At 35.0% G+C, this 57,671-nt stretch carries 49 protein-coding genes, 1 pseudogene and 1 riboswitch (1 of these 51 running past the window's edge); of the genes and pseudogenes, 26 read left to right on the top strand and 24 right to left on the bottom strand.

What is annotated here, in order from left to right; translation table 11 throughout:
* The 6 genes from BT156_RS17915 to BT156_RS17890 form a co-directional block, all read left to right on the top strand.
* Positions 1-94: the 3' end of a beta strand repeat-containing protein gene (locus BT156_RS17915; protein ID WP_139255513.1), read on the top strand. Its footprint begins 1,415 nt before the window's first position; only the last 94 of its 1,509 coding nucleotides appear in the window; the start codon falls outside the window, past its left edge; it ends in the stop codon at positions 92-94.
* A gap of 48 nt (positions 95-142) precedes the next feature.
* Positions 143-2,737 carry a T9SS type A sorting domain-containing protein gene (locus tag BT156_RS17910; RefSeq protein ID WP_083582393.1) on the top strand — a complete coding sequence of 865 codons (2,595 nt, stop codon included), beginning with the start codon at positions 143-145 and terminating at the stop codon, positions 2,735-2,737.
* A gap of 161 nt (positions 2,738-2,898) precedes the next feature.
* Entirely contained in the window at positions 2,899-5,532 is a 2,634-nt protein-coding gene (locus BT156_RS17905; protein WP_083582392.1) for a T9SS type A sorting domain-containing protein, read from the top strand.
* A gap of 464 nt (positions 5,533-5,996) precedes the next feature.
* On the top strand, positions 5,997-9,818 hold the full coding sequence (rpoB, locus tag BT156_RS17900) for a DNA-directed RNA polymerase subunit beta (RefSeq protein ID WP_072412193.1): 3,822 nt from the start codon (positions 5,997-5,999) through the stop codon (positions 9,816-9,818).
* An 82-nt stretch (positions 9,819-9,900) separates the two neighbouring features.
* The gene (rpoC, locus tag BT156_RS17895) at positions 9,901-14,166 is read left to right on the top strand and encodes a DNA-directed RNA polymerase subunit beta' (protein WP_072412192.1); all 4,266 of its coding nucleotides are present in this window, start codon (positions 9,901-9,903) and stop codon (positions 14,164-14,166) included.
* 86 nt (positions 14,167-14,252) lie between these two features.
* Positions 14,253-14,561, top strand: coding sequence for a DUF3467 domain-containing protein (locus tag BT156_RS17890; RefSeq protein ID WP_054511586.1), 309 nt, complete (start codon positions 14,253-14,255; stop codon positions 14,559-14,561).
* 252 nt (positions 14,562-14,813) lie between these two features.
* Here BT156_RS17890 and BT156_RS22505 read toward each other — a convergent pair whose 3' ends face one another.
* Positions 14,814-14,945: a hypothetical protein gene (locus BT156_RS22505; RefSeq protein WP_262484313.1), complete on the bottom strand. Its 132-nt coding sequence runs from the start codon at positions 14,943-14,945 to the stop codon at positions 14,814-14,816.
* A gap of 282 nt (positions 14,946-15,227) precedes the next feature.
* On the opposite strand from BT156_RS22505, the gene BT156_RS17885 reads away from it, so the two are divergent.
* The 12 genes from BT156_RS17885 (at position 15,228) to BT156_RS17830 (ending at position 27,688) form a co-directional block, all read left to right on the top strand.
* Positions 15,228-18,077 carry a T9SS type A sorting domain-containing protein gene (locus tag BT156_RS17885; protein ID WP_170857340.1) on the top strand — a complete coding sequence of 950 codons (2,850 nt, stop codon included), beginning with the start codon at positions 15,228-15,230 and terminating at the stop codon, positions 18,075-18,077.
* Positions 18,078-18,079: 2 nt separating this feature from the next.
* Complete coding sequence (locus BT156_RS17880; protein ID WP_072412191.1) at positions 18,080-18,559, top strand: hypothetical protein; 480 nt, start codon at positions 18,080-18,082, stop codon at positions 18,557-18,559.
* An 8-nt stretch (positions 18,560-18,567) separates the two neighbouring features.
* Positions 18,568-19,128 carry a hypothetical protein gene (locus BT156_RS17875; RefSeq protein WP_139255512.1) on the top strand — a complete coding sequence of 187 codons (561 nt, stop codon included), beginning with the start codon at positions 18,568-18,570 and terminating at the stop codon, positions 19,126-19,128.
* 37 nt (positions 19,129-19,165) lie between these two features.
* Positions 19,166-21,316 (top strand): TonB-dependent receptor, encoded by a 2,151-nt coding sequence (locus tag BT156_RS17870; RefSeq protein ID WP_072412189.1) that lies wholly within the window; start codon positions 19,166-19,168, stop codon positions 21,314-21,316.
* A 179-nt stretch (positions 21,317-21,495) separates the two neighbouring features.
* The gene (locus BT156_RS17865) at positions 21,496-22,146 is read left to right on the top strand and encodes a Crp/Fnr family transcriptional regulator (protein ID WP_072412188.1); all 651 of its coding nucleotides are present in this window, start codon (positions 21,496-21,498) and stop codon (positions 22,144-22,146) included.
* Positions 22,147-22,267: 121 nt separating this feature from the next.
* The gene (locus BT156_RS17860; protein WP_072412186.1) at positions 22,268-23,110 is read left to right on the top strand and encodes a DUF5777 family beta-barrel protein; all 843 of its coding nucleotides are present in this window, start codon (positions 22,268-22,270) and stop codon (positions 23,108-23,110) included.
* Between the two features lies 1 nt (position 23,111).
* On the top strand, positions 23,112-23,462 hold the full coding sequence (locus BT156_RS17855) for a hypothetical protein (protein WP_072412185.1): 351 nt from the start codon (positions 23,112-23,114) through the stop codon (positions 23,460-23,462).
* Between the two features lie 15 nt (positions 23,463-23,477).
* Positions 23,478-24,023 carry a YceI family protein gene (locus BT156_RS17850; protein ID WP_072412184.1) on the top strand — a complete coding sequence of 182 codons (546 nt, stop codon included), beginning with the start codon at positions 23,478-23,480 and terminating at the stop codon, positions 24,021-24,023.
* On the top strand, positions 24,020-24,547 hold the full coding sequence (locus BT156_RS17845) for an ankyrin repeat domain-containing protein (protein WP_072412183.1): 528 nt from the start codon (positions 24,020-24,022) through the stop codon (positions 24,545-24,547). The genes BT156_RS17850 and BT156_RS17845 overlap by 4 nt, the downstream gene beginning before the upstream one ends.
* A 3-nt stretch (positions 24,548-24,550) precedes the next feature.
* The gene (locus tag BT156_RS17840) at positions 24,551-25,309 is read left to right on the top strand and encodes a T9SS type A sorting domain-containing protein (protein ID WP_072412182.1); all 759 of its coding nucleotides are present in this window, start codon (positions 24,551-24,553) and stop codon (positions 25,307-25,309) included.
* 125 nt (positions 25,310-25,434) lie between these two features.
* Positions 25,435-26,292 carry a GNAT family N-acetyltransferase gene (locus BT156_RS17835; protein WP_072412181.1) on the top strand — a complete coding sequence of 286 codons (858 nt, stop codon included), beginning with the start codon at positions 25,435-25,437 and terminating at the stop codon, positions 26,290-26,292.
* 112 nt (positions 26,293-26,404) lie between these two features.
* Positions 26,405-27,688 (top strand): alkaline phosphatase family protein, encoded by a 1,284-nt coding sequence (locus tag BT156_RS17830; protein WP_072412180.1) that lies wholly within the window; start codon positions 26,405-26,407, stop codon positions 27,686-27,688.
* 104 nt (positions 27,689-27,792) lie between these two features.
* On the opposite strand, the gene BT156_RS17825 is transcribed toward BT156_RS17830, so the two are convergent.
* Positions 27,793-28,677, bottom strand: coding sequence for an NAD(P)H-binding protein (locus BT156_RS17825; protein WP_072412179.1), 885 nt, complete (start codon positions 28,675-28,677; stop codon positions 27,793-27,795).
* 80 nt (positions 28,678-28,757) lie between these two features.
* Between BT156_RS17825 and BT156_RS17820 the strand changes: the two genes are divergently transcribed.
* Positions 28,758-29,126, top strand: coding sequence for a winged helix-turn-helix transcriptional regulator (locus BT156_RS17820; RefSeq protein WP_072412178.1), 369 nt, complete (start codon positions 28,758-28,760; stop codon positions 29,124-29,126).
* A gap of 200 nt (positions 29,127-29,326) precedes the next feature.
* Here BT156_RS17820 and BT156_RS17815 read toward each other — a convergent pair whose 3' ends face one another.
* On the bottom strand, positions 29,327-30,379 hold the full coding sequence (locus BT156_RS17815; protein ID WP_072412177.1) for an NAD(P)-dependent alcohol dehydrogenase: 1,053 nt from the start codon (positions 30,377-30,379) through the stop codon (positions 29,327-29,329).
* Positions 30,380-30,547: 168 nt separating this feature from the next.
* Between BT156_RS17815 and BT156_RS17810 the strand changes: the two genes are divergently transcribed.
* Both BT156_RS17810 and BT156_RS17805 read left to right on the top strand, forming a co-directional pair.
* Entirely contained in the window at positions 30,548-31,450 is a 903-nt protein-coding gene (locus BT156_RS17810) for a helix-turn-helix domain-containing protein (RefSeq protein ID WP_072412242.1), read from the top strand.
* Positions 31,451-31,795: 345 nt separating this feature from the next.
* Positions 31,796-33,136 (top strand): carboxylesterase family protein, encoded by a 1,341-nt coding sequence (locus tag BT156_RS17805; RefSeq protein ID WP_072412176.1) that lies wholly within the window; start codon positions 31,796-31,798, stop codon positions 33,134-33,136.
* A gap of 142 nt (positions 33,137-33,278) precedes the next feature.
* Here BT156_RS17805 and BT156_RS17800 read toward each other — a convergent pair whose 3' ends face one another.
* The 6 genes from BT156_RS17800 to lpxK all read right to left on the bottom strand — a co-directional run bounded on the left by BT156_RS17800 (position 33,279) and on the right by lpxK (position 38,840).
* Complete coding sequence (locus tag BT156_RS17800) at positions 33,279-34,751, bottom strand: alpha-amylase (protein WP_072412174.1); 1,473 nt, start codon at positions 34,749-34,751, stop codon at positions 33,279-33,281.
* Positions 34,752-34,793: 42 nt separating this feature from the next.
* The gene (gene dinB / locus BT156_RS17795) at positions 34,794-35,891 is read right to left on the bottom strand and encodes a DNA polymerase IV (protein ID WP_072412172.1); all 1,098 of its coding nucleotides are present in this window, start codon (positions 35,889-35,891) and stop codon (positions 34,794-34,796) included.
* A gap of 42 nt (positions 35,892-35,933) precedes the next feature.
* Positions 35,934-36,392: a GNAT family N-acetyltransferase gene (locus tag BT156_RS17790; protein WP_072412170.1), complete on the bottom strand. Its 459-nt coding sequence runs from the start codon at positions 36,390-36,392 to the stop codon at positions 35,934-35,936.
* Entirely contained in the window at positions 36,393-36,911 is a 519-nt protein-coding gene (locus BT156_RS17785; protein WP_072412168.1) for a TlpA family protein disulfide reductase, read from the bottom strand.
* Between the two features lie 104 nt (positions 36,912-37,015).
* Positions 37,016-37,831, bottom strand: a complete 816-nt coding sequence (locus BT156_RS17780) for a purine-nucleoside phosphorylase (protein ID WP_072412166.1) — start codon at positions 37,829-37,831, stop codon at positions 37,016-37,018.
* A complete protein-coding gene (gene lpxK / locus BT156_RS17775) occupies positions 37,818-38,840 on the bottom strand; it encodes a tetraacyldisaccharide 4'-kinase (protein ID WP_072412164.1) in 1,023 nt (340 codons plus the stop codon). The genes BT156_RS17780 and lpxK overlap by 14 nt, the downstream gene beginning before the upstream one ends.
* Positions 38,841-38,970: 130 nt before the next feature.
* Between lpxK and truA the strand changes: the two genes are divergently transcribed.
* The 3 genes from truA to BT156_RS17760 all read left to right on the top strand — a co-directional run bounded on the left by truA (position 38,971) and on the right by BT156_RS17760 (position 42,392).
* Positions 38,971-39,705 carry a tRNA pseudouridine(38-40) synthase TruA gene (gene truA / locus BT156_RS17770; RefSeq protein ID WP_072412162.1) on the top strand — a complete coding sequence of 245 codons (735 nt, stop codon included), beginning with the start codon at positions 38,971-38,973 and terminating at the stop codon, positions 39,703-39,705.
* Positions 39,706-39,730: 25 nt separating this feature from the next.
* The gene (locus BT156_RS17765) at positions 39,731-40,072 is read left to right on the top strand and encodes a hypothetical protein (RefSeq protein ID WP_072412239.1); all 342 of its coding nucleotides are present in this window, start codon (positions 39,731-39,733) and stop codon (positions 40,070-40,072) included.
* 559 nt (positions 40,073-40,631) lie between these two features.
* A complete protein-coding gene (locus BT156_RS17760) occupies positions 40,632-42,392 on the top strand; it encodes an ABC transporter ATP-binding protein (RefSeq protein WP_072412159.1) in 1,761 nt (586 codons plus the stop codon).
* An 88-nt stretch (positions 42,393-42,480) separates the two neighbouring features.
* On the opposite strand, the gene BT156_RS17755 is transcribed toward BT156_RS17760, so the two are convergent.
* On the bottom strand, positions 42,481-42,819 hold the full coding sequence (locus BT156_RS17755; RefSeq protein WP_072412157.1) for an FEKKY domain-containing protein: 339 nt from the start codon (positions 42,817-42,819) through the stop codon (positions 42,481-42,483).
* A gap of 69 nt (positions 42,820-42,888) precedes the next feature.
* Positions 42,889-45,270, bottom strand: a complete 2,382-nt coding sequence (locus tag BT156_RS17750) for a patatin-like phospholipase family protein (RefSeq protein WP_228430183.1) — start codon at positions 45,268-45,270, stop codon at positions 42,889-42,891.
* A 524-nt stretch (positions 45,271-45,794) separates the two neighbouring features.
* On the opposite strand from BT156_RS17750, the gene BT156_RS17745 reads away from it, so the two are divergent.
* Positions 45,795-46,007 (top strand): hypothetical protein, encoded by a 213-nt coding sequence (locus tag BT156_RS17745; RefSeq protein WP_066755020.1) that lies wholly within the window; start codon positions 45,795-45,797, stop codon positions 46,005-46,007.
* A gap of 61 nt (positions 46,008-46,068) precedes the next feature.
* On the opposite strand, the gene BT156_RS17740 is transcribed toward BT156_RS17745, so the two are convergent.
* From BT156_RS17740 to BT156_RS17680, 13 genes are all read right to left on the bottom strand, one after another.
* Positions 46,069-47,367 carry an MFS transporter gene (locus BT156_RS17740; RefSeq protein WP_072412155.1) on the bottom strand — a complete coding sequence of 433 codons (1,299 nt, stop codon included), beginning with the start codon at positions 47,365-47,367 and terminating at the stop codon, positions 46,069-46,071.
* Positions 47,368-47,388: 21 nt separating this feature from the next.
* A complete protein-coding gene (locus tag BT156_RS17735; protein ID WP_083582390.1) occupies positions 47,389-48,804 on the bottom strand; it encodes a hypothetical protein in 1,416 nt (471 codons plus the stop codon).
* Between the two features lie 102 nt (positions 48,805-48,906).
* Complete coding sequence (locus BT156_RS17730; RefSeq protein ID WP_072412153.1) at positions 48,907-50,175, bottom strand: sensor histidine kinase; 1,269 nt, start codon at positions 50,173-50,175, stop codon at positions 48,907-48,909.
* Between the two features lie 121 nt (positions 50,176-50,296).
* Positions 50,297-50,974 carry a response regulator transcription factor gene (locus tag BT156_RS17725; protein WP_072412151.1) on the bottom strand — a complete coding sequence of 226 codons (678 nt, stop codon included), beginning with the start codon at positions 50,972-50,974 and terminating at the stop codon, positions 50,297-50,299.
* 327 nt (positions 50,975-51,301) lie between these two features.
* A complete protein-coding gene (locus BT156_RS17720) occupies positions 51,302-52,054 on the bottom strand; it encodes a DUF3575 domain-containing protein (protein ID WP_072412149.1) in 753 nt (250 codons plus the stop codon).
* 244 nt (positions 52,055-52,298) lie between these two features.
* Positions 52,299-53,297, bottom strand: a complete 999-nt coding sequence (locus BT156_RS17715; protein WP_072412147.1) for a T9SS type A sorting domain-containing protein — start codon at positions 53,295-53,297, stop codon at positions 52,299-52,301.
* 145 nt (positions 53,298-53,442) lie between these two features.
* Positions 53,443-54,093 carry a 3,4-dihydroxy-2-butanone-4-phosphate synthase gene (gene ribB / locus BT156_RS17710; protein WP_072412145.1) on the bottom strand — a complete coding sequence of 217 codons (651 nt, stop codon included), beginning with the start codon at positions 54,091-54,093 and terminating at the stop codon, positions 53,443-53,445.
* A 90-nt stretch (positions 54,094-54,183) separates the two neighbouring features.
* A riboswitch (FMN riboswitch) is annotated at positions 54,184-54,309 on the bottom strand.
* 128 nt (positions 54,310-54,437) lie between these two features.
* Positions 54,438-54,878: a DUF1801 domain-containing protein gene (locus tag BT156_RS17705; protein ID WP_072412143.1), complete on the bottom strand. Its 441-nt coding sequence runs from the start codon at positions 54,876-54,878 to the stop codon at positions 54,438-54,440.
* Between the two features lie 59 nt (positions 54,879-54,937).
* Positions 54,938-55,222 carry a hypothetical protein gene (locus tag BT156_RS17700; protein ID WP_072412141.1) on the bottom strand — a complete coding sequence of 95 codons (285 nt, stop codon included), beginning with the start codon at positions 55,220-55,222 and terminating at the stop codon, positions 54,938-54,940.
* A gap of 70 nt (positions 55,223-55,292) precedes the next feature.
* Complete coding sequence (locus BT156_RS22390; RefSeq protein WP_072412139.1) at positions 55,293-55,850, bottom strand: SHOCT domain-containing protein; 558 nt, start codon at positions 55,848-55,850, stop codon at positions 55,293-55,295.
* 127 nt (positions 55,851-55,977) lie between these two features.
* On the bottom strand, positions 55,978-56,505 hold the full coding sequence (locus BT156_RS17690) for a GNAT family N-acetyltransferase (protein WP_072412137.1): 528 nt from the start codon (positions 56,503-56,505) through the stop codon (positions 55,978-55,980).
* A gap of 35 nt (positions 56,506-56,540) precedes the next feature.
* Positions 56,541-56,945 carry an NAD(+)--rifampin ADP-ribosyltransferase gene (gene arr, locus BT156_RS17685; RefSeq protein WP_072412135.1) on the bottom strand — a complete coding sequence of 135 codons (405 nt, stop codon included), beginning with the start codon at positions 56,943-56,945 and terminating at the stop codon, positions 56,541-56,543.
* A gap of 2 nt (positions 56,946-56,947) precedes the next feature.
* Entirely contained in the window at positions 56,948-57,424 is a 477-nt protein-coding gene (locus tag BT156_RS17680) for a hypothetical protein (RefSeq protein ID WP_072412133.1), read from the bottom strand.
* Between the two features lie 22 nt (positions 57,425-57,446).
* Here BT156_RS17680 and BT156_RS22650 point away from each other — a divergent pair.
* Positions 57,447-57,671: pseudogene (locus BT156_RS22650) on the top strand (IS982 family transposase); the annotation flags it as partial.

Below are 57,671 nucleotides of genomic sequence, written 5' to 3'. Positions count from 1 at the left end.
ATGCACATCAGCAGATGAAGGAGCCATTAGATATAATTCTACAACACATGCTCACGAAGGTTGTAATGGGAGCAACTGGAAAGCTTTATACTAAGAAAATACAGACATCAATAAAAAAACAACAAAAACAAACAAGAAAAAAATGACAAAAAAATTATTCGGGAGAATTACGGCGTTTTTAATGACGCTTGTAGTATCTGTAATGGCTTTTGGTCAGGGTTACACACCTATACGAGGTATGGGGGTAGAAGCAAAACCTGTGAACGGAAGCGGAATTTGTTTAGCATGCTACAATGGAAGCATGAATCCTGTTATCGATTCTAATCTTGATAACAGTGTAAGCATGGGTAGCTTTGCTACTTTGGTAAGTGGAAACGGTATTTCGGTAAAAAACACAAACACAACATATCCGGCGGGTTATATTACGGGTTTTAATGTAGATTTAGGAACGAGCGTTATTACCGCAAGTTTTCTAAGCGGAATTAGAATCAGTACATACAAAGCTGGAGTTCTTCAGGAAGCTTCAACGAGTACAACGTTGCTTTCTGTTCCTGCATTTGGAGGGACTAAAACAAGAATTTTCTTACACTTTAAAACTTCAAAAGCGTTTGACGAAGTAAGATTATATCAAGTAAATGTACTTTCTGTATTCAGCGCATTGAATGTGTACTATGCTTTTGCTTTTGATCCTGCCAAAGTTCCGACTGATAATAATGGTATTTGTGATGATATCATTGCAGGAAGCGGTGTAGACGGAAATGTATCTGGAAGCAGCAGTTTCTTAGCTCCGCTTTCTTATGTGAACAACAGAGAGAAAATTGGTGACGGAGACAAAAATTCTTACGGGTCAATTGTTTTGCCTGCAGGATTGTTAGGATCTTATTCTGTTGGAGTTTTAGATAAAAATCAGGTATATCCGGCTGGTAACAAAGCAGGATTCGTAATTGAGCCTGATGATCAGGGAAAATTGTTAAGCGCAGAATTCTTAAAAAACATAACTGTTGAAACTTATTTATTCGGGCAACTGCAAGATTCTAAAAACCTTAGTGATGGAGGAGGACTTATTAACATTAAAGTATTGAGATTTGGTTCCAATAAGCAAAAAATCTCTCTTACTGCTACAAAACCTTTTAATGAGGTTAGACTTAAAATTACACAGACGGTTGGAGTGAACTTCGGTGCTTTAAAAGTGTATTACGCTTTTGAAGAGCCTCAGGGATGCGACTGTAACGAAAATATTCAGACTTCCGGAACGTCAAGATTAGGAGATATTGTTCCCGGCGCTTCTTGGACGGGCACTTCCGGAACTCTTTTCGGATTAACAAATATTACAAACACAGGAAATGTTGTAGATACAAATACTTCAAATTTTGCGACTGTAAATTTCTCACCAATCAATCTTTTGATCCCAACGGTAAGACTTACTGTAAAAAGCAACACTGGAGATTATCCTGCAGGGACTTTTGGTGGGTTTACGTTGACGAAAAGTGCTAATTTATTTACAATTAATGCTTTAGATTATATTACAATTACTTTCTATAAAGGAACAACTGTTACCGAATCCAGAACTTCTGGCGGATTGTTCAGCGGACAGTTTTTTACTTCTGCAACCAATCAGTTTTATGTAGGGTTTACAGCTACAAAGGCGTTTGACAGAATGAAAATCGAGATTAATCCCGGAATCGGAATTACTTTAGCTCAACAGTATTACATTTATAATGCATTTGTTCAGTTGGATGATGATCAGGACGGAGTTCCAAACTGTAACGACAAATGTCCGAATGGTGACGACAGTATTGATAATAATGGAAACGGTATTCCTGACTGTGCTGAAGGATGTACTGTATTAAATGACAAATCTCCGGTTCTGGATTCAGATGGCGACGGTATTCCTGATGCTTGTGATGGTGATGCGGATAACGACGGTATTCCTGATGCTTGGGAAGATCTTAACCACAACGGAAAATTTGAAGATGATGATGTGGATGGAGATCAGTTGGTGATTGCGAATTTAGGTGACGGAATTTCAAGTTATTTAGACCTTGATTCTGATAATGACGGAATTTTAGATCTTTTTGAATCTGGTATTCCAACTTCTGTAATCAATCAAATCGATGCAGATCATAATGGAGTTATTGATGCTGGTGTTGCAGCGGGAAGTAACGGTATTGCAGATCTTTTAGAAACTTCACCGGATTCAGGCGTTATGAAATATCCATTAATGAACACAGATGGAGATGACAAACCTGATTTTGTTGATTTAAAATCAAACAATGCAGAGTACGACCTTTATGTTATCGGAAAAGATAATCTGGATGATCTTGGTGCCGGATTTATTTCTAAAATCAGCGATGCGGATGTAGATGGTATTCAGGCGGTTGTGGATAATGATTTAATTAAAAAAGGTTCTCCAAATTCTCCACTTTCTCCTTATGCATCTTTTGCAAAAACCGGAGCTAAAATGTCTGCAAAAGCTACAACAGATATTTCTGCTGTCGTGAATGATATTAAAGTATATCCAAACCCTGTAAGATCTGGTGAAAATGTTTACATCAAATCTTCAGGTACTAAAGAAGAGGGAACGTACACAATGTTCTCGGCTCAAGGGCAATTAATCAAATCGGGCAAATTCTCCGGAGATGCCGAAATCAATACATCTTCACTGCCTACGGGTATGTATATCATTAAAGTAGAGACTAAATCAGTTGTGAAATCTTATAAGGTTATTGTGAAATAATTTTTAAATAGTTTCTACAGAAAGGCCACCCGAAAGGGTGGTTTTTTCAAATAACACCTCTTAGCTATAAATTAAAACATAAATAGATATTATTCAAAATAATTATTTTAGATCTCTATGTAATAACGATTAGTATAAAATTTAACACAAAAAACTAAAAAATGAAGAAAATTATTTCACTTATGGCAATGTTGCTATTTGTATGCAATGCATTTGCCCAGAACTACAAACCTATCCGGGGAATGGGGATCAGAGCCTATCTTGCGCAAAACGGGCAGTGTGTCGCAGCATCTAATCCAACCAATATTTATTCTGTAATAGACGCAGATACGGATAATGGTACAAGTTTAGGTACTTTATTAAATAATACATCGAGTAATGGTATTTCCATTATTAATAACAATATTACGTATCCGGCAGGATCGGTTACGGGTTTTAATGTAGATATGGCAAATAGTGCCATTACTTCTACAGTATTAAATGCTCTTAGCATTGCAACTTATAAAAATGGTGTTCTTCAGGAAACATCTGCAGCAGGTTCTCTGTTGTCAGTTCCTGCGTATGGCGGAAGAAAAGTCAGATCATTCTTACATTTTAAAACAACTAAAGCTTTTAATGAAGTAAGATTATTAAGATCGGGAAGCAGTACTTCTTGCAGCGCATTGAATGTATATTACGCATTTACATGTGATTCAAATAATATCAAACTGGAAAATAATGGTGTTTGTGATGATATTATTGGAGGCGGATCTTTTGTAGATTCTGATACCAATATCTCATGCAGCAGCAATCTTACGTCTCCTTTGTCTGTTGTAACTGATAGAGACAAGATCAGCGACGGAAGTAAAAGTTCTTTCGGAACAATTACTTTGCCTTCTGGTTTTATGGGGAATTTCAGTATTGGAGTTTTTGATAAAAGTCAATATTATCCTGCTGGAAATAAAGCTGGTTTTGTTATTGCTCCGGCAAACTCAAATTCTGTTTTGACGGAAAGAATGCTTGATAATCTTGTGATAGAAACTTATATGTTTGGTCAGTTACAGGATTCTCAATCTTACAATGACGGTGTTGGTGGAATGACGGTTTCTTCATTAAGCCTTAGTGGAAATAAACAAAAGCTTTCAATCACTACAACAAAGCCTTTTAATGAAGTAAGATTAAAGATTTCTCAAAATTCAGGTTGTTCTTCTATGGGAGCTTTAAAAGTGTATTATGCTTTCGAAGAGCCTCAGAGTTGTGACTGTACTCAATATCTTCAGTGTAACAGAACGGCTCCGTACAAAGGAGTTTTGCTTTGTGGAAACCTTCCGAATGGTGGATTATATTGTGGAAAACGTGAGCCTTGGACAGGAACTTGGAGTACTTCAACTTCTTATTTAGGAGTTTATAATCCTGAAAATATAGTAGATTCTAATGCTTCAAATTATGCTACTTTCTCAGTTCCTTCCAATAAAAATAATATCACAGGAAATTTTGCAGTAGAATCTGTTGGTACCACTTATCCGGCAGGAACATTTGCTGGATTTACGATCGCTAAAAATATTTCTACGGATTGGAGTTCTCTTGGAGTGATTTCTGTTCAGTTGTACAACGGAAATACTTTGGTTGAACAAAAAAGTACAGTTAATAATGATTTAAAATTAATTACTGTTTCAGGAGGAAAAACAATTGTAGGATTTAAATCTACAAAACCATTCAACAGAATCAGACTTTCAATTAAACATACGGCAATGATTTGTCAGTGTATTAATTACTACGTATACAATGTTTTTGTTGAATTGGATTCTGACGGAGACGGTGTTCCTGATTGTAGAGATGTCTGCCCGGGTGGTGATGATAATATTGATACGGATGGAGACGGTATTCCTGATGCTTGTGATACAAAAAGCTGTGTTGCAGACAATGATAAAAGTGCTACAATAGATACAGACGGCGACGGTATTCAGGATGCTTGTGACGGAGATTCTGATAACGACGGTATTCCTGATGCTTTGGAAGATCTTAATGCTAACGGAAGATTTGAAGATGATGATGTAGACGGAGATGTTATCGTAATTCCTGTACTGGGAGACGGTATTTCAAGTTATCTGGATCTTGATTCTGATAATGACGGAATTTTAGATTTATTCGAATCAGGTGTTCCGACTTCTGTAATTAATCAGATTGATGTTGATCATAATGGAGTAATTGATGCAGGTGTTGCGGTTGGAACTAATGGTATTGCTGATATTTTAGAAACTTCACCGGATTCAGGAGTGATGAAATATCCTCTAATGAATACGGACGGAGACGATAAACCGGATTTTGTTGATTTAAAATCTAACGGAATTGAATATGACCTTTACGCCATCAGCAAAAGTGTTTTTGATGACCTTGGAGCAGGATTTATTTCAAAAATCAGCGATGCTGATACAGATGGTATTCAGGCAGTTGTAGATACAGATCTTGTAACAAGAGGTGCGCCGAATTCTCCACTTTCACCTTACGCTGTATTGGCTAAGACTGCAAAAATGGGTATGGAAGCGAAAAAAGCTGCGGTTGTGACTAATGAAGTTGCTGCGGCTGCAAATGACATCAAAATATATCCTAATCCTGTAAAAGCAGGTGAGAATCTTAACGTAAAATCTTCTGAAGAAGGAGTTTTCACCATATTCTCAGCTCAGGGACAATTGGTAAGAACCGGTACTTTCAAAGGAAATGCAGAGATTTCTACCTCTTCATTGCCTTCCGGAATGTACATGATCAAAATAGAGACTAAATCTACAGTAAAATCTTATAAAGTTATTGTAAAATAATTTCTTGAGATAGTTTTAGTAGTAAGGTAAGGTCGTCCGTTTGGGCGGCCTTTTTTATTGGGATGAATTTTTTAACTGCTTTAAAATGAAAGAGTTTTATTTGTGATTATAAATAAGTTTTTGTATCTTTGCCAACTCTTTTGGCGCTAATAATTGTTTGTAAATCTATAATATATTAAATATCAACTCTTTCGTAATTATGAAAGGGATTTTAATTTTGTAGATATTGCGGTAATTTCTGCCTCAAAAAGTAAAATTTAAAAATATTTTGCATTACGCTGTGAAAAGATATACCAGCGTTGCAGTTAGAATTAGAATATAAGAATAAAGAATTAAGATCAAAGACCACTTCTGATAGCGCCAAACATCAAATGTCTTTTGTCTTGCCTCTTTTATCCGACAGTCTTTTTCTGATATTTTTTGTATAAATCAAAATATTTTTTAACCCTTTCTTTAAAAGTTTTATGAGTAAAACAACATCAACAACTAGGGGGAATCAGAGAATTAATTTCTCTTCAGCGAAAGGAAAAATTATTACTCCAGACTTCTTGGATATCCAATTAGAGTCGTTTAAGGAGTTTTTCCAGCTTGATACGCTTCCTGAAGACAGAAAAAAAGAAGGTCTGCACAAGACTTTCCAAGAAAATTTCCCGATTACCGATTCTAGAAACCAATTCGTTTTGGAATTTTTAGATTATTTGGTAGATTCTCCACGTTATTCTATCAATGAGTGTGTAGAAAGAGGATTGACGTATTCAGTCCCTCTTAAAGCAAGACTTAAATTGTATTGTACAGACCCTGAGCACGAAGATTTCCAAACTGTGGTTCAGGATGTATATTTAGGCCCGGTTCCTTACATGACGGATAGTGGTTCTTTCATCATCAATGGTGCTGAGAGGGTTATTGTTACGCAGCTTCACCGTTCACCTGGTGTATTCTTCGGACAGACTTATCACGCTAACGGAACGAAGCTTTACTATTCAAGAATTATCCCTTTCAAAGGATCTTGGATGGAATTTACTACGGATATCAACAGCGTAATGTATGCGTATATTGACCGTAAGAAAAAATTACCATTAACTACTTTATTAAGAGCTATCGGATTCGAATCTGATAAAGACATTCTTCAGATCTTCGACCTTGCGGAAGAAGTGAAGGTTTCTAAAGCTGCCCTTAAAAAAGTTGAAGGAAGAACATTGGCTGCGAGAGTATTGAACACTTGGTTCGAAGATTTCGTAGACGAAGATACAGGAGAAGTTGTTTCTATCGAAAGAAACGAAATTATCCTAGACAGAGAAACTATTCTTGAAAAAGAACATTTAGATCTTATTCTTGATGCAGGTGTGAAATCTATCTTGATTCACAAAGAAAATGCAAATGAATTCTCTATCATCCAGAATACATTACAAAAAGACCCTACGAACTCTGAAAAAGAAGCAGTAGAGTATATTTACCGTCAGTTAAGAAATGCAGATCCACCCGATGAGGAAACTGCAAGAGGAATTATTGAAAAATTATTCTTCTCTGAGCAAAGATACTCACTTGGTGAAGTAGGACGTTACAGACTAAACAAAAAGTTAGGTCTTAATATCCCGACTACAACTGAGGTTCTTACAAAAGAAGATATCATTGCGATTGTAAGACACTTGATCGAATTGGTAAACTCTAAAGCTGAGGTTGATGATATTGACCACCTTTCTAACAGAAGAATTAAAACTGTTGGAGAGCAATTAGCAGGACAGTTTGGTGTAGGTCTTTCAAGAATTGCTAGAACGATTAAGGAAAGAATGAACGTTAGAGATAACGAGATATTTACTCCGCTAGATCTAGTAAATGCTAAAACATTAACATCAGTTATTAACTCATTCTTTGGTACCAACCAGCTTTCTCAGTTCATGGACCAAACCAACCCACTTTCAGAAATCACGCACAAGCGTAGACTTTCTGCACTAGGGCCTGGTGGTTTATCAAGAGAAAGAGCAGGTTTCGAGGTGCGTGACGTTCACCATACTCACTACGGAAGAATTTGTCCTATTGAAACTCCGGAAGGACCAAACATTGGTTTGATCTCTTCTTTGGGTATCTATGCGAAAATTAATAACTTAGGTTTCATCGAAACTCCATATAGAAAAGTAGAAAACAGTACAGTAGATCTTAATGCTGATCCTATTTATCTAAATGCAGAAGACGAAGAAGATAAAGTAATTGCTCAGGCAAACGTTGAGTTGAATGATCAGGGAGAATTCCAAACTGATAGAATTATTGCAAGACTAGATGGAGATTATCCTGTAGTTGAGCCTTCTCAGGTTAACCTTATCGACGTTGCACCAAACCAGATTTCTGGTATTTCAGCTTCATTGATTCCTTTCTTGGAACATGATGATGCGAACCGTGCGTTGATGGGATCAAACATGATGCGTCAGGCAGTTCCATTATTGAAGCCACAGGCACCGATTGTAGGTACTGGTCTTGAGCAGCAAGTTGCTAAAGATTCAAGAATCTTGATCAATGCTGAAGGTAACGGTACTGTTGAATATGTAGATGCAGACAAGATTACTATTAAATATGAAAGAAGCGATGACGAAGATCTAGTATCATTCGAATCTGCTACGAAAACATATAACTTGACTAAGTTTAGAAAAACTAACCAGAGTACAACAATTACACTAAGACCAAACGTAAGAATTGGTGAAACAGTGCAAAAAGGACAGGTACTTTGCGACGGTTATGCTACTGAAAAAGGAGAATTAGCTCTTGGTAGAAACTTAGTGGTTGCGTTCATGCCTTGGAAGGGTTACAACTTTGAGGATGCGATCGTAATCAACGAAAAAGTTGTACGTGAAGACTGGTTTACTTCAATCCACGTGGATGAGTATTCTCTGGAAGTTCGTGATACTAAATTAGGTATGGAAGAATTGACAGCAGATATTCCTAACGTTTCTGAAGAAGCTACAAAAGATCTTGACGAGAACGGTATGATCAGAATTGGAGCTGAGGTGAAGCCTGGTGACATTATGATCGGTAAGATTACTCCAAAAGGAGAATCAGACCCGACTCCTGAAGAGAAACTTCTTAGAGCAATCTTTGGTGACAAAGCTGGTGATGTTAAGGATGCTTCATTGAAAGCTGACTCTTCATTAAGAGGTGTTGTTATCAACAAAAAATTGTTCTCTAGAAATATTAAAGACAAAAAGAAAAGAACTGAAGAAAAACTTAAACTTGAAGAGATTGAAAACACTTACAAGGCTAAGTTTGATGAGTTAAGAAATACTTTAATTGAAAAATTAAATACACTTGTAAGCGGGAAAACTTCTCAAGGGGTTCAAAATGACCTTGATGAAGAGATCATCGGTAAAGGTGTGAAATTTACTCACAGATTATTAACTTCAGTTGAAGATTACGTAAACGTAAGTGGTGCAGATTGGACGGTAGATAACGATAAGAATGAATTGATCAAACAATTAATTCACAATTATAAAATCAAGTTCAACGATATCCAAGGGGTTAAAAACCGTGAGAAATTCGCAATTTCTATCGGAGATGAGCTTCCTGCAGGTATCATGAAGTTAGCTAAAGTGTATATCGCTAAGAAGCGTAAGTTGAATGTAGGGGATAAAATGGCAGGACGTCACGGTAACAAAGGTATCGTTTCAAGAATCGTTCGTGAAGAAGATATGCCATTCCTAGAAGACGGAACACCGGTAGATATCGTATTGAATCCACTAGGAGTACCTTCTCGTATGAACATCGGACAGATCTATGAAACAGTTCTTGGATGGGCTGGTCAGAAATTAGGAATGACGTTCGCTACACCAATCTTTGATGGAGCTACATTAGATCAAATTACTGAGTACACAGAAAAAGCAGGTCTTCCTAAATTTGGTAACACTCACCTTTATGATGGTGGTACCGGAGAAAGATTTACACAGCCGGCTACAGTAGGTATTATTTACATGCTGAAACTGGGTCACATGGTAGATGATAAAATGCACGCACGTTCTATCGGACCATACTCATTGATTACTCAACAGCCGTTAGGAGGTAAAGCTCAGTTCGGAGGTCAGAGATTCGGAGAGATGGAGGTTTGGGCTCTTGAAGCATTTGGAGCATCAAACATCTTGAGAGAAATCCTGACTGTGAAGTCGGATGACGTGATTGGTAGAGCAAAAACTTATGAAGCTATCGCGAAAGGGGAAGCAATGCCTGAACCAGGTATTCCGGAATCTTTCAACGTATTACTTCACGAGTTACAAGGACTTGGACTTGATGTAAGACTTGAGGAATAATTTTAAATTTTGATAAATGAATTTTGAATCAGTTCAGAATTTATAACCCAAAATTTATAATCCAAAATCTAAAATCTAAAAAATGTCAAATAAAAATAAATCAAGTAGATTTAATAAAATAACCATCGGTTTAGCTTCTCCGGAATCCATTTTACAGGATTCTAGAGGAGAGGTTCTAAAACCGGAAACTATTAACTACAGAACGCATAAACCTGAAAGAGACGGTTTGTTCTGTGAAAAAATCTTCGGCCCTGTAAAGGATTACGAATGTGCTTGTGGTAAATACAAGAGAATTCGTTACAAAGGGATCGTTTGTGACCGTTGTGGAGTAGAAGTTACGGAGAAGAAAGTAAGAAGAGAGAGAATCGGACACATCAACTTGGTGGTTCCTATCGCTCACATCTGGTATTTCCGTTCTTTACCGAACAAAATCGGTTACCTTTTAGGGATACCTTCTAAGAAATTAGATATGATCATCTATTACGAGAGATATGTTGTTATTCAGCAAGGTATCGCTAAGAAATTAGATGGTTCTGATTTTGACGATAAAGAATTCCTTACAGAAGAAGAATACCTTGATATCATGGAAACTCTTCCTGTAGAAAATCAATATCTTGATGATTCTGATCCGAACAAATTCATCGCCAAAATGGGTGCTGAAGCGGTTGAGGAATTATTAAAAAGAATCGATCTTGATGCATTGTCTTTCGACTTGAGACACAAAGCTCACAACGAAGGTTCTAAGCAAAGAAGAACTGAAGCTCTGAAAAGATTGAACGTTGTAGAAGCATTGAGAGGTGCTAACACTAGAATGATCAACAGACCAGAGTGGATGATCATGCGTGTACTTCCTGTTATTCCACCAGAATTAAGACCATTAGTTCCATTGGATGGAGGACGTTTCGCTACTTCTGACTTAAATGACCTTTATAGAAGAGTAATTATCAGAAATAACCGTTTGAAGAGATTATTGGAGATCAAAGCTCCGGAAGTAATCTTGAGAAACGAGAAGCGTATGCTTCAGGAATCAGTAGATTCATTATTCGATAATACAAGAAAATCTTCTGCAGTAAAATCTGAATCAAACAGACCATTGAAATCACTTTCAGATTCATTGAAAGGTAAGCAAGGTCGTTTCCGTCAGAACTTACTTGGGAAAAGGGTAGATTACTCTGCGCGTTCGGTAATTGTTGTAGGTCCAAACTTACAGCTTCACGAATGTGGTATTCCTAAAGATATGGCTGCTGAATTGTACAAACCATTTATCATTAGAAAACTAATTGAAAGAGGGATTGTAAAAACAGTAAAATCTGCAAAGAGAATTATTGACAGAAAAGAACCAGTAGTATATGATATCTTAGAAGGTGTAATGAAAGGTCACCCTGTTTTACTAAACAGAGCGCCTACTTTGCACAGACTAGGTATCCAGGCTTTCCAACCTAAGATGATCGAAGGTAAGGCAATCCAGCTACACCCGTTAGTAACAACGGCCTTCAATGCCGATTTCGATGGTGACCAGATGGCGGTACATTTACCGTTAGGCCCTGAAGCAATTCTTGAAGCTCAGTTATTAATGTTAGGTTCTCAAAATATTTTGAACCCTGCAAACGGTTCTCCAATTACGGTACCTTCTCAGGACATGGTTCTTGGTCTATATTTCATGACTAAAGAATTGAGCTCTACAGAAGATATGAAAGTAAAAGGTGAAGGTCTTGCATTCTATTCTCCTGAAGAAGCGGAAATCGCTTACGCAGAAGGAAAAGTTTCTCTAAACGCTAAGGTTAGATGTAGACTGCCTGTTAAAGAAAACGGTGAGATTTCAACTAAATTAATTGAAACTTCTGTTGGTAGAATTTTATTCAACCAAATCGTTCCAAAACAGTCAGGATATATTAATGAACTTCTTACAAAGAAATCATTAAGAAACGTTATCGGTAGAGTCCTTGATGATACAGATTTCCCTACAACTGTGAAGTTCTTGGATGCAATGAAAGACTTAGGGTATTCAAATGCATTTAAAGGAGGTCTTTCATTCTCATTAGGTGACATCGTAGTTCCTGTTGAGAAGAAAGCAATGGTTGCTACAGCAATTTCTACTGTAGATGAGATTAGAGCCAACTATAACATGGGTCTAATTACAGATACAGAACGTTATAACCAGGTAATTGACGTTTGGACAAATACCAACGCCGGATTAACTGAAATGATCATGAGCAGAATGAAAACCGACCAAGGTGGATTCAACTCTGTATATATGATGCTTGATTCTGGGGCGAGGGGTTCTAAGGAACAGATCCGTCAGTTATCAGGGATGAGAGGTTTGATGGCAAAACCGCAGAAAGCCGGTTCTACTGGTGCGGAGATCATTGAAAACCCGATCCTTGCAAACTTTAAGGAAGGTCTTTCGATCCTAGAATACTTTATCTCTACTCACGGTGCTCGTAAGGGTCTTGCGGATACCGCACTTAAGACTGCCGATGCGGGTTACTTAACGAGAAGATTGGTAGACGTTGCTCAGGATGTTATCATTACTGAAACAGACTGTGGTACTTTAAGAGGTACTGAAGTTACTGCTTTGAAGAAAAATGATGAGATCGTTGAAAGAATTTCTGAAAGAATCTTAGGTAGAGTTTCTCTACATAATATCTATGACCCTGAAAGCGATGAGCTTATTGCTGAAGCAGATCAGGTGATCAATGAGCCATTAGCTAAGAGAATTGAAGAAGCAGGATTAGAAGCTGTTGAAGTTCGTTCACCATTAACTTGTGAAACTAAGAAAGGTATCTGTGCAAAATGTTACGGAAGAAACTTAGCAACAGGTAAAGTAATCCATATGGGTGAAGCAGTAGGTGTAATTGGTGCACAATCTATTGGGGAACCGGGTACTCAGTTAACATTGAGAACCTTCCACCAAGGGGGTACTGCAGGTAACGTATCAGAAAACCCATCAATCGTAGCTAGAAGAGACGGTATCGTTGAAATGGATGATGTAAGAACAATTACATCTGAAGACGAAAGCGGTAATACTGCTGAGGTAGTAGTTTCTCGTTCTACGGAATTCAGATTGGTTGCTGATAACGAAACCAGAACTCCATTGATGATCGCTAACGTACCTTATGGATCTATATTAGCTGTGAAGCCAGGTGATAAAGTGAAAAAAGGTGATACTATCTGTAGATGGGATCCGTATAACGCGGTAATTATTGCAGAAACTGCCGGTAAGGTAGAGTATGAAGATATTATCCAGGGTATTTCATTCCAATTGGAAATTGACGAACAGACAGGATTTGAAGAGAAAGTAATCTCTGAATCTAGAAATAAGAAAGCCGTACCTACTCTGAAGGTGGTAGATTCTAAAGGTGTTGAGCAGAAAGCATACAACTTACCGGTAGGAGCCCACTTAATGGTAAACGATGGTGAAAAAATTAAGGCTGGTAAAGTCTTAATCAAGATCCCAAGAAAATCTGCAAAAGCAGGGGATATCACCGGAGGTCTTCCGAGAGTTACCGAATTATTCGAAGCAAGAAACCCTTCAAACCCGGCGGTTGTTACTGAAATCGATGGGGTAGTTTCTTACGGAAAAATCAAAAGAGGTAACCGTGAATTGATCGTTGAAGCAAAAACTGGTGAAAGAAAAATTTATTTAGTTAAATTATCTAACCAGATCTTGGTTCAGGAGAATGACTTCGTAAGAGCTGGTTCGCCACTTTCTGACGGATCAATTACGCCGGACGATATCTTAAGAATTAAAGGTCCAACTGCGGTTCAGGAATATTTAGTAAATGAAATTCAGGAAGTTTACCGTCTACAAGGGGTAAAAATTGATGATAAGCACTTCGAAATTATCGTAAGACAGATGATGACGAAAGTATCTATCGTTGATGGAGGTGATACTCAATTCCTTGAAGGAGCTCTTGAGCACAAATTTGATTTCTTGGAAGAAAACAACAGAGTATTCGGTCTTAAGGTAGTAACTGAAGCTGGTGATTCTAAAGAATTCAAACCAGGTCAGATGATTACTGCAAGAGAATTAAGAGACGAAAACTCTAAATTGAAGCGTGAAGATCAGGCTTTAGTTGAAGTAAGAGAAGCTTTACCAGCTACAGCAACGCCTGTACTGCAAGGTATTACAAGAGCGGCTCTTCAGACTAAATCATTCATGTCTGCAGCATCATTCCAGGAAACAACTAAGGTTCTTAACGAAGCAGCAGTTGCCGGTAAGGTAGATTACCTAACAGGTCTTAAAGAAAACGTAATTGTAGGACACAGAATTCCTGCAGGTACGGGTCTTAAAGAGTATCAGAATGTTATCGTAGGTTCTAAAAAAGAATTCGAAGATATTAACTAAAAAGTAAAGAAAAGTTTCAGGATTCGAGTTTAAATTTTAAATTAGAGGCCTGAAACTTTTTAAACAAAAAAATATTTAAAGAAAACATGGACAATCAAAATCAAAATCAAGATCCAAACAACATCAACATCCAACTTAACGAAATGGTAGCTTCAGGGGTATATTGTAACCTTGCTCTAGTAAACCATTCTCCATCTGAGTTTGTTGTAGATTTTATCCAATTAATGCCGGGTGTACAACAAGCTAACGTGCGTTCAAGAGTTATTCTTGCTCCACTTCACGCTAAGAGAGTATTAGCTGCTCTTCAACAGAACATCACAAACTACGAGCAACAATTCGGAGAGATCAAAGAAGTTGAGCCTTTCGTATTAGGTGGAAACAACGTACAAGCGTAAGATTTTCTCTTAGCATATAAATAATCCCGTTTCGTTCTATTACGAGACGGGATTTATTTTTTATAGATTTTTGAACCAGATATAAAGATCTGTGTCTGAAGAAATGTTAAGTTTTTTTCGTATTCCATTTTTTCCGGTTTTGGACCGTTTTTGGTGATGTGAAAGTATATTCTGCAATATCTTTGGTAGAAAAATTAAGAAATAATAAAGCGCAGAATCTTAGTTCACTGCTTACCAAGTTCGGATTAATTTTCAGGATTGCAGAACAAACTTTTGGATCACCTCCTGAAATCTTATGAAAAACTCCGGGCTGTTATCTTTGGCAAGCTGTACAACCTCTTCAAAAGATTCATTTATTTTAAGCTTTAATTCTTTGGCTTCCATTTCTTTCTGCTGAATGATGTCTCTTTCTTTTTTGAGTCTTAATTAGTTACTTATTTGCAGTCGTTTTAGCTACGAGCAGCAGTCCGGAGAGATCAAAGAAGTTGAACCTTTAATTAGGTGAAAACAGCATACAAGCGTAAGATTTTCTTAATATACATAAGAATGCCTCAAATTTTATTGGGGCATTTTTTATTGTAAATTCTGACTGAAATTAATTTTTATAATTTCATTATCCAAATATAAAATTTTCAGGAATGTTTATTATATTTACAAAAAAACAAAATGAAATCAAAATTATTTTCTGTTACAGTAATTTTAGTTTTAGGAACTCCTTTTATTTCTGCTCAAAATAAAACTAAAGTTGATGTAAAGCAGTTACAGCAATTATATGCCAAATATGAAAAAGGTCTAAAAAAACAGCATAAACTTGATAAAAATGCTGGAATCCCGCCTAATTTATATAATGAAGAAGATTACAAGAGAACGATGGATCCTGTTACAGGACAAACGAATTTTGAAGGACTTGTAAAAGTAAATAAAGACATCAAGGAAGGAAAGTATGCCCCTACCAAGCAGATGTCTTTTATTTCTAGCAATACTTCTTCTACAGCAAAAATAGTTAATGAGCCTTGGATAGAAAGAGGTCCGTACAGTGTAGGAGGAAGAACAAGAGCAATTATGTTTGACCCGAACGATCCTGCCGGCAAAAGAGTTTTTGCAGGAGGAGTTTCTGGAGGACTTTGGGTAAACCAGGATCCTTCAATTAGTACTAATGAGTGGACACCGCTAAGTACTTTTTGGGCAAATACTTCAGTTGTATGCATTACTTATGATCCGAATAATCCCCAAGTTATATATGTAGGTACAGGAGAATCTGCGACTGCTGATGCAGTAGGTTCAGGAATATGGAAGTCTGCAGACGGAGGTACTACATGGACACAGATTTTTACAATCCCGGTAACATATTCTTCCAGCGGAATTAGAAACGGTAACTTTTATATCAATGATATTAAGGTAAGAAATAATGGCGGTACTTCTGAGGTTTATGCAGGTGTGAGCGGGTCTTATGTAGGAATCTCATTCAATGATGGATGGCAGGGATTAAGTCAGGCAGGATTATATAAATCAACAGACGGAGGAGCTACATTTACAAAGAATACCAATTTATTAGCATTAAATACCACAACAGGACTTACGAGTACAACAGGATATGCTATTCAGCAGATAGAGATCGGAGCAGATAATGCTGTTTGGGTTTCTACTAAAAGTTCAAGATTTTCAAACATAGATGCAGGAGGCAGAATTTTCAAGTCTACAGACGGCAATACTTTTAATGTGGTCTATAACGTCGGAAATGCCGGATCAAGAGTAAACTTTACTCTTTCTAAAACAGATGCGAATAAAGTGTATGCTTTCATGCAGGGGGCAAATAGCACTTCAGAACCAATACGTATTGCAAGGTCCACAGACGGAGGAACTACATGGCAGTCAACCAATGATGCTTCACCAGTGGTAACATTACCTACCGCCACAGATACAAGTATTCCTGCAAATGATTTTACAAGAGGGCAATCTTTTTATGATCTTGTAATTGCAGCAGATCCTCAAAATGACAATATACTATATATTGGAGGAATTGATTTGTATAAATCAACCAATGGCGGAGCAAGCTGGACACAGATTTCAAAATGGTCAAACAACAATAATATGGCCGCCTTGCAGGTTTCAACTGTACATGCAGATCAGCACGCAATAGTTTTTAATCCTTTTAATAACTATGCTACAAATCAAATGATGTTTGGAAATGACGGAGGAGTTTTTTTTGTAGCAAATAAAAATAATATTGCTACAACTACCGGTTTTTCAGCGAGAAATACGAGATATAATGTAACACAATTTTACAGCGCAATGCTTAATCCTACAAAAACCCCCGCTAATGAAGAATTATTAGCAGGTGCGCAGGATAATGGTTCATGGTGGCTGTATGGTGCCCCATTGGCAAACAACTTCCTTACCAGCCAAGCTGCTACAGGAGGAGACGGAATGTATACGGAATATGATGACCAGGATAATTATGAAATTGCAAGTTATGTTTATAACAATCATTATTTACTGACAAACAATAGTTATTATCTACTATCAACTGCTAATAGAAATGCTTATGGACATTTTGTAAATGAAATTGCATTAGATAGAATAAATAATGTATTCTATTCTTACCGTTCAGGATTGACGCTTTTCAGAACAGGTGGTCTTTCTGCAACTTCTACAACATTTACAAATGATATCGTTACTGCAGGAACAGCACAAAGTGGCGAACAGATTTCTTGGATGAAAGTTTCTCCTTATACAACTGCATCTACTAAGTTATTTGTAGGGACTAATTTGGGTAGAATTTTTAAGATAACAAATGCCAACACAACATCTTATGCTTCTACAGCCATAACAACTCCGGCAGCAGGAACAATTTCTGACATAGAATTTGGAGCGAATGAGAACGAAATTATTGTGACATTATCTAATTATAATCTTACAAGTATATTCTATTCTACCGATGGGGGAACTACATGGCAAAACAAAGAGGGCAATCTTCCTGATATGCCTGTAAGAACAGTATTAAGAAATCCTGATGATGCAAACGAAGTGATTATAGGAACAGAAATGGGAGTTTGGGGAACAACAAATTTTCTTTCGGCCTCACCAAGCTGGGCTTCAATTTCAGGAAATATTGGGAATATAAGAATTACAAATTTAGATTACCGACCTTCTACCAGAACTGTAATGGTTTCTACTTATGGAAGAGGAGCATGGACAACGCAGAATACTGTAGTTAATTTAGCAACAGGAGAAGTAAAATCTAAAAAAGATGTTACCAGAATATATCCAAACCCCTCAAAAGGTATTTCACATTTGAGATTTGATAGTTCTAAATACGATGCGGTAGATATAACCATATTTGACGGATCGGGAAGATTGGTATATAACAGGAAAAATGTGAAGTCTGATGAAGAATTTGGTCAAAGATTAACCCCTGGAAATTACGTTCTGAAAGCTGAAGCCAAAGGAGAAATAGTATACAGCGGAAACTTCCTGGTAATTGGAAAAATAAATAATGATGGTGACGATGATTAAAGATGAATAATCAATTATTTACAATGATATTCTGGATATTGGCGCTTTCTTGTAAAGCGCCGATTTCCTCATTATATCAAGGTAAAGTATCCTTAATTTCGGCAGAAAAAACAGAATGGTTTGGTGGAAGAGACAGAGTGAAAGGAACGATGTATACCCTAAAATTAAAGATTAAAAATAATAAAGACATTATTACCGTAAAATCTTTAAAAGCTGAAGGAAATACCATCAATTTTACTCAGAGTAATTCTGGAAATATGATTATCGTAAACGGTAATTTTCAGAGTACTGATCAGACAGATAATTTTGAAAACATGCCTTCAGGATCATCTGTTGAAAGTAGAGAGCGTTCTCAAAAACTTAATCTAAAAGAAAATTGGATGGAATATACAGTAAAAGATTCCAAAAAGCTTTACAAAATAAATATTCCGAAATTTATTTCAGTTGAACCAACAGGGGATCTAATTCCCCAAAGACAATAATATTTTCTTTGCATAAAAAATTATTCTTTATACTTTTATGTCTTCCTTTAGTCGTATTATTTATTAATGTGATTCATCCTGTTATTTCCTATATTAAAAGTGAAGTATACGAAAAAACTCAATACGATATTTCAAAAAACAAATTTGATAACTCAGAAACAGTATGCTTCACTGAAAAAGACTTAGCGAAAGCAGAATGGAAAGAAGAGAAAGAATTTGTACTGAATGGTTTTTCTTATGATGTTATTAAGATCACTGTTATAAAAGGGGTGAAGTATTTTTATTGTTATACAGATAAAAAAGATATTGTAATTAATTCATTAGTAAAACTTTCAAAGTTTTTTATAACCCCCAAAAAGTCTATACAAAAGCAGATTGACCTACTGCAACCCCATAAAAATATTTTAAAGACATTCAATTCCCTGGCAATTTTCGACCAGAAAGAATTTATTTTTTTAAAACCCTTCTATTCAATTATAAGAATAAACCAGTTTAAACGATTAGAAAATACATTTTATTTGTCAATAACAATTCCGCCTCCGGAAACCAGAAGTAAGCTTCAGACTTGAAATGCATAAAAAGGGTAATGACAATAAATTTTAATCGATGAAAAAATATATAGGTGTTGCAGCTGTATTATGCTGTACAATTGCGAATGCTCAACAATCACAGGAGAGCTCAATAACGGAAGTAATTATACTGGGAAGAAAGAAATTAAAGCAGGAACGTGCAGAATTCAAAAGACACGGACAGTCTGTTGAAACACTTTCAGAAGAAGAACTCAACAGAAATAATCCTGCAGCTATTGATCAGACATTATCTACAATGTCTGGTTTGCAGGTAGATAAGCGGACTAATTTTGGAGGTCAGAGACTGGTTGTTCGCGGATATGGTAATGATCAGAAGTTCAATAACTGGGGTGTCAAAGCATATTGGAACAATATGCCACTTACTACAGCAGAAGGAATAACTGTTCTGGATGATGTTGATTTTGCGTATGTGAATAATGTGGAGGTCATAAAAGGCCCTGCTGCCACAATGTATGGCGGTGGAACAGGTGGCGCTGTACGTTTCTACACCCGCCCTGATTTTACAAAAGGAGTATCTGTTTCGGAAAATGTATTAGTTGGTGCTTTCAAAACCTTTCAGTCACGTACACAGCTGAACGCTGCAGACGAGAACTATTCAGTGAATGCAGCTTATGGGCATCTTGAAACTGATGGCTACAGACCAAACGGAGGCGGGCTGAAAAATTTCTTCAATGTAAACGGAACAATAAAGTTAGGAGAAAAAGATCAACTGAGTTTCTTTGGAAGCCAGGCTTATTCATATGAGCATACATCAGGACAGATTTCTTATGATGATTACTATGCAGGTATTGATAACGGAAATCCGGCTTATATTCGTAAAAATTCAGGAACGAAGATCAAATCAACCAGAGTGGGATTAAGCAATACGATCAATATTACGCCCAATTTTAGAAACTATACAACATTATTCTACTATAATGGTAATACAGAAAGTACTTCTGCCGGAGCTTACGGTATAACAAGTTCGCCAAATGTTGGGCTTCGTTCTACTTTTACACTTAAAAAAGAATTTGATAATTTTGAGAACAGATTAGATTTTGGGACAGAAATACAAAATTCTATGTCTACCACTTCGAGCTATCGTTTTACAGGATCAATAACAAATCCTTTGGAAACAACGGGAATCAACGGAGCTTCATATTTCAAATATAACAATAATCAGGCAACTTATTTTGCAATTGATTATTTGACTTATAAGCCATGGGCTCTTACTTTGCTTGCAGGAGTAAGCGCGAATAAAACTAATTATGACAGAAAAGATTTGTATGTGATTTCCGGATTAATTGCGGGGAAAAAAGACCAGTCTTTCGGAAAACAGTATGAAACGGCGTATACTCCACATTTTGCTTTACAGAAAGAATGGAAGCATCAGATTTTTAATGTAAGCTATAGTGAAGGATACAATGCTCCTACAGCAAGTTCATCTTTTATAAATTATACAAATACCGCTAATAATGATCTGAAACCTGAACGCGCAAAAATGGTAGATTTCAGTGTACATGGCTTATTAATGGATACCAAGCTAGATTATCAGGTTTCTTTGTTCAGAATAGATTATTCTAATAAACTTACGCAATTGGTAATCCCTAACTCCGGTAACCAGACTTATTGGGCAAATACAGGTAGCCAGAAAAACAATGGTTTGGAAGTCAGCGTAGGATATCAGTACAAAAACGACAACTCATTCCTTAATAGAATTGTTCCATTTGTCAATCTTTCATATTATGATGCAAAGTATAAAGACTTTTCTACAAGATTGTTAGGTGGAGATCAGGTATATGATCATAAAACAGTAGTGGGAGTTCCGAGAAATAAATATGCATTAGGATTAGATTTATATACAAAACCGGGCTTTTACCTTATAAATACCTATAACTATTTAGGAAATGTATATACAGATTTTGCCAATACAAATCTTGTAAAAGGTTTTGGTCTGCTTAATTCAAAAGTAGGATATAAAAAATCTTTCGGAAAATTTGATGTTGATGCTTATGTTATGGGGAATAATCTTACCAATCAGATTAACTATACTTTCCTATTCTTAGGAAACAGCATTAATGATGCAGATGCAGGAAATGGTTACCCGAAAGGCGTTGCAACAGATCTTAATCCAGGCTCAAGTAAAGCTTATTTCTTTTACGGGCTGAATCTGAAATACAATTTATAAATCATTATTTATAACAATAGAGGAGGCTGTCCGAAAAAAAACAGCTTAATGTGACCATGTACATCAAAAGAGACTGCCCATTTCGGACAGTCTCTTTTTTATTTCATTAATTATTAAAACTTACTATTTTCCTATCTTGATATTCTTTATATTTGTTTTTTAATGTTGATACAGTAGATATGATAAATAATCAGTTTATTCTTAATAAATTTGGGTTTTTGGGTGCTGATTTTTCAACTGAACTTCAAAAACACGGGATTATAACGAATGTAAAAGCAAAGACAGAAATTGTTCGGGACGGGCAGAAGAACAAATATGTTCCTTTCGTCATAAAAGGATCTGTAAAAGTTTTTTCTTTAAATGATGGGCGAGAATTAATTTACTATTACATAAGGCCTAACGACAGTTGTTTAATGACCTTTTCCTCTATTTTTACCGATTGCATAAGCCGGGTTTATGCTGTTGCGGAAGAAGAATCTGAAATTCTTTTGGTTCCGGTTTCTACTGTACACGAGTGGCTGATCAGGTTTCCGGAAATCAACAGAATTTTTTATCATGAATATGACAAACGTTTTTCGGATGTTATGAATATGGTGAATGAAGCCGTTTTTCATAGGCTGGACAGAAGAGTTTTAAGTTATATTAAACAACAGATTTCTTTAACAGGAAATAATCCGATAAAATTAACACACCGAGAAATTGCCAATAATCTTGGTACTTCCCGAGAAGTTGTAAGCCGAGTTTTGAAAAAAATAGAAAATGAAGGCGAAATTACTCAAACGAAAGAAGGAATCAAAATACCTATAAATGAAAATGTTAGTCAATTCTAATAAATAATGTTTAATTGTTTTAATATTACAATTGATAAAAACTATTTATTCGGTGACTTTTATCACACATTTTTGAATTCATAACTGTATAAGTTTGTTATATTATTTCTAAAAAATTTATATGACAAAAACTTTATTATTTTTGTCGATGCTTTCATCAAGTCTTGCTTTTTCTCAGGAAGATTTGTTAAAAGATATTGACACCATCAAGACAAATACCGACACCTCACAGCCAGCTTTCAAAGGCTTACAGATTGTTACGGCGCAATCTACCAAACTTACAGCAAAGAACGAATGGTATATCGTCGTTGCGCACCGTTTTGGAGACATCAGCACAGGTTTTAAAAACTTCTTCGGTCTGGATGATGCTTCTACCAAATTGGGAGTAATCTATGGGGTTACAGACAATCTTTCTTTAAGTTTTTCAAGGGAAACCAATATGAAAACCTTTGAACTTGGAGCTAAATACAGTCTTCTAAAGCAAAATGATAATTTTCCTGTAGATATTGTAGGTTATAATGTTCTGGCGCTGAATACAGATCTGGATAAAGATAATTATCCGCATTTACAGTTCAGTGACAGGCTTTCTTATCTCACGCAGGCTTTGATTTCTCGAAGATTTAATGAGAATTTATCTTTGCAGTTAACACCTTCCTATGTGCACAAAAATCTTTATGAGCCAAAAGTTGAAGATAAAAATCAGTTTTTAACAGGACTGGGAGGCAGATACAAAATTTCTAAAAGAATTTCTATTAATGCAGAATATTTTGTGAATTTCGACAATCACAGTGTCTATAAAAATCCTCTATCAGTAGGGATGGATATAGAAACAGGGGGACACGTTTTCCAGCTTGTATTCAGTAATTCTCAGCTTAACTCAGACATCGGATATCTTACCAATGCAGCCGGAAAATGGGAAAAAGGACAGATTTTCTTTGGTTTTAATCTTTATAGAGTTTTTTAAAATGAAAAAGATACTATACATACTATCATCAGCAGCTTTATTAGTTGCTTGTGAAAGCAGAACCTATGAAGAAATTTCTGATAATAAACCCATCGCAGAAATCGTGAAATATACGCAAGATGTAAAACCTATTGTTGATGCCAATTGTATTAGTTGCCATTCAGCTACAGGCTCTGCGCCTTACAAACCTTTTACTAATTATAATGAGGTGAAGGATAATATCGAGGTTATTTTAGATCGAATACAAAGACAAAACGGAGATTATCAAAAAATGCCACAAGGTGGATCTTTATCCCAATCCCAAATCAATATTTTCATTAAATGGAAAGCTGATGGGCTTATTGAAAATTAAATCAAAAATAGGAAAATGAAAAATCTAGTATTAATTATTGTATCGTTACTGTTTAGTAACCTTGCATCGGCTCAGAAATATATCTCAAAAACAGGGCAGGTTAGTTTTGAAGCATCCGTCCCGCTATTTGAAGATGTGAGTGCAAAAGATAATAACAATGTTGTTATCCTGAATGCCGATACCGGAGAAATTGCTTCCGTTTCTGTTGTGAAGAATTATAAATTCACTGTAAAATTAATGGAAGAGCATTTTAATGAAAACTATGCTGAATCAGCAAAATATCCTAAAACAACTTTTACAGGGAAGCTTGTGAATTTTGATAAAACGAAACTTTCTGCATCACCACAAAAATATACAATACAGGGAAAACTTAATTTCCATGGGGTAGATAAAGCGGTTACTTCATCAGCAACAGTATATGCTAAAGATGGGAAAATCTATATCCAGGGAGGGTTTGTAGCAAGACCTGCAGATCACAATGTAACCATTCCTAAAATGGTATCTAAGAAAGTTGCTGAGAACGTGAATGTTAAATATGATTATGTATTATCAAAACAATGAAAAATTTAATAGTAATCATAAGTATTTTTCTGAGTTTTTCATTTGTATCTGCTCAGGAAAAAGCAAAATCAATTTTTGATATTGCAAGAAGCGGTAGCGTAGCTGAGGTAAAAGATTTGATGAAGAAAGACGCAAATATCATCAATGAAACCAATGATGGAGGTTTTTCTCCCCTCATTTTAGCTTGCTATAGAGGAAACACGGAAGTGGCTAAGTTTTTGATGGATAATGTAAAAGATATTAATTATAAAAGCCAGGAAGGAACTGCTTTGGCAGGGCTTTCTGTAAAATATAATAAAGATTTGGTTGAGTATTTATTAAATAAAAATGCTGATCCAAATATTGCGGATGCCACAGGATCTACTCCTCTTTTCTGGGCTGTGAAATTCGGAAATAAAGAACTCATAGAATTATTGCTGAAACATAAAGCGGATAAATCTAAAAAAGATTCAATGGGAATGACCCCTTTTGAATATGCGTTACAGACCAACAACGAAGAAATTATCAACCTTTTAAAAAATTAGTATATGAAAAAAGTTTTACTCACATTAAGTTTAGCTCTTGCAAGCGCTGTAGGAGCACAGTTTAGTTCTGGGACAGTGAGTCTCGGATCTACAGGAATGACTGTAAAGTTGGATACTTCACCAACTTTAGTTACAATTACACTTACAGGTGCAGATACTTCCTATTTAGGAATTGGTTTTGGCAATGTTGGTGAGGGTATGCAAAGTGGAAAAGATGGATTTATTTATAATTCCACTGCGAATAGAGATTATACTTTTGCAAATGTTGGTGTAACACCTAATGCAGATGCTACACAAGATTGGACACAAACATCCAACACTACATCAGGAGGAATAAGGACGGTTGTTGCTACAAGATCACTATCTGGTGGAGCTGGAGATAATGCAATTGCCAACTCAGCTGGAAACATTAATATTTTTTTCGCGAAGGGGCCAACAACAGATTTATTAAGTGGCTATCACGGTGGTGGAAACAGAGGATATGTATCGTTAAATATGACTGCAACTTTAGGAACCAACGATTTGGCTCTGGAAAGTAAGAAAATTGTTCTTTACCCAAATCCTGCAAAGGAAACCGTAAATTTCAAAAATGCAGACAAAATTAAATCTATTGATATTTACGAATCAACAGGAAGAAAAATAAAATCTGTAAAAATAGACGGAGAAAATATTAACGTAGCTGATCTAAAAGCAGGAAGTTATTATTTTGAAATTAAATTGAAAGATGGAACTTTATCTTATGAGAAATTAATTAAAGAATAAGTAAAAAAGCATGATATTTTTTGAACACCTCTAAATTTTAGAGGTGTTTTTTATGGGAGATAAATTCAAAATAATATCAATATCTTTTTAATCCCATAATTTTAATATTTAACAAAACAATATAAATGGAATTTAAAAACCTTGAAAATATTGATATACAGGATGTTTTGTCAGTATTTAATACTTCTTTTTCTGATTATCTGGTTCCTTTTCACTTAACATTAGATCAGCTCAAATCAAAAATAGTTACTGAAAAAGTTGACATGAGCATTTCTGTAGGAAGCTTTGATTCAGGCAAATTGGTATCTTTTATTCTTAATGCTGAAAAAATAGAGGATGGGCAACGGATTGTGTATAATGCCGGAACAGGAATAATTCCCGAACACCGAGGAAAAGGATTAGTCAGAAAAATGTATGACTATATTCTCCCGATATTACAAAATAGAAAAGCATGTATTTTAACGTTGGAAGTGCTCGAAAAAAATGAAGCCGCCATAAGAGCTTATACCAATTTAGGTTTTAATATTACCCGAAAATTGCTTTGTTTTAAAGGAAATGTTGAACTTACAGAAAGAGATTCTAATGTTTTAATACAAGAGATGAGTAGCTTTCAATGGGAAAAATTCAGATCTTTCTGGGATATTGAACCATCGTGGCAAAATTCTGTTATGGTAATTGAACAAATGGGTAAAGACTGTAAAATTCTAGGTGCCTATAAAGAGGATGAAGTCGTAGGGTATACTATTTATAATCCTGCAACAAGAAAAATACAACAAATTGCTGTTGATAAAAGCTTCAGAAAAAAGGGGATTGGCAACAAGCTTCTTAGTAAGATAAAACAGATGAGTGAAGGGCAAGCGATATCTATAAATAATGTTGATGATTCTTCTGAAAATACTTGCCGTTTTCTTACCTCGATAGGTCTGGAAAATTGGGTGTCACAATTTGAAATGAGTTATAAGATCCAATCTTCAGCATTCTAGATCAGTTTAAAATTAAAGGACAGTATAGAATATAATAAGGTTTAATATTTTTTTAACGACCTAAACTTTCATCTAAGATTTTGACATAGTAACTTTGCCGAAAATTTTTATAATGAAGAGAGGATTACAATTTTTTATGCTTTTGATGTCATTAACAGTATTTGCTCAAAAAGTACCTGTTGATACTGCTCAAATAGTTATTCCGAATCGACATAATACGGTGGATGCACAAACGAAACCTTACGTAATCATGATCTCTACAGACGGTTTTCGATATGATTATGCTAAAAAATATAATGCAGAAAATCTTTTAAAATATTCAAACGGAGGCGTTCAGGCAAAGGCAATGATTCCAAGTTATCCAAGTATCACTTTTCCGAATCACTGGAGTTTAATTACCGGGTTATATCCTTCTCACCACGGTTTGATCGATAACTTTTTTTATGATTATAAAAGAAAGGAAGCATATGCAATGAGTGATAAAAAAAATGCAGAAGATGGAAGTTGGTACGGTGGAACTCCACTTTGGGGATTGGCTGAAAAGCAGGGAATGATTTCAGCTTCTTTAATGTGGGTAGGGTCAGCGAGTGATGCAGGTGGAAAAAGACCAACCTATTATTATCCTTATCACGAAAAATTTACCCCTTCTGAAAAGGTGGATAAAGTTGTTAATTGGTTGAAACTACCAATGGATAAAAGGCCGCATTTTATTTCACTATATTTCCCTGAAGTGGACGGAAGCGGACATCATTTTGGACCAGAAGCTAAAGAAACGGAAGATGCTGTTCATTTAATTGATAAAGCAATTGGAGAGTTGGTTCAAAAAGTAAATGATTTAGGATTGAAAAACGTCAACTTCATCTTTGTTTCAGATCATGGGATGATAAAAGTTGATGGTGGAACTCCGCTTGAAATTCCTGCATTACTTTTCGATAAAAGCAGATTTGATTTTTATAATTCTCAAACATTATTGAGAGTGGTAGTGAAGAATCCTTCCGAAGTTAAAGCTGTTTATAAAGAATTGAAAGGCAATAAAACGGATGATTATGAAGTTTATTTAGATAAAAAACTGCCTAAATATCTCCATTTTGGAACTAAAGATGATCAATACAACAGAATCGGACAAATTCTTCTGATTCCGAAAGCTCCTAAGATATTTCTAGAGAAAGGCAAGAAAACAGCGGTTGGAAAACATGGCTATAATCCAAGGCTTGTTCCTGAAATGAAAGCGACTTTCTTTGCTTGGGGACCTGAATTTAAGAATGATGTTGTGATCGATGAGTTTTCAAATGTAAATGTTTATCCTTTAGTTGCTGAAATTTTAGGGTTAAAAATCACCCAACCCATCGATGGAAAATTTAAAGTATTGAAAGAGACTTTGAAGGATAAAAAGTAATTTTTAGGCCAGAATTAAATCTAAAATTTTGATAAAAATAAAGTTTCGGCGAGCCAAAGGCTCGCCGAAACTTGTTTATAAGAAATGAATCAGAGAAAAAATTATTAAGAATTAAACTTAGCAGCAAACTCCTTCGCAAATTCCTCCAACTTAATTCCTCCATCAACAGGAGAATCATGCTCAATAAAATCCTTTTGAACGACTCCCGTTCTTACGCCTCTTCCCATTTCAGCATACAGTTCAGCCATTTCTTGTGGAAGACCTGCCTGAAGCATTCCATTTAGAGAATCTTCATCTTTAAATTCAATCCAAGGTAGTTCCGGTTTTCCGATGGCAGTTCCAAAAACTTTAGCAAAATCAGAGGCTGGACGAACATCACTTACAATATATCTTACATTTTTACCTTCAGAATTTTTCACTAATTCTTCTGCGGCAGCTTTGGCAATATCAGCGGGATGAACTAATGGAATACTTGTATTTTCAGGATAATTGGCGCCAATAATTCCTGCATTCTGAACTAACGGAATATCATTAAAAAAGTTAATGTAAAAATATCCGGCTCTCAAAAATGTTACATCTGTATTATCTAAATTGCTATAGAGTTTTTCAATATGATGGAGTCCTTTTATTGGTCCTGTTTCTACTGGTGATTCAACACCGATACTGCTCAGCATAACAACTTTTTTAATACCTGTTTTTGAAATAGCTTCGGCATAATTTTTTCCTGCATTAATGGTATTTTCAACAATATTTACTCCACCCATATTTGGAGGAGTCATTAAAAATGCTGCATCTGCATTTTCGAAAGATTTAACTAAGAAATCTAGGTCTGTAATAGAGCCGATGGCTGCTTTTGCTCCAAGAGATTCAATTTCACTTTTTTTAGATTCGTTGCTGCTGATTACAGTGATATCGTGACCTTCTGCAATTAATTGTTGAGCTAATGGTTTTGCTACATTTCCTAGTGAACCAGTGATTACAATTTTCATAATAAATATTTTTTTATTTCTGAGAACAAAGGTATATTTGTACTTACTTTTATACAAGTACTTACCCTAAAGTATGTATTATGACGGCCATTAAAGAAAGCTCAACCATTCAGCAAAATAAAAAATATGCACTCGATCTTTGTCCGGTAACCTATGTTATGGAAAAAATCGGTGGATTTTGGAAACCTATTATTTTATACCATCTTTCAAACGGAGATAAAAGGTATAGCGAACTGAAACGCTGTATTCCAGCAGTTACAGAAAAGATGTTAATTCAGCATCTAAAACAATTGGAAACAGACGGATTGGTAATCAGAACAGCTAAACCGGTCATTCCTCCTCATGTAACCTATGGGTTGAGTGAGTCTGGGAAAGGATTAATCCCTGTCATCTATCAAATGGCAGAATGGGCTTTTAAAGATATGGATGGAAAATATAAATGTGAATAATTGTAGTTCTGCGGATATTTAAAAATCAATAGGAACGGGATTTAACCCATTTTAAAAATTAAAATAATCAAACCAGACTTTAGTCAAAACCTAAAATAGCCGTATTTCTTTCTTAAAAAAAGCTTTTTCTGCCTTTGCAATAAAGAAAACAAAAAAGACTCCCAAAAATGAGAGCCTTAGTTGAATTATATAAGAAAATCTTACAAAGATTTCATATCAATTACGAAACGGTATCTTACATCGCTTTTCAACATTCTTTCATAAGCTTCGTTGATATCTTGCATGTTGATCATTTCGATTTCAGAAACGATATTATGCTCACCACAGAAATCAAGCATTTCCTGAGTTTCAGCTATTCCACCGATCACAGAACCAGCAACAGATTTTCTTCCTAAAATCATCGGAACGGTATTCAAAATAGGTTCCAAACCTCCTAAGTATCCAACTAAAACAAGCGTTCCGCTGATATTTAAAGTAGTAACATAAGGATTTACATCGTGTACATAAGGAACAGTATCGATAATCACATCAAATTTACCTTTCACAGAATCCATTTGAGTATCATCTGTAGAAATTACAACATGATCAGCTCCTAATTGCTTAGCATCATCAGTTTTCCCCGGAGTTCTTGAGAATAAAGTAACTTCAGCACCTAAACCTTTTGCTAATTTAATTGCCATGTGACCTAAACCTCCAAGACCTACAACAGCTACTTTAGAACCCGGACCAACGTTCCAGTGCTTTAATGGAGACCAAGTGGTGATTCCTGCGCAAAGAAGCGGAGCAACTGCTGCAAGATCTAAATTTTCAGGCACTTTTAAAACGTGATCAGCATCTACAACCACTTTTTGAGAATATCCTCCGAAAGTATGACCTCCCAAATGCTTATCTTTTCCGTTGTAAGTTCCTGTAAATCCGTTTAAACAATATTGTTCAAGATCTTGTTTACAGCTGTCGCAATGTCCGCAAGAATCTACGATACATCCTACACCTGCCAAATCTCCCACTTTAAATTTAGAAACATCGCTTCCTACTTTTGTAATTCTACCTACAATTTCGTGCCCCGGAACTGCCGGATACATCGTTCCGCCCCAGTCGTTTCTTGCTGTATGAAGGTCAGAGTGACAAACGCCGCAATATAGAATATCAATTTCTACATCGTTTGGTGTTGTGTCTCTTCTTTCAATATTCATTTCTTTTAAATCTGCTGTCGTAGACTCTGCTGCGAAAGCTTTTACTGTGAATGTGCTCATTTGATTTATTTAAGTTTTAATTTTAAATGCTAATTTCCCGACTACAAATGTCTCAACTTTTGTCTCAACCTGACTTATATAAATTACGGAAATACTTACCAATTTTACAGTTGTAATCAAATGTACAATTTAAAACAGTAATTTTGAATAAGATTAAAAATGGAATTCATGGAAGATCAAGAGGTTGAAATCTACAATAGTGTTTCGGAATATAATAAAATGGCCAATCAGGAAACCTTACATCCATTGGTAAGTGTGGTTGATTTTTCAAAATCAGATCCTATTAGCCAGCACAAAAGATCGTTTGGTTTTTATACCGTTTTTTTGAAGGATGTCATGTGTGGAGACATGTTTTACGGTAAAAATAGTTACGACTATCAGGAAGGAACCTTGGTTTTCATTGCGCCAGGCCAAACCTATGGAATTTACAATAAAGGAAAGCAGATTCAGCCCGCAGGTTTTGCCCTGATATTTCATCCGGATCTCATTAAAGGAACCAATTTAGGGAAGAATATAAAGGATTATTCATTTTTTTCTTATGACGTTCATGAAGCATTACATTTATCTGAAAAGGAGCGTGAGATTATTTTAGAATGTTTTAAAAACATCAAACTCGAATTAGAACAATCAATCGATAAACACAGTAAGTCATTAATTGTTAATAATATTGAATTGTTTTTAAATTATTGTATGCGTTTTTATGATCGTCAGTTTATTACGAGAGATCATATCAATCAGGGAGTTATCGGTAAGTTTGAAAATCTTTTGGATGAATATTTAAAATCTGATAAACCTAAAAATTTCGGTTTTCCGATGGTTAATTATTTTGCCGAACAGCTTAATCTTTCAGCAAACTATTTTGGAGATATTATTAAAAAAGAATTGGGAATTTCAGCTCAGGAGCTTATCCATAATAAATTGATTGATGTTGCAAAAGAACAAATCTTTAATCCAGAAAAATCAATCAGCGAAATTTCTTATGATCTTGGTTTTAAATATCCACAGCATTTCACAAGATTATTCAAAACTAAAGTCGGCGTTTCTCCAAGTGAGTATAAAACGTTGAACTAAGTTTTTTAAAACACTAATTTCACTAATATTTTTTCACAAATAACACCAATTCTCATTAGTGAATGTTTGTGTTATATCTAATCTTTAAATTTTTAGCATTCTTAGTTGAGTGAAACGCCTTTGCGAACTTAAAATATTCTCAATATTAATAAAAAACTTTGCGCTCTTTGCGTTAAAATAAAACATTCAAATAAAAATTTTTAAACACAATTCTTATTTGTGAAAACTAGTGTTTAAAAATTTGTGACATTTGCGTTAAAACTATTTAAATAAAAAAACAAAATTTGTAAATTGTAGTTGAAATACAGCTTAAAGTCTATTGCTTCTGCTTAAAGCCAACATCAAATGACAACACAACAAAATATTGGAACTCACACTTTTCATTCCTCTTTTGGGCAAATTTTAGCTGTAAAAGAAAATGGTATTTTAAAAGCCAAAAGTATTCGGTATGCACATTCTGAGAGGTTTCAAAAGCCTGTTCCTGAAAAACCATCAGATTTGGAAATTACCTTTCCGGAAAGGACTCCTGTTTGTCCGCAGAATATAAGTCCATTATTAGAAAAGTTGATCGCGAAAATTGATCTCGATCTTTTTGATGTTGAAGAATCAACGCAATATTTATCAATTTATCGACCTGAAAATATTAATCAAAATGAAAAATTACCGGTTATCGTTTGGATTCATGGCGGATCTTATGAAATCGGTTGTGGTGATTTGTCAACCGCTGATCCTACGGATTGGGTAAAAGAACAGAACATTATTATTGTAACAGTTTCTTACCGTTTAGGGTTTTTCGGTTTCTTAGGCGGAAGTGAAAAAAGACCAGCCAATTTAGGATTATTTGATATAATTGAAGCCTTAAAATGGGTTAAAACATATATCAGTGATTTCGGTGGCGATGCTGAAAATATTACTCTTTTAGGGCAGTCTTCCGGTGGTGATGCTATTGCTCATCTAATGATTTCTGATGGTATAGAAAATTTATTTCAACGAGTAATTATTCAAAGTGCGCCTTTGGGATTGAGAAATAACCGTCAAAAAATGCTCGATGAGTTTTTAGAAAAAACAGACAGATTTACAGCCGAAACAGATCTTTTAGAGATCATAGAAAATTATAAAAGCTTTGTCCCGTCTTTCTTTAAATATGGATTAAAAGCAGCCATGCCTTTCGGAGCTCAATATGGTTTTCCGCCTTTATGCAACGAGGATGAATCCATTAAGAAATGGAAAGAAAATGCTAAAAAGTATGATGTCCTGATTGGTTTAAATGATGACGAAACTTCATTTTATCTGAAAGCTTCGAACCCGATGAATAAATATCTCAATCAAGGTTTTGGAAAAAAAATTATCAATAAAGCGATTCAGGCAACAACAGAAATTATCTATGGAAAACCCGCTCAGGCTTTTGCTGAAAATTATGCTGATGCTGGAGGCAATATTTATGTATTCAGAATTCATTCCCGATTGATCAATAATTTTTTCGGGGCTGCTCATGCATTTGATCTTCCTTTATTATTTGGAAATGAAAATGCCTGGAAATATTCAGGCTTATTAAAAGACGTTCCCTGGAAATATATTCATGAGAATGGGAAGAAATTAAGAGCACTTTGGGCAGAATTTGCCCGAAAAGGAAATATATCGGAATCCTCTGAAAAGCCTTCTGTGCTGGAACTCCGAAAAGTTTAGTTTTATTATTTTTAATATAAAGTTTGTCATTCCGTAGGAATCCATACCAAATTTTTAGAGATTGAATTATAAAATCTTTGCTTAGATTCCTACGGAATGACAAACGTTCTGCACATATCTTGCAACGCATTTAGTTAAAAAATTATTCAGGAATCCAGACACTCACATTCCCTGCCGGAACAGGAAAGTTTCCGAATCCGTTTTCATCTATGGTTACTTTTTCTTCAGATCTTCCCAGAAAATCGTAAAAGATTTGTCCAATATATTTTTCGCCCATTTCCATCGGTTTATTATAGGCTTCTTTATTACTCAGAACTACGGCACAGCCTTGGTGTTCATCATCACCTTCACGTATCCATCCCAGACAATTGGCATCTTCAAAATAATCTTTTTGAACGCCGTAAGCATGGTCTTTTCTGGCTTTCAGTAATTCTTCAATGCCATCAATTTTATTTAAGAATATTTCCTGATCATTTCCTTCTTTATCTTTATCGATGTAATGAGCGCCGAATAAATCGGGGTAAAAAATGCACGGATAACCGTTTTCTCTCAATAAAATCAGGGCATAGGCAAGAGGTTTGAACCATTCATCAACTGGAGCTTCCAGATCCTGTAAAGGTTGCGTGTCATGATTATCGACAAGACTTACCGAATGAAGCGGATCAGCCTGAGTAAGCGTTTCATCAAAGATTCTTCTCAAATCATAATTGCCGCCTTCTTTGGATGCAGTGTGGAAATTATTTTGTAATGAACTGTCGAATAAGCTCATAGCACCTTCCGTAACTTCAATATATTTTTGAAGTAAGGCTAAATATCCCGGAGCCCAATATTCACCGACTGCAAAGATATTCTTGCCGGAATTGGAACGGAGTAGGGTGAGCCATTCTTTATAAAAATCAAAAGAAATATGTTTTAAGGCATCAAGTCTTACACCATCAAAATCAGTTTGATCAAAATACCATTTTGCCCATGTATTAAGCTCTTCGCGGACGTGTGGATTGCGATGTTCAACATCATTATACATCAGATAATCGTAATTTCCTTTTTCATCATCGATCATTTCTTCCCAGTCGTTTCCATATTCAGATTGTATTTTGAAAATATGGGAATCCATTCCTTCAGCAAAATCAACACCGCTGAAACAGGTGAAATTCCATTCAAAATCAGAGTATTTTTTTCCCCTTCCCGGAAACGTAAATTTGGTATAGGATTCTATTTCAATAATATCAGAAATTATTTTTTCTCTGTTATTTTCGTCAACTTTTACTGCTTTGAATTTTTCCAGTTCGTCACCGCCGGCTTTATGACCCAGCACAATATCAACAATGATCTGGATATTTTGCTTTTTTAAAGCTTTAATGGCTTTAGTGTATTCGTCTTTTGTTCCGTATTTTGTTTTAACAGTTCCTTTTTGGTCGAATTCACCTAAGTCAAATATATCATATGCATCATAACCGACCGAGTAGCCGCCATTTGTTCCTTTATATGCGGGAGGAAACCAAACTGATGTAATTCCTAATTCTGATAAGTAGTTGGCCTGTTTTTCTGCTTCTTTCCATAATTTTCCGTCTCCTTCCGAGTACCAATGGAAAAACTGAATCATCGTTTGGTTCATGTAGTGTAAATTTGGTCAATACAAGTTAGTGAAAATTATTCACTATTGATTTTCAAATTCCTGAAACGGGATTTTTAGTTGAACGGAAACCTGCTTTTTTTCTTCTGTGTTAAGATGAGAAAGAGATAATCCTAACAATCGGACGGCCTTATCAAATGGGCGAAGTTCCCAAAGTCTTTTTGATGTTTTAAAATATTCTTCGGATGAAGTAAAGTATTCTTCTTTTGTAAAGCTTCTTGTAAATAATGAGAAATCTTTATATTTAATTTTTAAGGTTAAAGATCTTCCGAGAATATTATTTTTCTGTAGTCTCTGATGAAGTTCTGCGCTTAAACTTTCTAATTTTTCATTGATTTGCTGTTCATCAAACAAATCTTCAAAAAATGTTCTTTCTACAGCAACACTTTTCTGAATACGATGAGGCTTTACTTCAGAAGTATGAATTCCGCGAACAACATTATAGTAGTATCCGCCGGATTTACCGAACATTCTTGTAAGATCTTCGACGGACCTTTTCTTTAAATCTTTTCCTTTATAAATACCTAAACTAAACATTTTGTTAGCAGTAACTTTCCCTACGCCGTAAAATTTTTCGACAGGTAATTCCTCAAGGAAAGCTTCAATTTTATCGGGATGAATGGTTTTTTGTCCGTTTGGTTTATTAATATCTGAAGCAACTTTAGCTAAAAATTTATTGATTGAAATACCCGCAGAAGCGGTAAGCCCTGTTTCGTCAAATATTTTCTGGCGAATCTCTTTCGCAATCTGATTGGCAGATTCTATTCCTTTTTTATTTTCGGTAACGTCGAGATATGCTTCATCTAAAGATAATGGCTCAACCAAATCGGTATATTCATGAAATATTTCCCGAATTTTTTTTGAAATTTCTTTATACCGCGCAAAATGAGGTGGGACGAAAATCAGATGCGGACATTTTTCCTTTGCAGTTTTACTGGGCATTGCAGAACGCACCCCGAATTTCCTTGCTTCATAGCTGGCCGCAGAAACGACACCACGATGTTCACCACCTACAGCAATGGGTTTTCCTCTTAATGCTGGATTATCATATTGCTCCACGGAAGCATAGAATGCATCCATATCAACATGAATAATTTTGCGAAGGGGAAAAGGAAAATCCATATCGCAAAGATATGGATTCATTTATTTTTAATGATCGAATTATTATGATTTCAATCTCATTGTAAGGAGCAGAGGTTCAAAACCTGCTTTTTCATAGGCTTTTACGGCAGATTCGTTTTGATCATAAACATCCAGCCTGATTTCTGAGATACCTTTTTCTTTTGACCAGCTGATCAGTTCATCAAGGATCAGTTTATTAATACCTTTTCCTCTGTGTTCAGGTTTTACATACATAAACCCCAAATAAGCATACCTGTCAAAATTGGAATAACTATTTTCGGGTTTCCTGATTTTTGAATATCCCGAAGCCAAAATTTCATTATTTTCTTCCACTATGAGTACAGTGGAATCTTCCGACTGCATTAGAATGAGCAGGTCATAATAATGGATTTCTCCATCAATAAAAGTGCTGTTAAATGGTCTTTCGGCAGAAACAATACCTTGTTCAAACTCTAAAAGGATCTCCAAATCCTGTTCTGTAGCTTCTCTTATAATCATCATTTATTTTAAAAGTTTATCAATTGTACTTTGAATTTCAGGATCTTCGGGAGAAATAGCATAATATTTTGCAATCGCAGATTTTTGATCAATCACCATATATCTTGGAATCCAGTTGAGGTCAACATAATTATTGAAATCATTTTTCCAACCGGAAGAGAACCAGTAATTTTCTTTATCCTTCATTTCAAATCTCTCAAGACTTTTATTAAATCCTTCTTTTGAGCGGTCTAATGAAAGGAATACAAAATCAATATTATTCTTGTTTTTTTCTTCTAATTCTTTAGCTTTTGGAAGCGCATTTAAACAATCTCTGCACCATCCTGCCCAGAAATCGATCACCAAGACTTTTCCTTTATGCTGATCAAGAATCTGTTGAATGGTAACGGTTTTACCTTCTTCATTTTCCAGTTTTTGATTTAAAGCTTCTTTAGAAAATTTAGTTTTAAGAACCGTTGGTATTTTTTGAGAACAGCTTAATCCAAAAACACCCATCATCAATAGTAGTAATAACTTTTTCATTTTTTCAATTACATTTAATGCAAATCTAAACAATGAAACGCAATTGGAGATTGGTTTCTTATTATTTAGCAAAAATTTAAGATATTGAGAATTTCTATGAATGCTTACTGATAGTTCTTTACCAAACCTTTTACTAAGGTAATCACATTAGGCATTGCTTTATTTGCAGCATTTAATACTTCTTCGTGAGACACGGCAAAAGCAATGTCCGGCCCGCCAAGATCTGTAATAATGGAAACACAGAAAACGTCCATTCCCATATGTTTGGCAACAATAACTTCTGGAACAGTGCTCATTCCGACCATATCGCCACCGATGGCTTTGATCATTCCGTATTCTGCCGGGGTTTCAAAAGTAGGACCTTGTAGAGCAACGTAAACTCCCTGTTGAAATTTAATATTATTTTCTGATGCAACCTTTTCTGCTACAGCGATCATTTTTTTATTGTAAGGTTCACTCATATCAACGAAACGAGGCCCGAAAGAATCTATATTTTTACCACGAAGCGGATGTTCGGGCATCATGTTGATATGATCTTTTACAATCACAACATCTGCAACACTAAAATTGGGATTTACACCACCGCAAGCGTTAGAAAGGATCAAATTTTTAATTCCTAATAAATGAAAAATTCTGATGGGAAAAGTGACTGTTTCTATAGAATGACCTTCATAATAGTGAAAACGGCCGCTCATCATCAATACTTTTTTGCCTTCCAGAATTCCGTAGATTAATTTTCCGCCATGACCTACAACAGTGGTTTGAGGAAAATTAGGAATGTCTTTGTATTCTAAAACATGAATAGCTTCCACTTCGTCCTGAAGTTTTCCTAATCCTGATCCTAAAACAATGGCAAAATCAGGTGTGTCCTGAATAATATTTTTAATGAAATCAGCGGTTTGCTTACTATTTTCTAACATAATCTAAGATGATTTGATTGAATTCCTCTTTTTTATCGATCACTACATTGATGGGCCAGTAGTAAACGATGTCTCTAAGATAATCAAAGGATTTCAAACGAACATAATCTTTCTCAGTTGTTAAGATCAATTTGTATTCACCTAATTTTTTATAATCAGCAATGATCTTTTTAATATCATCTTCAGAAAAATTATGATGATCTCTGAATTTTAAATGCTTTACTCGTTGTGAAAATTTGGCTAAATGTGCCAACAACGGCTTTGGATTGGCGATTCCTGTAATTAACAGAATATCATAATAATTAAGGTTGTTGTCGGGAAGCATTTTTTCTTTTCCGTACACATTTTCGTCATATCCGATGGATGAAAAGAATACTTTTTGGGTACGATCCGGTCTGATTCTGGAAATGTAATACTGCTTGGTTTCTTCCGTTAATTCATCAGGACATTTGCTGACCATAATGATGTCTGCTCTTTTATATCCCGCTCTTGATTCTCTCAAATCTCCGGCAGGAAGCAAGTGATCTTTAAAGAAAGGATCATTAAAATCGGTCATCAAAATATTAAATCCGGCCTTGATCGCTCTGTGCTGAAATGCATCATCCAAAACAAGAACGTCAAGATCCATATCTTCAATCACTTTTTTGGCTCCGGGAACTCTTTCTTCGGAAACTGCAATCACAAAACGGTTTTTGAAACGCTCAAATAACTGCATGGCTTCATCACCTACTGTTTTATAATTGCTGTCGTAGTTGGTTACGTCATAGCCTTTTGTCAATCTTCCATAACCGCGGGAAAGCACACCTGTTCTGTAATGTTTGGACAGGTATTGCGCAAGATACATCACCATTGGAGATTTTCCGCTTCCGCCCACAGAGAGGTTGCCGACATTGATTATCGGAGTCTTGAATTTCGTTGATTTAAAAATTCCCAGATCATACATCGTGTTTCGGATACCCGTTACCATGTGATAACCGAGGGAAAAAGGATAAAGGTACCATCTTTTCATACGTTTGCAAAAATAGGAATTTTCGTAGGGATTTTAGCCAATATGGTATGTACTTTTTCAATATTTATTTTGAAAAATGAGTTCATGATTATCATAAATTAAAGTATTTTTGTAGAGTTATTTTATTACATTGAGGTATTTTATAGAGTTTTCCTATAACGGTAAAAATTATTTCGGCTATCAAATCCAGCCGAATGCTATTTCTGTGCAGGAAGAATTGGAAAAGGCACTTTCCACGATTTTAAGAGAAGAAATTAAGACAACAGGCGCCGGACGTACAGATACAGGCGTTCATGCGAAGAAAATATTTGCGCATTTTGATACCGATCAGGTGCTGAGTGATCAGTTTTCACATCGATTAAACAGTTTTCTTCCCGCCGATATTTCCATCAAAAGAATTTTTGAGGTGAAGGATGATTTTCACGCCCGTTTTGATGCTACTTTCAGAACATATGAATATTATATCTCAATGGAGAAAAATCCGTTTACTCAAGATTCTGCGTGGCAGCACTGGAGAAGACCTTTAGATATTGATAAAATGAACGAAGCCTGTAAAATTTTATTTGAATATGAGGATTTTACAAGTTTTGCAAAGCTTCATACCGACAATAAAACCAATCTTTGTAAAATGTACAAAGCAGAATGGGAACAAAACGGAACGGAATTGAAATTCACTGTTTCTGCCAATCGTTTTCTGAGAAATATGGTACGGGCAATTGTTGGAACCATGGTAGAAATTGGTTCAGGAAAAATAAAACCTGAAGAGCTGCGAAATGTCATCGAAAATAAAAACCGAAATTCCGCCGGAACATCTGCTCCCGCACAAGGTTTATTTTTGGTGGATGTTGGGTATGATTTCAATTAAAATAAAACAAAAAAACACAAAACATATGATGTCAATAATTATTCTTGCAGCTGCTTACCGATATTACGCGGGACTTGCCGAAAAATTTGGTAAAACAAAATGGCATTTCGGTATTCTGGCCATTCTTATTTATTTGGGAGTTCAGTTTGGATTCGGGCTTTGTTTCGGAATGTTCAAGGAAATTACAAATCCAGGCTCTTTAGATGAAACAAGCGACAATACTTTTACTTTTGTAAATCTTATTGGCTGGCTGGTTGCTATTGCAGTCGTTTTTGGAGTGTATAAGCTTCTTGAACGAAGATTTCAAAAAGAGAGTTTTCAGAAACCTTCTTTGGAAATTGAAGAAATTGGGAATAAGGAATTATAATGCATATTGGTGGCTGAGGTTCTCGAGGCCACCATTCTGCTTTTTAATATTGAATGTGGCTTCGAGAGTTGGTCTCTTTTCTTATTTGATATGTTTACTGATGTTCCTTAAGTACCCCGTTGAGGTTCAAAATATATCCGTTGACGTTATAGAATCTAAAATTTGTGGTTCCTAACGTCAAATTTTAGGTCTGGGATGCCAAGGTTGATGATGTAGAACCTCGTTATTTAAGTAAATCACTCCGTAAGATATGCTTGCAGCCTCAAAATAGGAGTTCAGAATATGTCCTGTGGATTTCAAGACGTTAAAATTTCCATCTTGTTTGTCATCCCGGAGGGATCTGGACATGAATTTTTCCAAGTCTAATCTCCAAACCACGTGGGAATGAATGCTGTTTTATTTGAAAAAGCTTTATAGACACTTACAAAAATCATCTATATCATAAATAACAGCAATCTGAATTTTTCATCAGGAATTAGCCAAGTTGTAAAGGCAGACAAATTTTAAAGTCTTATTTTTGCAAAAGAATTTTATTTAATTCCTTTCCTCAATTCGTACAATGAAAAAACAAGATACCGGGACAATTATCAAAAGATTATTCTTCATCGGGATGAAATTCCGTTCGTGGTTTATCATAACTTTGGTGATTTCTATATTTCTTTCCATCGTTTCTACTTACAGGCCATACCTTACCATGCAGGTGGTAGATAACGATATTACCAAACTTCACGATAAGGCTTTGATGATGAAGCATATTTATCTTTTGGTGGGTTTGGTCTTTGCTGAAACTGTTTTAAACTTTTTCTTAGTCTATTTCTCCAATTATATTTCTCAGAACGTAATCAGAGATATCAGAGAACGACTATATGCTAAACTGATTTATTTCAGAACATCATTTTTTGATAAAACACCGATAGGACAGCTCGTAACGCGTGCTGTAGGAGATGTGGAAACTATTGCAACGGTTTATACGGATGGTTTCCTGATGGTTTTCGGGGATATTTTGAGAATCGTTTTTGTGTTGATAATGATGTTCAGTACGAATGTTCATTTGAGTTATATCACGTTGGCTATTTTACCTTTAATGGTAGTAATCACGAGGTTTTTCCAGAAAAGATTAAAGAAAGCTTTTGGAGATGAAAGAACCTGGACTTCAAATCAAAACTCTTTTGTTCAGGAAAGATTGGCGGGAATGCCGATTATTCAGGTTTTCAACAGACAGAAGGCTGAGTTTAAAAAATTTGATGACATCAATATTACGTTAAAAGGAGCTTTATTGAGAACGGTTTTCATTTTCTCATTATTCTTTCCTGTGGTTGAACTTATTTCATCACTTTTTATTGGATTTATCCTGTTTTATGGAGGATATATCACAATCAGTGCGGGGGTTGTTATTGCATTTATTCAATATATTTCGATGTTGATTCGTCCTTTGAGACAGATTGCAGACCGTTTCAACAATATCCAGCGTGGAATTGTAGGTGCTGAAAGAGTTCTTGGATTAATGGACGAAGATTACGCAATGCCAAACACCGGAAAAGTGGAAAAAGATCATTTTGATGGTAAGATAGAATTCAAAGAAGTTCGTTTTGCATATGATGACAAGCAGGAGGTTCTTAAAGGAATTGATTTTAAAGTAAATCCGGGAGAAACCGTAGCGATTGTTGGGGCAACGGGAGCCGGAAAATCTACGATTATCAGTTTGATCACAAGATTATATGATATTAATTCAGGGGAGATTTTTATTGATGATGTTGAGCTTAAAGATTACGAACTATATAATTTAAGAAGTCATATCGGCGTGGTATTGCAGGATGTTTTCCTGTTCCATGGAAGTATTTTTGAAAATCTTGCTTTTGGGGATGATACGATCACGTTAGAAAAAATAAAAGCTGGCGCCAGAGAAATTGAGGTTGATGATTTTATTGAAAGTCTTCCCGGCGGATACGAATATGTGGTAAGCGAAAGAGGTTCGTCGATTTCTTTAGGTCAAAGACAATTGTTATCTTTCCTGAGAGCGTATTTATCTGATCCAAAAATTTTAATTCTGGATGAAGCAACATCTTCTATCGACCACGAAAGTGAAAAGCTAATTCAGAGAGCGACAGAAAAAATTACGAAAAACAGAACGTCAATTATTATCGCCCACAGACTTTCAACTATTGAAAAAGCCGATAAAATTATCGTAATGGAACATGGTAAAATTGTGGAAGAAGGCAAACACCTTGAATTATTAGATAAAAACGGATATTATTCTACCCTTTACAAAGCTCAGCTGAGACATGAAGTAGAGGAGAGTGAAACTGTTGAAAATAATTAGACTAAAATTATTTCTAGCTTAAAATCAAAAAGGTACTTTTTATAAAGTATCTTTTTTTATGCTTGAATGTTTGATGAAAGCGATGAATTTATAATCCGTAAGGAATAATTCCAAGATCTTTTTTCCAGATTTCACCATATTTGTCTGTCAGGCTTTTTGCTAAGGCTAGATTGTTTTTCTCCGCTTTTTTTGAAATGGCTGGACTAATCACGCAGTTTTCATACACAACATCAATCTTATATTTTTTTCTGAAAGCCTCATGATTTTTAGACATAATTCCGAATTGAATAAAATGGGGAAGGATTTCTACCTCTCTTGATCCTTTTTTATCTTTAATAGAAATTTTAATTTCATCTTTTTTCTGAGCAAAAATTAACCCAGAAAATGATAATATGATTAGGAACAGAAATAATTTTGAGTTTTTCATGGATGGTTTAATAGCTTATAGATTCAAAATCCAAGTGGAAGTTAAATTTATTGAATTTTTAAATAATAATTAAAACTTAAAACCTATACTGAAATACACTCTCCAAAAGTTAATGGCATCATTTTTAGAAACATTAATATTGATAGGCCCTAAAATTGATTCATATCCTAGATTAAGACCATAGCCATGGATATTCGAACCTTCTTTTGTGAAAGGTGAAAGTTCATCACTCCCTCGTCCATAATGAAAAGAAGGTGTGAGATAGAGATGTTTATAAATGTTATACTGGATTTCCAAGCCTAGTTTGGCGAAGGAATTTGTGGGGACTTCTTTTTGTCGCAGTCCGTTAAACTCAGGGTTGATTCCGCTAAAATTATATTCGCTTCCGCCAAGATTATATTTTTGATTTAGAAAAAGATAAGGTGCTTTTTCTAAATCCGGATCTGTATTTTTAGATGAAAAATGTGTTCCTAAAAATGCATTGGCTTTTACTGAAATTTTTTTAGTAACTGGAAGAACAAAATTCTCGTTAATGGCTATGCTTAATAAATTTTTTGGAACAAAATAATATGAATCAGCCGGATTTAAATAGCTATAAAGATACGGTTGTATATTTTCCAGGTCATACAAATTATACTGATCTCCAAAATAATATTTACTTGTAATTTGCAGATTATTTCCGGAGGTCGGATAATATCTTTCATTCAGATTATTCTGGTTGAATTTAAAAAACAGATCAAAATTATTATGTTGATATACCTTATTGTCATAGCTGGTGCCTGTTATAAATTGACCTATTTTATCTATAGAACGATTAATTTTTTCGGTATTATATTCAATTCCCAATGAAGTCATTGCGTTAGGGGTAATGGTATAATTGATGGCCGTATTGACAGTTGTATTTCTGTAAATATAATCTGGGGTGATGGAATTAGCTGTTTCATAGTCAAATTCATTGCTTGTCCGAAGTATAAAATCATTGCTTTTCAGGTGAGAAGTGGTTCCTTCAGCACTTATCCACCAACGGGAGCTATTGTCCAGAAATTTTTGAAACTGGAGACGACCTTTGAAGCGTTCGGAAATATCTAAAGTTGCCAGGGCACGAAATCTATTGGCTACATTTCGATAAGTATAATTAACGATAATACCGACTGACTGTTCATTATCATAATGTAATGCCAGTTTGAAAGTACCGGCTCTTACTCTTTTTACAAAAATATTCATGATGAGCCCATCTTCAGAATCAGTATAGGTGTAATAGACCTTTTCGTACTGTCTCATGCCAAAAACCTTATCAATAGATTCGTTTACTATTTTTGCATCATAATATTTACCTTCACTTAAACCCATTAAACTTTTAATACTTTCAACTTCGGAAGAGTTATTTAAAGGGGTTCCGTTATCTTCGCTATAGGTGAATTTTATGGTTGGTTTTTTTATTTCTTCAATTAGTTTATGATCATAAATAATTCCCATTTTACGCTGTTCATTGGCTAAAGCAACAAATTCCGGAATATGCTTTCTTGCTTCCTGCTCTCCGATTTTAATGATTTCTTTATAATTTTTAAAATCTTTGGTAGTGTAACCATTGAGAGGAACTACAAAATCAACCAAAATATCAGACATTTTCTTTTGCAGGTTAAAATCCTGAACAGAATGAAAAGCATGAGTCTGGTAGATCATTTTCATGGGATTTTCTATCTCTTTTTTTGTGAAAAGCCTAAATCCGGTGTATCCGCCAATAATATAATCAGCACCCATATCCTTTACTTCCTGTACGGGGAAATTACGGTCTAGCCCTCCATCTACAAGCAGTTTTCCGTCTATATAAACAGGTGCAAAAGCTGCCGGAATAGCTAATGTTGCACGTATTGCTAATGGAAGAGAACCTCTTTTCTGCATCACAAGTCCGCCATTTACAATATCAGAAGAGGTAAGCTGTACGGGAATCTGAAGTTTGCTGAAATCGTTGATATGCTTGGCGGGAAAGGTTAGCGTATTGAGTACTTCAGACATATATTGCCCTTCTATAAAAGAACTCGGTAATGAAGGCAGGCCACCTACAACCGGAAATTCTATAATATATTTATTGTATTCATCTTTCTCACTAATATTTACCTTATTGTAGGGGATTTTATTGCTTAAAACTCTTTTCCAATTTGTGTTGTACACAATTTTCTTAAGCTGATCTCCATTATATCCCATGGCATATAGGCCTCCTAAAATCCCACCCATACTGGTTCCGGTAATGTAATCTACTTTAATTCCCAAAGAATCAATTACTTTTAAAATTCCTATATGAGCGAATCCCTTTGCACCACCACCACTCAGAGCAAGACCGTATTTGGTGTCTTTGGTAATGATTTTTGGAGTGGTTTTTATAGAATCCTGAGCAGGAACCAGGATGTAAGTAAAGATGATGCTGAAAATAATTAAAAATTGCTTCACCATAGTTTTTTTCCAAAAGTATAAAAAAATCAAAAATCATTTTTTAATTTTTTTTAATTAAAAATGGCAAAATGATTAATAATAATTATTTATGTTGTGATTTTTAAGTTTTTTATATCTTATATAGTGATTAAGTTTAGAATATTTTCTAAAATATTTTTGATAATTAAACTCTTAGTTTTTATTCTCCATATTTTTAATGAGATTATCATCGTGAATTTTTAAAATCTCTTTTTGAGCATGTAAAATATTGCTCAAGCTTAGAATCAATAAAAATAAAAATCCTTTTAACAGTAAGTATTATGATAATTTTTGTTAAATTTTTATGGATTTTAAATCTGCGGATTGTGTAGGTGTTTTGCGAAAAGTGTTTGATATTTTTAAATTAAATGATAAAATATTAACAAAATGTGATGTTTGTATCGAAAAATTTATTAATTTTAATGTGAAATTGAACAGTTACCCTAATGATTGGTAGGGTGTTTGATGTAATTGAATGATTTTTCTAATTAAACCCCAAAATATAAATGAATAATATACAAGATGAATTTCAGGTCTTCAGAGACGAGTTAAGAAAATTGAATATCGAAGTACAGAAAGTAGTAAAGGTAGGTAACGGTAGTATGGACTTTCATGAGGTTTTCTACAAATCCCCAAGATATGAGGATGTAAAGACCGTTTATGTTCAACGTCACTACCTGGATGAACTTATTGTAAAATTCAGACAAGCTTATAGCTAAAAAATATAATACGCGGCTCAGGAAACCTGAGCCGCGTATTGTTTATCATGTTTGAATAAATTTAATCCTTATCCAACGTTGAATTTTCTTTGGTGTCTTTCATTCGAACATAAACGAGCAATGAAAACAAAATGCATGCAGTAATATACCAGTAGAAATAATGTTCGGCTCCAAATTTCTTTAGCCATAAAGCAATATACTCTGCGCTTCCCCCAAATATAGCCACAGTTAAGGCGTAGGGGAGTCCTACTCCCAAAGCGCGCACTTCTGATGGGAAAAGTTCGGCTTTTACGATCGCGTTGATAGAAGTATATCCACTTACAATAATTAATGCTGCCATGATCAGGAAGAAAGCTGTCCACATGGATGTTGTATGGCTTAATGCTGTAAGTAGCGGAACAGTACAGATGGTTCCTAAAATCCCGAAACCTAATAATAAAGGTCGTCTTCCTATTTTATCCGAAAGTCCTCCAAAAACAGGTTGCAGACACGCAAATATAAACAGAGAAACAAATGAGATTAAAGTAGATTGTTCTTTAGTAAGATGAACGGTATTCACTAAAAATTTCTGCATGTAGGTGGTGTAAGTATAAAAAGCCAGTGTGCCTCCCAGCGTCAATCCGATTACGGTAAGTAGAGCTTGCGGATGCTTCAGAAGTTCTTTAATCGTTCCTTTTTTCTTATCGTTGACATCTTTTTTATTTTCAAAAGCTTCAGTTTCATGAAGGTTTGATCTTAAATATAATGCGATTACAGAAAGAATTGCGCCAATTACAAAAGGAATTCTCCAGCCCCAATTTTCTAATTGAGTTTCTGTCAGGATTAATTTTTGTAAAACCAGCTGTATTCCCAACGCGATTAATTGCCCGCCAATCAACGTCACATATTGAAAACTCGAATAAAAACCTCGTCTGTCTTCTGTTGCCATTTCGCTGAGATAGGTTGCCGAAACGCCGTATTCTCCGCCCACACTTAATCCCTGTAACAATCGCGCGATAAGAAGTAGAGCAGGAGCTAGGATTCCTATCGTGTCATACGTTGGCGTCAGTGCAATTAATAAAGATCCGAAAGACATTAATAAAACAGAAAGCGTCATTGCTTTTTTTCGTCCTATTCTATCGGCGATACTTCCGAACATCCATCCTCCGATGGGACGCATCAGGAATCCGACAAAAAATATTCCGGCTGTGTTCATTAATTGTGCATTAAGATCAGATTCCGGAAAAAATGAATTGGAAAAATAGATAGCAAAGGCAGCATAAGCATACCAGTCGTACCATTCTACCAGATTTCCTATGGAACCGCCCACAATGGCTTTTATCCTTTGGGTAGTTGTAATTTGAGTAGTATTAGCGTTCATATGGGTAAGATATTAAATTTTTTAAAGTACAATTTGAAAAGACAGTAAAAATTCTCCTTTTCTGTCAAAAATTCTTTTTGAAGCGGTATCATATAACGGTCTGCTGCTGTATTGAGCAACGATTCTTGCATTTTGACCATATAAGAAAAGATTGGCGCCGATGTCGTAATAACTTCCGCTTTGGTTTAATGCTTTCATGTCTTTAAGAGCATAATTAAAAAATGGCTGAATTTTCACGATTTTGCTGAATTTTGGAAGTACAAAACCTACCTGAGAAAACCAGATATTTCCTGTTCCCATCAAAACTCGGTTGTTTCCGGCTCCTTCCAACGCTTTTTCACCTGTAAATGTTGCATCAACAGTCCCGGGATTCATAATTCCGCTTACTCTCAGATAATTTGGGCCGTAGTTGTAATTGTAGAAAACAGAATAAAGTGTAAGTCCCATTTCTTTGCTTTTATCTCCCAATGGTAATTCAGAATAAACATCTGCTCCAAAAATATTGGCATCATGAGATTCAAAAACATTTTCTGTAGGCTGAGATTGGGTTGCATCTTTATTGGTATAAAAACCGGCTCCAACATTTAACACTTTTTTTACGGCTAAATTATTTCCTGCTAAAAACGATGTCGCAGTAATTTCTTTATTAAAAAACTGATAATATGCATATCCTGCGTAAGATAATTTTCCGCTTTGGTTGTTGTCAACAGCAATTCCTCCAACAGCGGGTTTCAGATTGGTTGCGAAAGGTTTGTTGACACTGAAACGATAATTAAGCCTGTCAAATTCTCCATGAACAAAAACTCCGAACTGTCTGGAAAACTGATCCGCAATTTCAATCGTAGGAAAGTTAAAAACAGGAATATCTCCCGCAAGCATTTTGGTTGTACTTGCATTCGTCATTCGGCTCACGCCATTCCACGAGTGAAGTCCGGCTCCAAGATAAAGGTTATTTTTATTGGGTTTTCCTGTCTGGAAATCATTTCTCGGAATAATTGCCACTTCATTATAGGCATCATGAAAAAAGAACGGTGCTTTTTTTCCTGCTCCGTTATTTCCTGTTCCTGTTCCGCCACCGGAAATAAAGTTTTGATTATTAATTCCCATCTGTAAAAAGATAGAATAAAACGGGGTCAGCTGGCTTTGAATAATCAATCTCATTCTTCGGATTCCCGCGTCATACGTCTGATCTTGCGGAACTCCATTGACGGCTGTTCCCGGATTATTATCGATACTTCGAAGCCAGATCTGACTCGAAATTCCAAATTTTAACCATTTATCACCTTTTTGATTAAGGTTGATTTTAAGTTCTCCAATATCTAAAGGGTTTTTCTCAATAGTGGAAATTTCTTCCATCTTTTTTTCGGACTTAATCGTGTCTTGACTATAAGCGAATTGCACTGTAGCTAAACCGAAAAGTAGGAGTAATTTTTTCATAGGCGTTTTTACTTGTGCCTAAACAAGATATAAATTCTGAAGAAATTTTGAAGTTTTTACATAATTTGAGTTTTCATTGTTATGTTTTTGAATTTCAGTTGATTATTTTGTGAAATTAATTCTGATAGTGTGTAAATGATGTTCAAAATGATAAGAAATTTCAGTATCATAAATCTCCAAAATCTTCTTCACAAGCGCTAAACCTATCCCGATGGAATTTTGATTAGGATTTCCACGCTTAAATCTTTTGAATAATTCTTCCGTAGAAATTGTGGGTGGATTTCCGGTATTTGAGATCTGAAAATAAGTTTCCGTAAGCTTCACGAAAATTTTTCCATTCTCAATATTATGCCTTTTGGAATTGTTGATAAGGTTGTTGATAACGATAGAGGCCAAATTTTCATCAAAATTAAGATAAACATCATCCTGAATTTCGTTAACCAAAGTAAGGTTCTGAATTTCAAATAAGTCCTCAAAATAATGAAGCCTGTCTTTTAATAATTCTGAGAAATTGATGAGTTGTGAATCGTTCTTTTCAAAATGTTCCAATTTAGCAAGAAGAATCAGAGATTGGTTAATGGATGAAAGTCTGTCTAGTTCGTCATTCATCGAAGAAAGCGTGATCAGTTGATTTTCTGATAGTTCACTGTCCATTAATAATTCAATTTTTCCTTTGATAGAAGCCAATGGAGTCTGTAATTCGTGGGAAGTATTTTCTGAAAGTTCTTCCAAAACGTTATAATCTTTCTTGGAACTTTCGGACATTTTTAAGAGAAATTTATTTAATGATTTAAATTCTTCGGTCTCTGTTTGCATTAAATTCATCGGACTGTTATCTCTCAGTCTGAATTTTTTAATTTCATCCATCGCATGATAAAAAGGATCGAGAATCTTCTTTGAAACCAAAACACTTACAATAATTGTGAGGATGATAAGAAAAACCATGATCCAGGCGACTACCATAATAATGCTCATCATAAAACGGTTTTCGATAATCGTGATATATCTTACGCTTGTAATGGAATATTTTTTCTGATTAATAATAGGGTAGGTGGTAACGGAAATCCGGTTGATATAAGACTGTATGCTTTTGTTCCAGATATATTTTTCCTCAATAATTTTTTCCTTGGCGATTTTTGTATCTGGCGGAAGAATTTTAACCTGAGTCTGGCGATGATGAGATTTTAGATAATCATAAGCGGAATCTTTTTCTAATTTATGAGTAACATATTCGTTTAAATCTTCCAGTTTCAGAATGGCAGAACGCATTGTTGCCCTTTCGAAAGCAAAATACAAAATAGCAAAGCCTGTAACAAGGACAAAAAATACCAAAAAGGTAAACGCTCTGGCAAAACGGAAGCTTAAATTCATGTAATAAGAAGTTCGAATTTAGAGGTTAGAAATTAGTTTTACGATTATGGTGTTAATTTTTTTTAAATTTAAAGGTTTGAAGCTTGGTTTAGCTTCTAACCTCTAATTTCTAATGTCTTTTTTATTTATCAATCCACTTGTAGCCTAATCCGTAAACGGTTTGCAGATAATCTTTTCCGCCGGAATCCAGAATTTTCTTTCTTAAATTTTTCAAATGTTGATAAACGAAATCTACATTATCAATACTGTAGGTGTAATCTCCCCAAAGATGGCTGGCGATGGCTTGCTTCGATAGCATTCTGTTCTGATTATTAATGAAATAGATCAATAAATTCAATTCTTTTTTGGTGAGATTGATTAGTTGACTATTTATTTTGCATTCTTTGGATTCCAGATCAATTGTAATTTCATTGAAGCTTAAAATGCGGTTGGTTTCCGGAGTTTTTCTTCTGAGAACCGCTTTTATTCTCGAATGAAGTTCGGGCAGTGAAAACGGTTTTGTTACGTAATCATCCGCTCCATCGTCTAATCCCGTAAGTTTTGTATCCAGGGAATTTTTTGCTGAAACTATGATTACGCTGGCTGTTGGAGAATAATTTTTGATATGTCTGAGGATTTCCAAGCCGTTTCCATCGGGAAGCATAAGATCCAAAAGAATGCAGTCGTATTCAAAAAGTTCAATTTTTTCTAACGCTTCTTTTGCACTGGAAGCCACTTCACAGACGTAATCTTCTTTTTTAAGATAATCTGTGATGTTGGCTGCAAGATCTTTATGGTCTTCTATAATGAGGATTTTCATATAAAATTATTAAACCGAAGAATACGATATTTCGGTTTAAAGATATAAAAAATCCGTTCAGGAATATTGAACGGAATTTGTATGTTTAAAGTAATAAAAAATTTAACCACAAAAGGCACAAAAGATTTTTAACACTTAAGTTTATTTAAGTTAATAGAATTGTTGATAGAAGAACACTTAAGTTTTTTGAAAATCAAAGATTTTCATCTTATGTGAACTTTTGTATTTTCAAAGTAATAAACTTTTTAAAACTTAAGTACTCTAAAGTCTTTAATACAAGCTTTTGCTTCTTTTGTGGTTAAATAAAAATCTAAACAAGTCAAATTTTTAAAATCTATATCCTAAGGAGAGTCCGCTTCTGAAGCCTGCCCAGGGCCCGTCGATTTTTATTCGGGCTCCTTTTTCATTGGTCTCAACGGTGTAATCTACAAAAGGAATATCCAGATCTTCAATTTCTTTTTTTAATTGAGCCTGCATTTCGGGCGTTAAAACATAATCGCTTGTCATGGTAAAGTCGCCTTTTCCGCTTCCGTAATGCCCGCCGGCGATCCAGAAATCTAAAACGAGATTTTGACTTCTGGTTAAAAGAAACTGAACGCCGACCATTACTCCGCCGCTGTTTCCGTTGGCGCTTCCTGTACCTTTTAATGGAATTTGATAGGAGCTTCCATCGATCGCGTTATAATCATAATAGAAATCAAAAGTATTAGAAGTTATCTTTGAATATCTGTAATAAGGTGCGATGTAAAAGCCCTTTCCGTAGCCTTTTCCAAGATAAAAACGAGGTTCTACGGTGAAATTTGTGGCTTTTACTCTAAGGTTTTGAAATCTTTTTTCATCCTCGTCACTTAAAAATGAGTTGATGAACGGAACTTTACCCTCCGGCATCGTTCCAAAGCTTATATTCATGGAAAACCATTGATTTATTGATCTTTCATAAGACAAATTAATGTTTCTGAATACGTATCCTGTAACATTGGTTTTAATGATGTTCATTTTCTCCAGAGGTTCGCTGCTGGTTTCCTGTGCGTTGAATTCTGAAAACAACAAGGGAAGAATTATAATGAAATATTTTTTCATGATTTTAAATTTTCATTAAACATTAAGTGGTTGGTATTAAAGGTGAAGCAAAAAACGGGCAGAAAATCAATAAACTGTGAACTTAATTTTTAATTATGGTTGAAAATATTAAACAAATGTTGTTTATGGGAAGAAAATTTATCTTTTGGTCGTTTTCTTTACAATTATAATAACTAATAAATCAAAACAAAAAATCCGCTCATCAAGATAAATGAACGGATTTTGTTTTATTGAGTGTTGATTTCTATTTCTTAATAAATTTCGCGGTCTCAGCTTTAGCATCTTTTCCTGAAACTTCAATGAAGTAAGCAGCAGGCGGTAATTCTGAAATCTGAACTTTTCCGGCTTTAAGATCTGCCGTTTTTACTAATTTTCCATCCAAACTATATACTTTGGCTGTTGAATAATTTCCTGCTCCTTTCAATTCAATAGCCTCTTGAGCCGGATTAGGATAAATTTTTAAAACTTCTTTTTTAGCAACAAAATCTCCTGTGGATAATGTTGGTAAATTCAGAGCCTGAGCAGCATTTGACGTTTGGTTATTAATTCCTGCTACAGGAACATTAACAATGGTTTCAATGGTTGTTAATAACGGGAATTTGTGAGTGCTGTCGTAATATGCATAAGAAGTATTGGTAATAGATCCTATCGGAAATATAAACGATGTATCATTCGGTAAGTGAAGATTGAAAGTCTGAACAGATTTGGTTCTCAATACATTATTAAATGTAGCAGGACCCAAAAGCAGCGTTCCTGAAGCGTCTGCAGAAATATTGATGGTTCCCTTACATAATCCACTTGCAGAAGGCGATGTGAATGTTCCCTGCGCCTGATCTGTTTCAGAATATCCAAACGCAGCAGGATAAGAAACGAATGTTCCGTTATTGGTTGCCAGGTTCAAAGTAGCATCCGTAGTTACTAATCCTGTGATTTCCAGTTTTGAAGCCGTTTGTTTGTAGTAAACTGTAGTTCCACTTCCTACCATTTTTAAAGTAGAACCGGGAAAAGTAGTAATTTCACCAGCAGAAGGCGTCGAATAAACTGTCGAAGATGCTGCACCAGCCGTAAGCTGAGAGTTGGTAAAAGTTGTATTTGCTCCCGTTGCAGAATTATTTGGTGTTCCGGTTACGGATAAATAACTTACCGATTCACCAGTTAAAGGATCATTAAAAGCTTTAGTAATAGTAGTTTGTGCTGTATAAAGCCCTGAAGTCATCAGCAAAAAAAGTACAGATTTTCTCATAGTTAAATTTTTCCTTAAAGATAATTAAAAACTGTATTTCAAGATGTATTTTATTTAAGCGTAATATATTTTTAATGAGTGGATTAAAAATAAAAACCATCCAGTAAAAACTGGACGGCCATTTCTGTGCGCTAAATACTATTTTTTAATTCTGACTGATAATCATTTTTCGATACATATAAATATCTTCGATCGTTACGACGGTCATTTCTTGTCTCATGGCAAAATCTGCAATTTCAGGAAGTCTTGCCATTGTTCCGTCTTCGTTGGTGAGTTCACAAAGTACGGCATCATCACCAAGATTGGCGAGTTTTACAAGATCTACGCTTCCTTCCGTATGTCCGCGTCTTTCGAAAACACCGTCTTTTTTAGCAATTAAAGGAAAAACGTGTCCCGGACTTGCAATATGATCGGCTTCTGCATATTCTGCAACGGCCGTTCTGATAGTTGTTACACGGTCTTTCGCTGAAACTCCTGATTCAACGCCTTCTTTGGCTTCAATGGAGATCGTAAATGCGGTTTGATTTTTTGAATTGTTGCTTTCCACCATCGGACGGAGCTTGAGATGTTTACTTTTCTCCTCAGAAATGCATAAACAGACGATTCCGCTGCATTCGCGGATCAAAAGTGCCATGTCTTTTTCTGTAATGGTAGATGCGGGAAAGATGATGTCGCCTTCGTTTTCACGGTTTTCATCATCAACTAAAAGGATGCCTTTTCCCTGTTGTAGTTTTAGAAGTGCATTTTTTACACGTTCTTGCGGAGTTGCTCCGAATTTTTCTAATAATTTTTCCATGTTATTTTAATTTTAAGTTAAAATACACTTCGGTACATGGAAATGAAATACAACACAATGAGTCTATAGAAATAGCCTCACTGATTGCTCCATTTTCTTCTCCCATCCAGACTGTAACTGTCGGTTTTGGAATTTCACCAAATCAGTCCTTTCGTTAAAAAGGAGTCGCGGACTGTAACCGCCGGTAGGGAATTGCACCCTGCCCCGAAGAAAACTTATACTAAGTTTTACTGTATGTTTGTTGTAATTGTTCTTTAATTCATTAATTTTTGTTTAACGCACAGATGACAAATTTCGGAAAGTTTTTTGAAATGGAGAAGAAATTTATTATTAATAAGCTTGCTTTATTTTTCTCTGCAGGCGCATTCGTGATTTTTATTTAAATATTCGATGGTTTCTTTGCACATTTTTTCTAGCACATCAATATTGATATCAGACAGTTTTTTGACATAAATGCAGGCTTTACCCATTTTAAATTTTCCAAAATCATCTAATAAATGCTTATTTTCCTCGGTCGGCGAATAGACATACAGTGAAAATTCTGCTTTACGCGGTGAAAAGCCGATGAGTGGCATATCGCCTTCGTGACCACTTGCATATTTATAATGATAACTGCCAAATCCAATAATGGTTGGCCCCCACATTTTAGGTTCAAATCCTGACCATTCGCTCATAAGTTTAATCAATTGAAAACTGTCTGCTTTCTTTTCTTCTTTTTCTACAAATGAGTTGATAAAATCTGTTGCATTAACGGTTGTTTCGGTAGTTTTGTTTGCTTTGGCCATGGTTATTAATTTTACTTCGATATACTGTTTTAATTTTTCTTGTAAATAAACTTTCTCAATTACATTGATTCAATTTCTTTGACAAGCTGTTTATTTATGTAAAACTTATAATTATGTTTTCTTAAACCCGCAAAAAATAAAGGTCTTGTTTTGATGACTGTAACAATTGAGTTCTCAATTTGTAGCTCATAAGCTCTGGATAACTGAACGGAAAAATGAGTAAAAGGATTTAGCGAACTGTCTAAAGTTTTCCTCGCTCCGTTTATGGTGTAAGTGAAACTTCCTGTAAACCAGTTTCTTTCAAATTCAACAGTTTGATTTTCGATTTCTAAAATTGTTTTCATTATTTGTAATTTTCATTTTGTCTTTTGTAAAAATAAAAAATGCTCCAAATATTAGAGCATTTAATTATAATTATTCGTTCATTATTTTATCTTTTTCCTTTTGAAATTCTTCGTCGGACAAAACTCCGGAATCTTTCAGTTCTTTTATTTTCTTCAACTTATCATATTTCGTTTCGGAATTTTGGATTTGAGATTTTTCTTTTGGTAAAAACTCATCAGGAACTATAATTTCACGATATTTAATGGCATTTTCAACATCCATTTCGTAGTTTATCAATCCGCTTCCGATCTTTACATAATATACGAATCCGTTTCTTTTGTTTCCTCTGGTCATGATTTTCTTTACCTTGAAAGTCAGTCCGGAATTGCTTCTTCTGAAAGAATTAGCCTGATTTACCAAACCCTGATAACCTGTTGTTGAATAATAATTGAACATCGAACTTGCATTGGTTCTGATGAATTTAAAATCGCCGTCGTTCATGGAACCTGTTCCGATTTTTAAATTTAAACCTTCGTAAACTTTAAATCCTGTTGAAGTTGTTAGGGTGTCGTTTTCAAATTTCGGAAGAGTTTGAGAATAGTAAATTCCGAAGAATAATAAGGTGAAAATTAATACTGTTTTTTTCATTGTTTTATTTTAATTATCAAAAAATTGAGAATCAAAAGTAAAATAACTTACAGCATTGACCTTACGGGAATCCTTATGTAGAGAGTGTTTATGGAGAAATATAATTTTTTTAACTGAATTTTTTTAATTAATTATGCTTTAACGACCAATAAATCATTTCGTTATCTTGTCTTTTTTCTGTGAAATTGAGTTTGCGTAATAAATTAATGGAGCTGAAATTATCCAATAGGCAACTTGCTGTTATTTCTTTTACAATTTCTGTTGAAAACGCCCATTTCATAAGTTCCGTTACAGCTTCTTCGGCATAGCCTTTTCTCCGTTCTTCCTTGATAATTCCATATCCGATGTCGATGCTTTGCTTTTCCATATTAAATCCTTTGAATCCGGCGTCTCCAATTATTTCGAGGGTGTCTTTTTTAATAATCATCCAGGATTCAAATCCTGTTGGAGATCCGATGGGTAATAGATTATTAATGATTTTAGGCAAGGTTTCCAAGACATCATGATCGGGCCAGCTTTTTCCTTTTTTTAAGCCTAATGTGGATAAATCGCTGAAATCATTATTCAGCAAATTTTCACAAATCTTTATTGTGAACGGAATCAGGATTAATCTTTCCGTGTTGAGTTGATCTATTTGTAATGTTGGGACTTTCAATTTACTACTGTTTTCTGTTTGATTTTTAGGTTTAATTAATCTTCAATCGCTTCAATTCCCTTTTCCTTTAATTTTTGAAGATGATCTTTCATAGTTTTGAGTTGCTCTGGTGAATGTCCTTGCCATTCTTCAACTTCTCCAACCACTTTGAAAGGGTGCTGAGAACGGTAAGATTTTGTGGGATTTCCAGGGAATTTTTTATCTGTCAGATTAGGATCGTCTTCAACTAAGCCTGTTGGTTCTACGATATAAATTCTTTCTTTTCCTTCGCCAAAAGCCAGTTCTGCACCCCAGGTTGCCGCTTCCAACGTTGCAGAAAGATAAATGTATTTTGCTTTTCTCTGTGTTCCGTAATTTGAAGTGAAACCGACTTCGATGAGGTCACCGATTTTTAAATCTGCTTTTGTGCCGTGATAATAAGTTGGGGGAGTTGTGCTCATTTTTAAATTTCTTTTTTAATAGTAAAACCCTGAGACTGCAAATATTCATCAACGTCAACATCAAAAGGAACCTCATAGCCGTTATCCAGATCATACAGTCCACCTCCTGCGTCTGAAGATTCTAAAAATCCGATCATTTTAGACTGCGTTTTTTCTTTTGCATTTCTCCAGCAGTTCATTAAGAAGTCACTTTCCAGACCGAACTGATTTTCCCAATAATTAGCGTAATCCAATTGATTATCTTCATCGAGATAGGCTGAATAATCAATATTATTTTCATTCAAAACCTTTTTGCATAATTCCTGAACATCAATATATGAATAATCTTCGAATGAATGTTCCTTCAAATGCAGTTCTGCGATCTGAATCGTTTTATCCGGAGAATAATATTCATAATTAACCTGAGCTCGGGATAAGAAACAGAATAAAAATTTGCAATAAAAAGCAATAATTCGTATATTTAAGTTTCTGACATTCAAATATTTAAACGAACTATTGCTTATGATTTTGAAAGACCAAATTACAAATATTTTTGTACAAGTTGACGATTTTTGTAAAGAATTTGACTCCCAAATCAAGCAAATGAAACTTCAAACACTCGGAGATCACAAAAAGAGAAGAAACAGAAAATCGGTAATGTCGGATTCTGAAATCATTACCATTATGATTGGCTTTCATTTGGGCGCTCACAAAACGTTTAAGCATTATTATAAGCAAATTGTTTGT

The sequence above is a fragment of the Chryseobacterium limigenitum genome, assembly GCF_900114875.1.
GTDB lineage: Bacteria > Bacteroidota > Bacteroidia > Flavobacteriales > Weeksellaceae > Chryseobacterium > Chryseobacterium limigenitum.
Note: the sequence above shows the minus strand (reverse complement) of the source record. Positions and strands in the feature narration are given on the sequence as shown.

Coding starts and splice junctions, on each gene's coding strand:
- BT156_RS17910 (WP_083582393.1), top strand. CDS start 143: ATGACAAAAAAATTATTCGGGAGAATTACGGCGTTTTTAATGACGCTT.
- BT156_RS17905 (WP_083582392.1), top strand. CDS start 2,899: ATGAAGAAAATTATTTCACTTATGGCAATGTTGCTATTTGTATGCAAT.
- rpoB (WP_072412193.1), top strand. CDS start 5,997: ATGAGTAAAACAACATCAACAACTAGGGGGAATCAGAGAATTAATTTC.
- rpoC (WP_072412192.1), top strand. CDS start 9,901: ATGTCAAATAAAAATAAATCAAGTAGATTTAATAAAATAACCATCGGT.
- BT156_RS17890 (WP_054511586.1), top strand. CDS start 14,253: ATGGACAATCAAAATCAAAATCAAGATCCAAACAACATCAACATCCAA.
- BT156_RS22505 (WP_262484313.1), bottom strand. CDS start 14,945: ATGGAAGCCAAAGAATTAAAGCTTAAAATAAATGAATCTTTTGAAGAG.
- BT156_RS17885 (WP_170857340.1), top strand. CDS start 15,228: ATGAAATCAAAATTATTTTCTGTTACAGTAATTTTAGTTTTAGGAACT.
- BT156_RS17880 (WP_072412191.1), top strand. CDS start 18,080: ATGAATAATCAATTATTTACAATGATATTCTGGATATTGGCGCTTTCT.
- BT156_RS17870 (WP_072412189.1), top strand. CDS start 19,166: ATGAAAAAATATATAGGTGTTGCAGCTGTATTATGCTGTACAATTGCG.
- BT156_RS17865 (WP_072412188.1), top strand. CDS start 21,496: ATGATAAATAATCAGTTTATTCTTAATAAATTTGGGTTTTTGGGTGCT.
- BT156_RS17860 (WP_072412186.1), top strand. CDS start 22,268: ATGACAAAAACTTTATTATTTTTGTCGATGCTTTCATCAAGTCTTGCT.
- BT156_RS17855 (WP_072412185.1), top strand. CDS start 23,112: ATGAAAAAGATACTATACATACTATCATCAGCAGCTTTATTAGTTGCT.
- BT156_RS17850 (WP_072412184.1), top strand. CDS start 23,478: ATGAAAAATCTAGTATTAATTATTGTATCGTTACTGTTTAGTAACCTT.
- BT156_RS17845 (WP_072412183.1), top strand. CDS start 24,020: ATGAAAAATTTAATAGTAATCATAAGTATTTTTCTGAGTTTTTCATTT.
- BT156_RS17840 (WP_072412182.1), top strand. CDS start 24,551: ATGAAAAAAGTTTTACTCACATTAAGTTTAGCTCTTGCAAGCGCTGTA.
- BT156_RS17835 (WP_072412181.1), top strand. CDS start 25,435: ATGGAATTTAAAAACCTTGAAAATATTGATATACAGGATGTTTTGTCA.
- BT156_RS17830 (WP_072412180.1), top strand. CDS start 26,405: ATGAAGAGAGGATTACAATTTTTTATGCTTTTGATGTCATTAACAGTA.
- BT156_RS17825 (WP_072412179.1), bottom strand. CDS start 28,677: ATGAAAATTGTAATCACTGGTTCACTAGGAAATGTAGCAAAACCATTA.
- BT156_RS17820 (WP_072412178.1), top strand. CDS start 28,758: ATGACGGCCATTAAAGAAAGCTCAACCATTCAGCAAAATAAAAAATAT.
- BT156_RS17815 (WP_072412177.1), bottom strand. CDS start 30,379: ATGAGCACATTCACAGTAAAAGCTTTCGCAGCAGAGTCTACGACAGCA.
- BT156_RS17810 (WP_072412242.1), top strand. CDS start 30,548: ATGGAAGATCAAGAGGTTGAAATCTACAATAGTGTTTCGGAATATAAT.
- BT156_RS17805 (WP_072412176.1), top strand. CDS start 31,796: ATGACAACACAACAAAATATTGGAACTCACACTTTTCATTCCTCTTTT.
- BT156_RS17800 (WP_072412174.1), bottom strand. CDS start 34,751: ATGAACCAAACGATGATTCAGTTTTTCCATTGGTACTCGGAAGGAGAC.
- dinB (WP_072412172.1), bottom strand. CDS start 35,891: ATGGATTTTCCTTTTCCCCTTCGCAAAATTATTCATGTTGATATGGAT.
- BT156_RS17790 (WP_072412170.1), bottom strand. CDS start 36,392: ATGATGATTATAAGAGAAGCTACAGAACAGGATTTGGAGATCCTTTTA.
- BT156_RS17785 (WP_072412168.1), bottom strand. CDS start 36,911: ATGAAAAAGTTATTACTACTATTGATGATGGGTGTTTTTGGATTAAGC.
- BT156_RS17780 (WP_072412166.1), bottom strand. CDS start 37,831: ATGTTAGAAAATAGTAAGCAAACCGCTGATTTCATTAAAAATATTATT.
- lpxK (WP_072412164.1), bottom strand. CDS start 38,840: ATGAAAAGATGGTACCTTTATCCTTTTTCCCTCGGTTATCACATGGTA.
- BT156_RS17765 (WP_072412239.1), top strand. CDS start 39,731: ATGATGTCAATAATTATTCTTGCAGCTGCTTACCGATATTACGCGGGA.
- BT156_RS17760 (WP_072412159.1), top strand. CDS start 40,632: ATGAAAAAACAAGATACCGGGACAATTATCAAAAGATTATTCTTCATC.
- BT156_RS17755 (WP_072412157.1), bottom strand. CDS start 42,819: ATGAAAAACTCAAAATTATTTCTGTTCCTAATCATATTATCATTTTCT.
- BT156_RS17750 (WP_228430183.1), bottom strand. CDS start 45,270: ATGGTGAAGCAATTTTTAATTATTTTCAGCATCATCTTTACTTACATC.
- BT156_RS17745 (WP_066755020.1), top strand. CDS start 45,795: ATGAATAATATACAAGATGAATTTCAGGTCTTCAGAGACGAGTTAAGA.
- BT156_RS17740 (WP_072412155.1), bottom strand. CDS start 47,367: ATGAACGCTAATACTACTCAAATTACAACTACCCAAAGGATAAAAGCC.
- BT156_RS17735 (WP_083582390.1), bottom strand. CDS start 48,804: ATGAAAAAATTACTCCTACTTTTCGGTTTAGCTACAGTGCAATTCGCT.
- BT156_RS17730 (WP_072412153.1), bottom strand. CDS start 50,175: ATGAATTTAAGCTTCCGTTTTGCCAGAGCGTTTACCTTTTTGGTATTT.
- BT156_RS17725 (WP_072412151.1), bottom strand. CDS start 50,974: ATGAAAATCCTCATTATAGAAGACCATAAAGATCTTGCAGCCAACATC.
- BT156_RS17720 (WP_072412149.1), bottom strand. CDS start 52,054: ATGAAAAAATATTTCATTATAATTCTTCCCTTGTTGTTTTCAGAATTC.
- BT156_RS17715 (WP_072412147.1), bottom strand. CDS start 53,297: ATGAGAAAATCTGTACTTTTTTTGCTGATGACTTCAGGGCTTTATACA.
- ribB (WP_072412145.1), bottom strand. CDS start 54,093: ATGGAAAAATTATTAGAAAAATTCGGAGCAACTCCGCAAGAACGTGTA.
- BT156_RS17705 (WP_072412143.1), bottom strand. CDS start 54,878: ATGGCCAAAGCAAACAAAACTACCGAAACAACCGTTAATGCAACAGAT.
- BT156_RS17700 (WP_072412141.1), bottom strand. CDS start 55,222: ATGAAAACAATTTTAGAAATCGAAAATCAAACTGTTGAATTTGAAAGA.
- BT156_RS22390 (WP_072412139.1), bottom strand. CDS start 55,850: ATGAAAAAAACAGTATTAATTTTCACCTTATTATTCTTCGGAATTTAC.
- arr (WP_072412135.1), bottom strand. CDS start 56,945: ATGAGCACAACTCCCCCAACTTATTATCACGGCACAAAAGCAGATTTA.